This is a genomic window from Marivirga sp. (assembly GCF_035704835.1).
Lineage (GTDB): Bacteria > Bacteroidota > Bacteroidia > Cytophagales > Cyclobacteriaceae > Marivirga.
Genome location: NZ_DASSWQ010000014.1, coordinates 1 through 57,671, shown reverse-complemented (window position 1 = coordinate 57,671; position 57,671 = coordinate 1). Strand labels below are relative to the sequence as shown.

At 34.2% G+C, this 57,671-nt stretch carries 49 protein-coding genes and 1 tRNA gene (1 of these 50 running past the window's edge); 36 read left to right on the top strand and 14 right to left on the bottom strand.

Going from position 1 to position 57,671, the window contains the following annotated elements; genetic code table 11:
• From VFM92_RS02550 to VFM92_RS02540, 3 genes are all read left to right on the top strand, one after another.
• A protein-coding gene (locus VFM92_RS02550; RefSeq protein ID WP_325120627.1) for a fibronectin type III domain-containing protein crosses the window boundary here: on the top strand, positions 1 to 10,463 show its 3' portion. 5,617 nt of this gene lie to the left of the window's left edge; the window shows 10,463 of its 16,080 coding nt (coding positions 5,618–16,080); its start codon lies beyond the left edge, outside the window; its stop codon occupies positions 10,461 to 10,463.
• A 231-nt stretch (positions 10,464 to 10,694) separates the two neighbouring features.
• Positions 10,695 to 11,522 (top strand): ABC transporter permease, encoded by an 828-nt coding sequence (locus VFM92_RS02545; RefSeq protein WP_325120626.1) that lies wholly within the window; start codon positions 10,695 to 10,697, stop codon positions 11,520 to 11,522.
• A gap of 275 nt (positions 11,523 to 11,797) precedes the next feature.
• A complete protein-coding gene (locus VFM92_RS02540; RefSeq protein WP_325120625.1) occupies positions 11,798 to 12,289 on the top strand; it encodes a CIA30 family protein in 492 nt (163 codons plus the stop codon).
• A gap of 156 nt (positions 12,290 to 12,445) precedes the next feature.
• Here VFM92_RS02540 and VFM92_RS02535 read toward each other — a convergent pair whose 3' ends face one another.
• Positions 12,446 to 14,890 (bottom strand): zinc-dependent metalloprotease, encoded by a 2,445-nt coding sequence (locus VFM92_RS02535; protein WP_325120624.1) that lies wholly within the window; start codon positions 14,888 to 14,890, stop codon positions 12,446 to 12,448.
• Positions 14,891 to 15,151: 261 nt separating this feature from the next.
• On the opposite strand from VFM92_RS02535, the gene atpD reads away from it, so the two are divergent.
• From atpD to VFM92_RS02500, 7 genes are all read left to right on the top strand, one after another.
• On the top strand, positions 15,152 to 16,660 hold the full coding sequence (gene atpD / locus VFM92_RS02530; protein WP_325120623.1) for a F0F1 ATP synthase subunit beta: 1,509 nt from the start codon (positions 15,152 to 15,154) through the stop codon (positions 16,658 to 16,660).
• A gap of 10 nt (positions 16,661 to 16,670) precedes the next feature.
• Entirely contained in the window at positions 16,671 to 16,919 is a 249-nt protein-coding gene (gene atpC, locus VFM92_RS02525) for an ATP synthase F1 subunit epsilon (RefSeq protein WP_325120622.1), read from the top strand.
• A gap of 136 nt (positions 16,920 to 17,055) precedes the next feature.
• Complete coding sequence (locus VFM92_RS02520; protein WP_325120621.1) at positions 17,056 to 18,882, top strand: ABC transporter ATP-binding protein; 1,827 nt, start codon at positions 17,056 to 17,058, stop codon at positions 18,880 to 18,882.
• Positions 18,883 to 19,002: 120 nt separating this feature from the next.
• On the top strand, positions 19,003 to 19,398 hold the full coding sequence (locus VFM92_RS02515) for a hypothetical protein (RefSeq protein WP_325120620.1): 396 nt from the start codon (positions 19,003 to 19,005) through the stop codon (positions 19,396 to 19,398).
• A gap of 8 nt (positions 19,399 to 19,406) precedes the next feature.
• Complete coding sequence (lpcA, locus tag VFM92_RS02510; protein ID WP_325120619.1) at positions 19,407 to 19,988, top strand: D-sedoheptulose 7-phosphate isomerase; 582 nt, start codon at positions 19,407 to 19,409, stop codon at positions 19,986 to 19,988.
• Positions 19,978 to 21,516: a YifB family Mg chelatase-like AAA ATPase gene (locus VFM92_RS02505; RefSeq protein ID WP_325120618.1), complete on the top strand. Its 1,539-nt coding sequence runs from the start codon at positions 19,978 to 19,980 to the stop codon at positions 21,514 to 21,516. The genes lpcA and VFM92_RS02505 overlap by 11 nt, the downstream gene beginning before the upstream one ends.
• Entirely contained in the window at positions 21,504 to 22,121 is a 618-nt protein-coding gene (locus tag VFM92_RS02500; RefSeq protein WP_325120617.1) for a DUF6134 family protein, read from the top strand. Before VFM92_RS02505 ends, VFM92_RS02500 begins: the two co-directional genes overlap by 13 nt.
• Positions 22,122 to 22,171: 50 nt before the next feature.
• Here the strand turns inward: VFM92_RS02500 and VFM92_RS02495 are convergent, their stop codons facing one another.
• The 6 genes from VFM92_RS02495 to VFM92_RS02470 all read right to left on the bottom strand — a co-directional run bounded on the left by VFM92_RS02495 (position 22,172) and on the right by VFM92_RS02470 (position 26,951).
• Positions 22,172 to 23,230: an ArsO family NAD(P)H-dependent flavin-containing monooxygenase gene (locus VFM92_RS02495; protein ID WP_325120616.1), complete on the bottom strand. Its 1,059-nt coding sequence runs from the start codon at positions 23,228 to 23,230 to the stop codon at positions 22,172 to 22,174.
• A gap of 102 nt (positions 23,231 to 23,332) precedes the next feature.
• The gene (arsB, locus tag VFM92_RS02490) at positions 23,333 to 24,370 is read right to left on the bottom strand and encodes an ACR3 family arsenite efflux transporter (RefSeq protein WP_325120615.1); all 1,038 of its coding nucleotides are present in this window, start codon (positions 24,368 to 24,370) and stop codon (positions 23,333 to 23,335) included.
• Positions 24,363 to 24,974 carry a protein-tyrosine-phosphatase gene (locus VFM92_RS02485; RefSeq protein WP_325120614.1) on the bottom strand — a complete coding sequence of 204 codons (612 nt, stop codon included), beginning with the start codon at positions 24,972 to 24,974 and terminating at the stop codon, positions 24,363 to 24,365. The genes arsB and VFM92_RS02485 overlap by 8 nt, the downstream gene beginning before the upstream one ends.
• Positions 24,975 to 25,049: 75 nt before the next feature.
• Positions 25,050 to 25,526 (bottom strand): DUF6428 family protein, encoded by a 477-nt coding sequence (locus tag VFM92_RS02480; protein ID WP_325120613.1) that lies wholly within the window; start codon positions 25,524 to 25,526, stop codon positions 25,050 to 25,052.
• Positions 25,527 to 25,595: 69 nt separating this feature from the next.
• Entirely contained in the window at positions 25,596 to 25,931 is a 336-nt protein-coding gene (locus tag VFM92_RS02475) for a metalloregulator ArsR/SmtB family transcription factor (RefSeq protein ID WP_325120612.1), read from the bottom strand.
• 57 nt (positions 25,932 to 25,988) lie between these two features.
• Complete coding sequence (locus tag VFM92_RS02470; protein WP_325120611.1) at positions 25,989 to 26,951, bottom strand: hypothetical protein; 963 nt, start codon at positions 26,949 to 26,951, stop codon at positions 25,989 to 25,991.
• Positions 26,952 to 27,114: 163 nt separating this feature from the next.
• On the opposite strand from VFM92_RS02470, the gene glmM reads away from it, so the two are divergent.
• Both glmM and VFM92_RS02460 read left to right on the top strand, forming a co-directional pair.
• Entirely contained in the window at positions 27,115 to 28,509 is a 1,395-nt protein-coding gene (gene glmM, locus VFM92_RS02465) for a phosphoglucosamine mutase (RefSeq protein ID WP_325120610.1), read from the top strand.
• Positions 28,510 to 28,513: 4 nt separating this feature from the next.
• Positions 28,514 to 29,662 (top strand): cysteine desulfurase family protein, encoded by a 1,149-nt coding sequence (locus VFM92_RS02460; RefSeq protein ID WP_325120609.1) that lies wholly within the window; start codon positions 28,514 to 28,516, stop codon positions 29,660 to 29,662.
• 54 nt (positions 29,663 to 29,716) lie between these two features.
• On the opposite strand, the gene VFM92_RS02455 is transcribed toward VFM92_RS02460, so the two are convergent.
• Entirely contained in the window at positions 29,717 to 30,631 is a 915-nt protein-coding gene (locus VFM92_RS02455; RefSeq protein WP_325120608.1) for a universal stress protein, read from the bottom strand.
• A 25-nt stretch (positions 30,632 to 30,656) separates the two neighbouring features.
• The gene (locus VFM92_RS02450) at positions 30,657 to 32,474 is read right to left on the bottom strand and encodes a M1 family metallopeptidase (protein ID WP_325120607.1); all 1,818 of its coding nucleotides are present in this window, start codon (positions 32,472 to 32,474) and stop codon (positions 30,657 to 30,659) included.
• Between the two features lie 266 nt (positions 32,475 to 32,740).
• Here VFM92_RS02450 and VFM92_RS02445 point away from each other — a divergent pair, with 266 nt between their 5' ends.
• Entirely contained in the window at positions 32,741 to 33,106 is a 366-nt protein-coding gene (locus VFM92_RS02445) for a DUF1987 domain-containing protein (protein WP_325120606.1), read from the top strand.
• 158 nt (positions 33,107 to 33,264) lie between these two features.
• Positions 33,265 to 33,420, top strand: coding sequence for a hypothetical protein (locus VFM92_RS02440; protein WP_325120605.1), 156 nt, complete (start codon positions 33,265 to 33,267; stop codon positions 33,418 to 33,420).
• 115 nt (positions 33,421 to 33,535) lie between these two features.
• Here the strand turns inward: VFM92_RS02440 and VFM92_RS02435 are convergent, their stop codons facing one another.
• On the bottom strand, positions 33,536 to 35,248 hold the full coding sequence (locus VFM92_RS02435) for a capsule assembly Wzi family protein (RefSeq protein ID WP_325120604.1): 1,713 nt from the start codon (positions 35,246 to 35,248) through the stop codon (positions 33,536 to 33,538).
• 142 nt (positions 35,249 to 35,390) lie between these two features.
• Here VFM92_RS02435 and VFM92_RS02430 point away from each other — a divergent pair, with 142 nt between their 5' ends.
• Complete coding sequence (locus VFM92_RS02430) at positions 35,391 to 35,636, top strand: type B 50S ribosomal protein L31 (RefSeq protein ID WP_325120603.1); 246 nt, start codon at positions 35,391 to 35,393, stop codon at positions 35,634 to 35,636.
• Between the two features lie 511 nt (positions 35,637 to 36,147).
• Here the strand turns inward: VFM92_RS02430 and VFM92_RS02425 are convergent.
• Both VFM92_RS02425 and VFM92_RS02420 read right to left on the bottom strand, forming a co-directional pair.
• On the bottom strand, positions 36,148 to 36,513 hold the full coding sequence (locus VFM92_RS02425; protein WP_325120602.1) for an endonuclease domain-containing protein: 366 nt from the start codon (positions 36,511 to 36,513) through the stop codon (positions 36,148 to 36,150).
• A 581-nt stretch (positions 36,514 to 37,094) separates the two neighbouring features.
• Positions 37,095 to 37,170 (bottom strand) — tRNA-His (locus VFM92_RS02420).
• 528 nt (positions 37,171 to 37,698) lie between these two features.
• Between VFM92_RS02420 and tviB the strand changes: the two genes are divergently transcribed.
• The 12 genes from tviB (at position 37,699) to VFM92_RS02360 (ending at position 49,351) form a co-directional block, all read left to right on the top strand.
• Entirely contained in the window at positions 37,699 to 38,949 is a 1,251-nt protein-coding gene (tviB, locus tag VFM92_RS02415) for a Vi polysaccharide biosynthesis UDP-N-acetylglucosamine C-6 dehydrogenase TviB (protein ID WP_325120601.1), read from the top strand.
• Between the two features lie 22 nt (positions 38,950 to 38,971).
• Positions 38,972 to 39,982, top strand: coding sequence for a UDP-N-acetylglucosamine 4,6-dehydratase (inverting) (gene pseB / locus VFM92_RS02410; protein ID WP_325120600.1), 1,011 nt, complete (start codon positions 38,972 to 38,974; stop codon positions 39,980 to 39,982).
• Positions 39,979 to 41,163, top strand: a complete 1,185-nt coding sequence (gene pseC / locus VFM92_RS02405; RefSeq protein ID WP_325120599.1) for a UDP-4-amino-4,6-dideoxy-N-acetyl-beta-L-altrosamine transaminase — start codon at positions 39,979 to 39,981, stop codon at positions 41,161 to 41,163. Before pseB ends, pseC begins: the two co-directional genes overlap by 4 nt.
• Positions 41,160 to 41,828, top strand: a complete 669-nt coding sequence (pseF, locus tag VFM92_RS02400; protein WP_325120598.1) for a pseudaminic acid cytidylyltransferase — start codon at positions 41,160 to 41,162, stop codon at positions 41,826 to 41,828. Before pseC ends, pseF begins: the two co-directional genes overlap by 4 nt.
• Entirely contained in the window at positions 41,825 to 42,652 is an 828-nt protein-coding gene (locus VFM92_RS02395) for an HpcH/HpaI aldolase/citrate lyase family protein (RefSeq protein WP_325120597.1), read from the top strand. The genes pseF and VFM92_RS02395 overlap by 4 nt, the downstream gene beginning before the upstream one ends.
• Positions 42,639 to 43,103, top strand: a complete 465-nt coding sequence (locus VFM92_RS02390; protein ID WP_325120596.1) for a MaoC family dehydratase — start codon at positions 42,639 to 42,641, stop codon at positions 43,101 to 43,103. The genes VFM92_RS02395 and VFM92_RS02390 overlap by 14 nt, the downstream gene beginning before the upstream one ends.
• Complete coding sequence (locus VFM92_RS02385) at positions 43,100 to 43,993, top strand: CoA ester lyase (protein ID WP_325120595.1); 894 nt, start codon at positions 43,100 to 43,102, stop codon at positions 43,991 to 43,993. The genes VFM92_RS02390 and VFM92_RS02385 overlap by 4 nt, the downstream gene beginning before the upstream one ends.
• A gap of 1 nt (position 43,994) precedes the next feature.
• Positions 43,995 to 44,657 (top strand): hypothetical protein, encoded by a 663-nt coding sequence (locus VFM92_RS02380; protein WP_325120594.1) that lies wholly within the window; start codon positions 43,995 to 43,997, stop codon positions 44,655 to 44,657.
• 2 nt (positions 44,658 to 44,659) lie between these two features.
• On the top strand, positions 44,660 to 45,658 hold the full coding sequence (locus tag VFM92_RS02375) for a hypothetical protein (RefSeq protein WP_325120593.1): 999 nt from the start codon (positions 44,660 to 44,662) through the stop codon (positions 45,656 to 45,658).
• The gene (pseI, locus tag VFM92_RS02370) at positions 45,651 to 46,658 is read left to right on the top strand and encodes a pseudaminic acid synthase (RefSeq protein ID WP_325120592.1); all 1,008 of its coding nucleotides are present in this window, start codon (positions 45,651 to 45,653) and stop codon (positions 46,656 to 46,658) included. Before VFM92_RS02375 ends, pseI begins: the two co-directional genes overlap by 8 nt.
• A 183-nt stretch (positions 46,659 to 46,841) precedes the next feature.
• Positions 46,842 to 47,798: a glycosyltransferase family 52 gene (locus tag VFM92_RS02365; protein ID WP_325120591.1), complete on the top strand. Its 957-nt coding sequence runs from the start codon at positions 46,842 to 46,844 to the stop codon at positions 47,796 to 47,798.
• A 293-nt stretch (positions 47,799 to 48,091) separates the two neighbouring features.
• Entirely contained in the window at positions 48,092 to 49,351 is a 1,260-nt protein-coding gene (locus tag VFM92_RS02360) for a lipopolysaccharide biosynthesis protein (protein ID WP_325120590.1), read from the top strand.
• A 234-nt stretch (positions 49,352 to 49,585) separates the two neighbouring features.
• On the opposite strand, the gene VFM92_RS02355 is transcribed toward VFM92_RS02360, so the two are convergent.
• The gene (locus VFM92_RS02355; protein WP_325120589.1) at positions 49,586 to 49,813 is read right to left on the bottom strand and encodes a hypothetical protein; all 228 of its coding nucleotides are present in this window, start codon (positions 49,811 to 49,813) and stop codon (positions 49,586 to 49,588) included.
• 76 nt (positions 49,814 to 49,889) lie between these two features.
• On the opposite strand from VFM92_RS02355, the gene VFM92_RS02350 reads away from it, so the two are divergent.
• From VFM92_RS02350 to VFM92_RS02310, 9 genes are all read left to right on the top strand, one after another.
• Positions 49,890 to 50,453 carry an O-antigen ligase family protein gene (locus tag VFM92_RS02350; RefSeq protein WP_325120588.1) on the top strand — a complete coding sequence of 188 codons (564 nt, stop codon included), beginning with the start codon at positions 49,890 to 49,892 and terminating at the stop codon, positions 50,451 to 50,453.
• A complete protein-coding gene (locus tag VFM92_RS02345; RefSeq protein ID WP_325120587.1) occupies positions 50,443 to 51,543 on the top strand; it encodes an O-antigen ligase family protein in 1,101 nt (366 codons plus the stop codon). The genes VFM92_RS02350 and VFM92_RS02345 overlap by 11 nt, the downstream gene beginning before the upstream one ends.
• Positions 51,536 to 51,898: a hypothetical protein gene (locus VFM92_RS02340; protein WP_325120586.1), complete on the top strand. Its 363-nt coding sequence runs from the start codon at positions 51,536 to 51,538 to the stop codon at positions 51,896 to 51,898. Before VFM92_RS02345 ends, VFM92_RS02340 begins: the two co-directional genes overlap by 8 nt.
• Before the next feature lie 573 nt (positions 51,899 to 52,471).
• On the top strand, positions 52,472 to 53,179 hold the full coding sequence (locus VFM92_RS02335; protein ID WP_325120585.1) for a WecB/TagA/CpsF family glycosyltransferase: 708 nt from the start codon (positions 52,472 to 52,474) through the stop codon (positions 53,177 to 53,179).
• Positions 53,176 to 53,940 carry a methionyl-tRNA formyltransferase gene (locus VFM92_RS02330; protein WP_325120584.1) on the top strand — a complete coding sequence of 255 codons (765 nt, stop codon included), beginning with the start codon at positions 53,176 to 53,178 and terminating at the stop codon, positions 53,938 to 53,940. Before VFM92_RS02335 ends, VFM92_RS02330 begins: the two co-directional genes overlap by 4 nt.
• Positions 53,940 to 54,818 carry a polysaccharide deacetylase family protein gene (locus VFM92_RS02325; RefSeq protein WP_325120583.1) on the top strand — a complete coding sequence of 293 codons (879 nt, stop codon included), beginning with the start codon at positions 53,940 to 53,942 and terminating at the stop codon, positions 54,816 to 54,818. The genes VFM92_RS02330 and VFM92_RS02325 overlap by 1 nt, the downstream gene beginning before the upstream one ends.
• 50 nt (positions 54,819 to 54,868) lie before the next feature.
• A complete protein-coding gene (locus tag VFM92_RS02320; protein WP_325120582.1) occupies positions 54,869 to 55,075 on the top strand; it encodes a hypothetical protein in 207 nt (68 codons plus the stop codon).
• Positions 55,065 to 55,403 (top strand): type II toxin-antitoxin system RelE/ParE family toxin, encoded by a 339-nt coding sequence (locus tag VFM92_RS02315; protein WP_325120581.1) that lies wholly within the window; start codon positions 55,065 to 55,067, stop codon positions 55,401 to 55,403. Before VFM92_RS02320 ends, VFM92_RS02315 begins: the two co-directional genes overlap by 11 nt.
• 141 nt (positions 55,404 to 55,544) lie before the next feature.
• On the top strand, positions 55,545 to 56,630 hold the full coding sequence (locus VFM92_RS02310) for an MraY family glycosyltransferase (protein ID WP_325120580.1): 1,086 nt from the start codon (positions 55,545 to 55,547) through the stop codon (positions 56,628 to 56,630).
• 254 nt (positions 56,631 to 56,884) lie between these two features.
• On the opposite strand, the gene VFM92_RS02305 is transcribed toward VFM92_RS02310, so the two are convergent.
• Positions 56,885 to 57,478: an AraC family transcriptional regulator gene (locus VFM92_RS02305; RefSeq protein ID WP_325120579.1), complete on the bottom strand. Its 594-nt coding sequence runs from the start codon at positions 57,476 to 57,478 to the stop codon at positions 56,885 to 56,887.
• Positions 57,479 to 57,671: the final 193 nt, after the last annotated feature.

Sequence of the window (57,671 nt, the reverse complement as noted above, 5' to 3'; positions counted from 1 at the left end):
TTGATATTTCAATTTCCAATGCTTTTGATAAATATGGCAATTCATTAGATGCTGTTAATGAAGCTGATTTATTCTCAATTGATACTGAGAACCCTATCGCAGACAATATTAATTTAGATCTTGCCTTAGTAAATAGAACTGATGATACCATTGAATTAACAGTTACATTCAATAAGGAAATGAATGGTGCGATTGATCCTAGTTTTACTCCCGATAATTCAATTAACCTAATTGAAAATGGAGATGGAGTCTGGAGTTTAGGTAATACAGTTTACACCGTCACATTTACGCATGACTTAGGAGTTGAAGAAAATATCACTGATAAAATTATTATTGAAGATGCTGAGGATGTGGCAGGTAATATTATGGATATAGCCGAGACAGATCCTTTCACCATTAATACCACCAGAGCAAGAATAGATTTCATTACAGCTACTAATACTACTGGAATTTATAAGGCTAATGATGTCATTACCATTGAAGTTCATTTTGATCAAAATCTTACCGTTGATGATGCATTAGGCTCACCAGAATTAGATTTGAATTCAAATGGTATAGCTGTATTTGATAATGCAGCCAATAATATACTGACATTTAATTACACCGTTTTAGCAACTGAAAATGCAGCCTTATTGGATGTAACTGGATTTAGGTTAGAAGATGCAACAATCAAAAATGCTGGTTTAAATGATGCAATTTTAACACTACCAGCTGATGCTGCAGATGAGTTATCGACTCGCAAGGAAATAGAAATTGATACCCAAAGTCCTGAAATAACTAGCACAAGCATAACGCCTAATACGGTTAGTCGAGTGAATCCTACATTAACATTGATAGTTAATTACAATGAAGTAATGGATCAAACAAGTACTCCAAGCTTCCTACCTAGTGATGCTAATATTATATTGCAATCAGGTGGCTGGTCTGATAATCAAACCTATAGAGCTGAATTTGAACATGATTTGACTGTAGAGGAAGAAGTTGCTAATGTAACCATAGAAATCTCTGACGCCACTGATTCAGTGGGAAATACTACCGTTACGGCTGATTCAGAAACATTTAATATTGATACTCAACACCCAAGAATAACCGAAATAGTGACGACTACTGCAGATGGTACGTACGGTCCTGGCGAGCAAATCAATATTCGAGTGGTTTTTGACGAAGCTATTCAACAAACAGGAACTGCACCAACATTAACTCTAAATACAGGGGCAACTGCTGTATTCGATAATATTACTGGTGTAAATCAAGATCAACTTAATTTTATTTATACAATTGGAGCTGCTAATTCTGGTGAAAATACACTGGATTTAGATGTTACCTCAATTTCCACTTCAGAAAATGAAGTATTGGATTTGATAAACAACCCATCGGTATTGACATTGCCTGCTGCGCCTAATAAATTAAGCGATAATGCAGCAATCATAATTGACACCCGCCCAGCTGAAATTACCAATGTGACTTCCACCAGTTTAGAACCTAAATATAAGGCAGGTGAGAGCATAGAAATAGTGGTTACTTTCGATGAGATCGTTACCGTTACGAATACTCCTCGCATTGCTTTAAATACTGGTGATTATGCGAATTATACAGGTGGTTCTGGTACTAATGAATTAACCTTCAATTATACAGTCCAAAATTCAGATGGCATTACTTTATTTGATGTTGTGGACTTAGAATATGAAGATGTAAATAGTCTAGAGCTGAATGGAGGAAGTATTATTGATCCAGCTTCTGTTCCTGTGGATCAAACATTGCCAACTATTGGCAGTGGCACTTCATTAAGTGATAATACCGACATTGAAATAGATACTAGAGATCCAGAGTTTACCATTGATTTAGATATTGTTATGGTTGATCTTAATGACCTAACTTTAACAGTTACGACTAATTATGATGAGGCTATGGATATGACTACCGATCCTTCATACGCAATAAGTCAAGGAACTAATTTAATTCAAGATAACGTAGGGGCATGGACGAATAACACAACTTATGTGGAAACCTTTACCCATAATGGAACAGAGGAAGAATTAACGGGAATTACCATTGAAATTAGTGGTGCCACTGATGAAGTTGGAAATACGGCTGTTACCAATACTTCCGGTCCTTTTGATATTGATACCCAAAGTCCTGAAATCGCTAGCACAAGCATAACGCCTAATACGGTTAGCCAAGTGAACCCTACATTCACATTGATAATTAATTACAATGAAGTAATGGATCAACTTAGCGCTCCTGGCTTTTCGTTTAGTAATGGTAGTAATATTAGTTTTCAATCAGGAGGTTGGACTAACAATCAAACATATCGAGCTGAATTTGAACATGATTTAACAGTAGAGGAAGAATTTGATAATGTGACTATTGAAATTACTGGAGCTACAGATTCGGTTGGAAATACCACAGTTACTGCTGATTCGGAAACTTTCAATATTGACACACAAAGTCCAAGAATTACTGAAATAGTTTCATCTACTGCAGACGGTACTTATGGTCCAGGTGAGCAAATAAATATAAAAGTTGTTTTTGATGAGGATATTCAACAAACAGGAACGACTCCCACTTTAACTTTAAATACTGGTGCTACTGCTGCTTTTGATAATATTACCAACGGAAATGAACTTAATTTCATCTATACAATAGGAGCAGTTAATTCAGGAGAAAACACCTTAGATTTAAATGTTACTTCTATTTCTACATCGGAAAATGAAGTATTGGATTTGGTTGACAACCCATCGGTATTGACTTTGCCTGTTGTACCTAATCAATTAAGCGATAATGCGGCTATCGTAATTGATACTCGCCCAGCAGTAATTACAAATGTTACTTCTACTAATGTTGATGGCAAATATAAGGCAGGAGACAATATTGAAATAGTTGTGACTTTTGATGAGGTAGTTACTGTTACTAATACCCCACGGATTGCTTTAAACACTGGGGATTATGCAGAATATACAAGCGGTTCAAATTCTACAGAATTAATTTTCAATTACACGGTGCAAGATTCAGATGGAGTTACGTTATTCGATGTTACAGACTTGGAATATAATGATATAAACAGCCTAGAATTAAACGGGGGAAGTATCATCGATCCGGCTTCAGTACCAGTTGATCAAACACTACCAACTATTGGTAGCAGTAATTCTTTAGGCGACAATAAAAACATTGAGATTGATACTAGAAGTCCTGAGTTCACCATTGATTTAGATATTTCAATGGTTGATTTGAATGATCTGGTCTTAACAGTTACAACTGTGTATGATGAGGATATGGATATGAGTTCAGATCCTGCCTATTCTTTTAACCTGCCAAATAACTTAGATAAAGATAATGTGGGGAATTGGTCAGATAACCGAACTTATGTTGAAACTTTTACCCATGATCAAACTGAAGAAGAAATATCTAATATTACGATAGAAATTACCGGTGCAACGGATGAAGTGGGCAATATTGCAACTACCAATACTTCTGCCTCATTTGATATTGATACTCAAAAGCCGCGTATAACTGTAATCACTTCAACTTCATCAGGAATTTATGGTCCTGGAGATATCATTGATATAAAAGTTGTTTTTGATGAAGATGTACAGAAAATTGGTGCTAATCCTACTTTAAATCTCAATTCAACAGGAGTTGCAACTTATGTGGATATCACGAATGGAAATGAAATGAATTTCTCCTATACAGTTGGATCGGTTAATTCTGGAGAAAATACTGGTGATTTAACTGTAAACTCTTTCTCACCTTCAGAAAATGTAGTATTAGATTTACAAGCAAACCCATCCATATTGAATTTACCTGGGGGTAATAACTTAGGAGATAATGCTAACATTATTATCGATACAGATCCAGCAGATGTGACAAATGTGACAGCTAATCCAACATCAGGCATATTTAAGGCAGGAGATGTAATTGATATTATAGTCACTTTTAATGAGACTGTGGTAGTGGACGAAACGGGTGGAACTCCACGCTTACTTTTAAATACTGGTTCCTATGCTAATTACAGCTCAGGATCAAATTCTACTGAATTGACTTTTACTTATACTGTGGCTTCTGCAGGTGGAAGTATTGTGGATGTTTTGGATTTGGAATATGCCAATATCAACAGCCTGGAATTGAATGGAGGTTCTATAGTTGATTTAGCAAGTGTTAATGCTAATTTGGTGCTTCCTGCAACTGCTGGGGCGGGCTCTTTAAGCGATAATACGGATATTGAAATTGATACTACCTCACCAACTGTAACAATTGATTTAGATAATACTGAAATTACTCGTGCGAATAATCAATTGGTTCTTACTGCAACTTATAATGAGGATATGGATCAAGTCACAACTCCAAGTTTGAATGTGCAAGGGTCAGATGATTTAATTTTGGATGCTGCTAATTGGAATTCAGCTACAGTTTTTATTGCTACTTATACCCATAATTTAACTGAGGAGGAAGTTCAGAATGTAACGATCGAAGTTTCAGGAGCAACAGATGTGGTAGGAAATACATCCATTACTAATACTTCTGAAACTTTCACAATTGATACTCAAAAGCCAAGAATTACTGAGATTGTATCTACAAGTTCCAATGGCTTATATAGTCCGGGTGACAATATCAATATCCAATTAGTTTTTGATGAAGATGTAACCGTAGGTGGAACTCCAACATTAAATTTAAACTCAGGTGGACAAGCCAATTACCAAAACGTAACAAATGGAAATGAAGTAAATTTTGTTTACACTGTTGGTGGTGTTAATTCAGGTGAAAACACACTAGACTTAGATGTTACAGCATTCAATATGAATGGTGGTAATATCCGGGATTTAGTAAGCAATGATGCAGAGATAATTCTTCCATCTGATCCGGATAGATTACAAGATAACGCTGATATTCAAGTGGATTCCGATCCGGCAGATGTTTTAAATGTTACAGCCGTTCCAGACCAAGGATTCTTTACAGCAGGAGATCAAATTGACATTACAATTGAATTTGATGAACCAGTTGTAGTTACAGGAACTCCATTACTTTCTTTAAATACTGGTTCTAATGCTGAATATGTAAGTGGTTCTAATTCAACAATCCTAACTTTTAATTATACTGTAGAAGCCTCTAATGGCACCACCATAGTGGATGTAGCGGAGCTTGAATATGTAGATATAAACAGTATTGATCTTAATAGTGGAGCCATAGAAGATTTAGCTGGGATTTCTGCTAGCTTGGGTTTACCAGCTGTAGGAAGTGCTAATTCCTTAAATGGAAATACAGAAATTACAATTGATACTGAAGATCCTGAATTAGCAAATGATCCATTTACCCCATTCAATGGTGAATTCAATGTTTCTCATTCTTTGACTTTCAAAATTGAAATGAATGAGCCAGTTTCGGGCCAAGGAACAAATAATATCACCATTATAGACAAGAAAACCTCCAGTGTTCTGGTTGTATTGGATGGTGGAACAGCTTTTACTAACAATACAAGCAATATTTTAGACTTCGATTCATTTGAAAATCTATTGCAAGATTCTACTGAATATTATATTCAAATTGATCCTGGAGCTCTGGTAGATAGGGCAGGTAATCCATTTGCTGGATTTAATGCTGATAATATTTGGTCATTCACCACTTTCGGCCCACCAAGAATTGATGATTTCCCTATTGACGGTGCCTGTGTAGGGGGGCAATTTATTATAAAGGGGCAATATTTTACTGGAGTTACAAGAATCCGTACCAATATTGATGGTGCTGAAGGAACTGTCCTTAATACAGCTGATTTTGTAATCGTAGATGATGAAACCATCACATTTGACGTACCTGAAGGAACAATTCCCGGTCGGATTACATTGGACAAGCAAAGCGGGCAAAAGGGAAATACAGCAGATGCGAGTACTACCTCTGATGAGGAGATAAGTGTAGGGCCTAGCAGTGCTCAATTGGTATTGGAGCAGGCTTCAAGTAGTATTTGCGACTTTGATGACTTAGGAAATGTAAATCAAGTAGAAATTTCAGTTAATGTAGTGGGAGGTTCAGGTGTTTATACATTGGAATATAAGGTGGGTTCTGACGACCCTGTTATACGACCCGGCTACGTAAGCGGTACAACATTTTTTGTTACTCCTCCTGATGATGGTGAAAACACTATCACTATCGTTTCATTAGAAGATGAAGAGTTAAACATTTGTACAGTTCCTAGTGCCAATCTGGGTACAGATTTAGAAATTACAAAATTCATTCGATCTAAAGTGGATGCAGGTGGATTTGCCGAGAATGAGGATGAAATAGGAGTGATAGAACTCTGTGGTGCCAATACTAATATTGTAGATTTCGAAGACGAAAATCTAGTATCGAACCGTCCTTCTATTATAGGTGATGTGGAACAGGGGACCTGGACCATAGATCAAGGGCCAAGCACGAATGGCGGTGGTTTTTCTCCTGACTTCAACTTAAAGTCAGTTCAAACAGATAGACCAGACACTGTAAAATATTACGCGAGCTTTGCAGACGGGGTAAGTGGTGAAATTCAGCTGAAATTAACCTCAGATGAACCAGGAGGATTGAATCCATGTGATGGTCCAAGCGATTTAGTTATTATCAGATTTTCAGAAAGCTTAACGGTGAATACAAGTAGTAATGTCTCGATTTGTATAGATACAGACGAGAATGGAAATGAACTTGCTGTAACACAATTGAATAGTACAGTATCAGGCGGAATTGAATCTGATAGCCTTACCGTTTTATGGGAAAGAATTGATAACACGGCCAACGAGCTGGCAAATTATGACGGTACTTGGGGTTTTAAAGATGACGAAAATCAAACGGAGTATTCCTTGACTTCAAATGTGCTTAATCCGATCTACAAAGCAAGTCCCCAGGAAATTGATAGTGGACGGGCAAACTTGACTATTCAGCCAGTAGTACTCTTTGATGGAGTTGGTTGTGGGGATATACCAGCACCAAGGCCAGTTACTCTAAATATAAACGATATTCCTGTCCTCTCTAGATCTGATTTCTCTGAAATTGTTTGTTCAGGCGAGCAAGAAGTTAGATATAGAATGATTCCGAATGATGCGAACAATACTTTTAATTGGTATTTTGTCGGTGAGGATGCTACGGATGCTGACGATGGCAATAAATTTGAGGGCGAAGTTGATAACCGAAACTTAGTGTTCATCAACTTCAGGGAGGTAGAAACAGAAACCACCGAAATATTGGTAGTGGAAGAAATTGATGCATCCAGTGGCTGTGTAAGCGAACCAGATACTTTCTTTATTTCACTAAAACCAAAACCCATTGCGATTATTGATTACGAAGAATCTACTACTATATCTAATACTGCAGACCCGATTCTACTTAGAGGATTAGGTGGTCCTGATACGACAAATCTAAAAGATAATTCAACTATTTTAGGACAAGAGAATTTTGAATTTTTTGGTCCTGGTGTAGTTCAAAATAGTGATAGTTCTTATTATTTGGATAGCAGACAATTAGCTTTAACCGTTCTTGCTGATCCGAATGATGTCCATGAAATATTCTTTAGGTACACCAATCAATTTGGGTGTGTTGCAGATACATCTATATCATTTAATGTATTCAATGCGGAAAGAATTTTCCCTGATTTGGATCAAGTGCAATATTGTCAATTGAACGATTCCATTCAGATTAGAGTGGACGATGCCATTATTGAGGGTTTTGAAGTAACAGATATTAATGGTCCGGGTATTTCAAATTTGGAATATATTATTGATGTGGTCGATGGGGATTCTATTCGGGCTTTAACAGCAATTTTTAATCCTGCGACTGCTTATGCGGAAAATCAAGATGCAGAAAACCCTAGCTTAATTTCTATTTCATATTCTACGGTAGATTTAAGCAATCCTGAAAATGTACAGGAAAATGTAGCAGACCAAACCGTGAGGGTAAACCCTTTGCCAGAACTGGAAATTGAAGGGTTTGAAAATTTTGAAGACGAGGGTTTTGAATTTAGTTTATGTTCCTTTGATGAACCTTTAGAACTTGAGCCAATAGTTTCTGGTACCAATACTAATATTTTCAATTTTGAGCTTTTAAATTCAGAAGTAGGGTTACCTGATAGTCTTTTAATAGGTGATAATGTCGAAGGGTTTGTATTTAACCAAACACTTTTACAAGATTATCTTGCTAATGAAAATAAAGATTCAATCAAAATTGAAATAGAATATACCTATACCAATCAAAATGGATGTACTAATTCTAAGGTTTATGATTTTGTGGTGTGGAAACAGCCTGATGCACCAACTTTAAAATCTTCAGATATTTGTGTGATTGAAGATGGAGAAGTTGAGGATGCTGAGGTTATAGGATATAATGGTAGCAATGAAAATGAAGAATTAATTTGGCTAGCTAATGATGTTTTTACAACAGAGCAAGATGCAATTCTCGGCAGAGGCACTACTTTTTCGCCAGGTGAGGATTTATTTGTTAATAGCAATACCAGAAGGTTCTATGTATTTCGATTGAATGAAAACAGCAGTGGGGAAGATTACCCATCTTGTGTCAGCTCACCAACCGTTGTAACTTACAGAAGAATCATTAATCCTGATTTTAGATGGAATAAATCTACTTTTGGTAATGAAGATATCATTTTTACTGGCAATCCTAATCAAACCGCATTAAAGTCTACTGAATGGACTATCACCAGAATAAGTGATAACACTGAATTAGGGCCAGAAGCTTTTACAGTGGAAAATGACACTACTGTTGCAGTAGATTTCAATAATTATGGTGCTGGACGATATGAGGTTGAATTTAGTATTTTAACCAGAAATGGCTGTTTAGCAAATGTAAGTGAGAAAATTGTCATTTTACCAGAAGCAAATCTTGCGAACCGATATGTTTATAGTTTCGATGGTTCAAGCGAAGGCTGGGTGAGCGATGGGTTTGCTCGAAATGACACCGATTCGGTAAGGCTATGGGATTTTTCTGTTCCTAGAGATACTTCCACTTTTGAATCTAGCGATGAGGTATGGATTACCAATGCTTCAGGTTCTTATGAATCCAATATTGAGTCTTATGTTTATTCGCCAGCCATGGATATCAGGACTATTGAACGCCCAGTGGTGAGTTTCGATTTATGGCTCGATATAGCTGCAGGTAATGATGGCTTGATTTTGGAATATTCTACTGATGGGAAAAGAATTGAAGATTCTGAAAAGCGTTGGGTAGTTTTAGGAGATGTGTCAGGGGCCATTTCATCTGGTTTGGAATGGTATAATTTGGAAGATATTGAATCTCGACCAGGAACTACTTTTATTGATAATAATGGGGATATTATAAGTAACAATTCTAGCGCAAACGGGTGGTCTCTATTAAATGATTCTGAAAGTATAGAACCAGTAAATGCCAAACATGCCTTAGAGGAAATCCCTATTGACCAAAGAGAGAATGTTATTTTTAGGTTCCAGTTTAAGTCTAGGGCTAGTGATGGAGGTGATAATTTTAATAATCCGGATGGGGCTGCTTTTGACAATTTTGTGATTGAAAGCCTCAATAGAAATGTGTTGGTAGAATATTTCGGTGATGATAACTCTCCACATGATACAGTGGAGATGAATTCTATCAAACAAACTTTCGAAACCTTTGGGAACTTTGCCTGGATAAACTATCGAATAAATGAAGATGATGCTTTATACCAACGCAATTCATCAAGCATGCTGTCTCGTTTATATTTTTATGACGCCTATACTGCAAATAATCAATTTGCCATTGATGGAGTGCTAAATAGTGAGTTTAGTTTTAGTGAAAATAATACGGGAAGAAATGCGGTAAGTCGTGCCAGATTAAGGTCAAGCAGTGCAAACCTTGACATTTCGGTTAATTCTGCGAGTGAAAATGAATTAACAATAGATGTGGATTACGATATACTGGAAGAACTGCCTGAAACCACTCGTTTATTTGTCGCGGTACTGCATAATGAAGTGAATATAGAAGGGCAAATGTCATCATATTATAATGTTTTAAGAACCTTGTTACCGACCAATGAAGGTTCCGCATTAGAAACGAGCGCTGGCGAAGGTACTTTATCTACCACTTTTATTGCTCAGAAAGAAGAGGATGAAGAAGCAATCACCATAGTGGCATTCTTGCAGGATATGGAAAATGGCACTATTATTCAATCAGCTTATGAAGTAGAGGTTCCTTTGTTAACGCTTCCAACTGTAACTTCTAATACGCATAGGCTAGATAACCTAAACATACAGCTTTATCCTAACCCTGCTTATGATTATCTTAAAATTAGTTATGGAGCTATTTTAGGAGAAAGATTAAAAGCAAAAGTGATAGATGTTACCGGAAAAGAGATTCATAGCTTTGATTTATTAGTGGGAGAAGCGGAACATGAAATTGATACCAGAGATCTAAAAACTGGACTTTATAATCTGATTATCTTTGGGGAAAATGGAGAAAATCGCACCATGAAATTTGTTGTCTCTGATTAATGCAATTGTAAATTTCTAAAATTTGATAGATGAGGATTAGTTGTTTGAATTTTCAAATTCCTAATCCTCATTTTTTATTTGTGTATGAATTCTTTTTCATAGTAGACATAGTGGTTTAAGAAAAATATTTACTGAACAAATCCTATTATATTTGTCCTGGATATTATGAAAACTTCCGCATAAAAGAGTTTAAATCATCTTTTGAAGCTGAATATAGATTAAGAATTGATTATGGAAAAACTAGTAGTAGACGCTTCCAAACCTAAATGGCACATTAATTTTAAGGAGTTGTGGGCCTATAAGGATTTGTTCTATATTTTGGCTTATAGAGATTTACGTGTACGCTATGCGCAAACGTTTTTAGGCTTACTCTGGGCTTTCATTCAACCTTTGGCCACTCTCATTATTTTCACCGTAGTTTTTGGAGCAGTAGCAGAAGTAGGAACAGATGGTATTCCTTATCCGCTTTTTGCAGTCTGCGGAATGGCCTCTTGGTCTTATTTTTCTTTTGTGTTAAATCAATCCGGTAATTCTATTATTGGAGCACAGGAGATGGTAAAAAAAATCTATTTTCCCAGATTAGTTATTCCTTTATCAAAGGCATTAGTAGGATTTGTAGACTTCGGTATAGCCATGTTGTTTGTTGTGATATTGATGGTTTATTACGGATTTATTCCGTCAGCTAATATTATTTATCTTCCCATATTTATCATTCTGACTATTATTTCAGCTTTGGCAGTAGGAATTTGGTTGAGTGCCTTGACTATTCGTTATCGAGATTTTCAGCATGTGGTACCATTCTTAGTTCAGTTCGGTCTTTATGCTACTCCCGTTGGTTATCAAGCCAAGGATGTCATCAATAGATTACCTGAGTGGGGCTCATTTATATATTATGCTAATCCAATGGCAGGAGTAGTGGAAGGCTTTAGATGGAGCCTTTTGGGTGGAGACCCACCAAGTATTTTTGCTTATTTTTCATTTAGCATTGTCATTATTCTATTCATTACAGGACTTCTTTATTTCAAAAGAGTAGAGAAAGTAATGGCCGATATTGTGTAATACATGAAGTTCCATTTCATTTAGCTTATATGGTATCTCACTCTTATTGGCATTATGTGATCTCAGATAATTTTTTAAAAAATTTTACTCTGAGCACAAAAAACCACTGATTTTTTGAACTTGTAGAATTTAAAAATAGAACTCATGGCTTCGGTTAAAAACTCATCAGCTTTATAACTAATGCCTATTCATAAGTTAATAAGTTAAAATTGATTTATTTAACTTAAAGTATTATGTTTCAGCAGCAATTCTTAGTATTTCTAATAATCTTATTTATGAGCAAATTATTACTCTTTGATTTTAGTTCAACAGGCGACTGGTCGAATTGGGAAGTGGAAAATGATGTGGTGATGGGAGGGAGGTCGAGCAGTAATCTTGAAAGTAGCGCAGAAGGAAATGCTATTTTTACAGGAACAGTATCTCTGGAAAACAATGGCGGATTTGCTTCTTTGCAATATCATTTTCCGACCAAAGATATAAAAGGATATACGAAAGCAATCATTTTTTTGAAAGGGGATGGTAAGAAATATCAGTTCAGAATGAAATCTAATTTAAAAGAGAGAGCATCCTATGTATATGGATTTAAAACTTCTGGAGATTGGGAAACCGTAGAGATTCCGCTAAGCGAAATGGAACCAGTTTATCATGGACGAAAATTGGATATCCCAAATTTCCCTGCTGAAAAAATTCAGGAAGTACGCTTTTTAATTGGCAATAATAAGGAGGAGAATTTTCGATTAGAAATCGATAAAATTGAATTGAATTAAAGAAAAGTTAAAAAATAATAATTCTTGTAACTTCAATAAGTTGAATATCAAAGAATTACTGATTCTGCAATTTTCCTATGAACCTTACTTTTGAATAAAAAAGCCTCCCAGAGAATTCTCTGGGAGGCTAAAATTAAACTAAACTGATTAAGGTAATTATCCTCTTGGGTTTAAAATTAAATCTATTCTACTAACCAAATCTTGTAAGTGGTAACGAGACATCAAATCGCTCTGTCTCGCTAACCCTCTATTGATTTCGTTTTGTAATGTAACTAAGTTTCCTCTTGAAAGTGAAGGAATATCCGTGGTACGGATATCTTCGTCCTCAATGTTAACTAAGCCACCTAATTGCTCTACAAAAGCTTTTTGTAAATTTCTTCTGTAAGTATCAATGGTTCTTCCTGTCCTTAATTCAGAGAAAATACCAGTACGTAAGTCGCTCATCATTTGAGTTGCTTGGTAGGCATCATCTCCATTTAAAGATACATTTTCTAAAACTCTCTTAACTCTTGATGCGCTGAATAAGCTACCTAAAGTTCTTGTTTGTAATGCTTTAATTCTATCCACAATACCTTCTGACTCAATTCTTCTCAAAATTTCAGCATTAATTAACCATTCTGGAGTTTCAAATAATTGCTTATTTAAAAATTCAATAGCTCTCTTCTGTTTATCTAAGGAAGCATGAGTATAAATTGCACCTTCTTGGTCAGTTGTTTTAATATATTCTGTAATTCCGCCTACATTAGCAGTTACATGACCCATATAACGATTATACTGACCAATTATATTACTATATAATTCACTTAATTCGTCATAATTTTCACCTTCTACTGAACTCCACTCTAGAACATTTTCAGTGATTCTTTTTAAGTTTTTGATTCCTAGTTCTGAAGCAATCATAGAATCATCACCAATATCTTCAGTTTGAGAAGTATGATCCACTACACCTCTTTGCTGACGACCAAATCTATAAACTGGATTATCAGCCTTTTCTAGAATCCACTCATTTAAAATTGGTTCTTCCTCTTCAGCGGTTTCGATGTTTGGAATGGCTCTGTAGCCATATTCAATGGCCCATTTATCGTATTCTCCTACCATAGGAAAGAAATTTTCTACATTATCTTCTGGCTGTGCAACATAATTGAACCTTGCGTAATCCATAATGGAAGGTGCAACACCATGTGTTTTCATAAATTCAGCCGAACGTAATGAATCAATTGGATAAGCAACACTAGAGCCCATGTTGTGCGGCAAACCTAATGTGTGACCTACTTCGTGTGCAGCAACGAATCTAATTAATTCACCCATTAATTCTTCTTCAAACTTAACTTTTTGAGCCTCAGGATTTACAGCTGCCGTTTGGATGAAATACCAATTTCTCAATAAATTCATTACGTTATGATACCACAGAATATCACTTTCTAATATTTCACCAGTTCTCGGATCATGCACATGTGGACCTTGAGCATTCTGAATGTCAGTAGCGATATATCGAATAACTGAATATCTCACATCTTCCGGACTCCAATTAGGATCTTCTTCTTTAGTTGGAGCATCTTTCGCAATAATTGCATTTTTAAAGCCAGCAGCTTCAAAGGCCGGTTGCCAGTCTTCAATTCCTTTTTTCAAATATTCTCTCCATTCTATTGGAGTAGCAGGATCTATATAATATTCAATTGGATTAACAGGTTCAACTAATTCTCCTCTGTTGTAAGCTTCCCAATCTGAAGGCTCCAATCTCCATCTAGTGATAAACCTATTATCATCGGCTTTATAAGAATCTTTTGAATAATCTATTTGACGGATCGAGAAATATCCCACTCTTTCGTCAAAATTTCTTGGAACCATCGGCTCTTCCGGAAGTAAAATCATAGATTGGTTCATTTCAATCGATAAAGTTCCAGTTATTTGGTTGTCAGGAAGGTTACTTCCGTCATAAGTAAGGATATGTCTTACTTCCACGTTTTCTGGAAAAGCTTTTCCATGTACTATAATTGATCTGCTTTTATCTATTCTAGAAATTTTGAATTCTTTTCTCTGATCATCTGATAAGGCACCTATCATCTCTACGTCTGAAGTAAAAAAATCTTCAATATTTATTACGTATGAAGAGGAATCTTTGCCTAATGCTTCAATTTTAAAACTATAAACTATAGGCTCAAAATTATTATTTCTAACTGATTCATAAATTGGATCTTCCTCATCGGCTACAGAATTGTAGGAAACAGAACGTAATAATAATTGATTATCTTTCTTCTGAAATCTGATAACTTGCTGAGGACGAGATTTCATACCTGCACCGCCAAAATTCAAGCCTTTAACGTGTCCAGAAATTCTAGAAACTATTAAAATTTCTTTCTCTAATAAATCTTTAGGGATTTCAAAATAGTATTTATCCTCTACTTTATGAAAAGTAAATAATCCCTCGTCAGATTCTGCTTCAGATGTAATTACCTTAGAATAGGGTTGATATTTTGACTTTGAATCACTCTTTTCTTTTGGTTCTTCTTTATTCTTTTTGCCAAATAGCTGTGCGTTACTTTCTGTAGCAGAAAGTCCTATGAAAGCCATCATAGCAAAGCTTAATATTACTTTTTTCATTGTATGTACATTTAAATTTCTCGCTAATCTAAGCATTACAGACTTATTTAGTTTAGATTCGATCATTCTTTTCCATGAGTGGAAAAATGAGCAATGCTAGTGGAAAAAGGATTGAAGCTATAATGTCAGTCATGAGATGATAATAAAATTTCCGTGACAACTTAAAGCCCATGGGAAAAATACTTTGTTATAATTGAATTAAACCTTAGCTTTGCACCCTGAAAGAATAGAGCAATTTTATTTTATTATAATTATTAAATCATGGCAAATATTGGTAGGATTACCCAAGTAATTGGCCCGGTAGTGGATGTGAGCTTTGAAGCAGAAGGCTCAAAATTACCTAACATCTTTGATGCATTTACTGTAAAAAAATCAGACGGTTCTACAATCGTTTTAGAATGTCAGCAACATTTAGGTGAAGACAGGGTAAGAACCATCGCAATGGATGGTACTGAAGGCTTGACTAGAGGTATGGAAGTTGTGGATACTGAGCAACCTATCTCAATGCCAACTGGTGAAGATATTAAAGGAAGATTATTTAACGTAATTGGTGATGCCATTGATGGTATTGAGCAGCCCGAAGGTAAAACTAAGTTGCCTATCCATAGAAATGCACCGAGATTTGAGGATTTATCTACTTCTTCTGAAGTTTTATATACAGGAATTAAAGTTATTGACTTAATTGAGCCCTACTCAAAAGGGGGTAAAATTGGTTTGTTCGGTGGAGCCGGTGTTGGTAAAACCGTACTAATCCAAGAGTTGATTAACAATATTGCAAAAGGACACGGTGGTTTGTCTGTGTTTGCCGGTGTGGGTGAGAGAACTCGTGAAGGTAATGACTTACTTAGAGAGATGTTGGAATCAGGTATTGTGAAATACGGTGATGAATTCATGCATTCTATGGAAGAAGGCAAATGGGATCTTTCAAAAGTGGATAAGGAAGCTTTGAAAGAGTCTAAAGCTACTTTCGTGTTTGGTCAAATGAATGAGCCTCCAGGTGCTCGTGCTCGAGTGGCCTTGTCTGGTTTGACTTTAGCTGAATATTACCGTGATGGTGATAAAGACAGTAACGAAACAGGTAAAGATATTTTATTCTTTATTGATAACATTTTCCGTTTCACTCAGGCAGGTTCTGAGGTTTCTGCTCTTTTAGGTAGGATGCCTTCTGCGGTGGGTTACCAGCCAACTTTGGCTACTGAAATGGGTGCCATGCAGGAAAGAATCACTTCAACTAAAAATGGTTCAATTACCTCTGTTCAGGCGGTTTATGTTCCGGCTGATGATTTAACTGACCCTGCTCCGGCTACAACTTTCGCTCACTTAGATGCAACAACTGTATTGTCTCGTAAGATTGCGGAATTAGGTATCTATCCAGCAGTGGATCCTTTGGATTCTACTTCTAGGATTTTGGAAAGAAGTGTTGTAGGTGATGAGCATTATGATTGTGCACAAAGAGTAAAAGAGATTTTACAACGATATAAAGAATTACAGGATATCATTGCCATCTTAGGTATGGATGAATTGTCTGAAGATGATAGACAGACAGTTTACAGAGCAAGAAGAGTACAAAGATTCTTGTCTCAGCCTTTCCACGTTGCAGAGCAGTTTACTGGTTTGAAAGGGGTATTGGTTGATATCAAAGATACTATCAAAGGTTTCAATATGATCATGGACGGAGAGTTAGATCACCTTCCTGAGGCAGCTTTCAACTTGAAAGGTACTATTGAAGAAGCCATTGAGGCAGGAGAGAAAATGTTAGCAGAAGCTTAAAATTAAAATTATGCTTTTAGAAATCATTACACCGGAAAAAAATGTGTTTAAAGGAAATGTAGATTCTGCTACTTTCCCGGGAAGCAATGGTTCTTTTCAGGTTTTGAATAATCACGCACCACTTATCAGTTCTTTGGCTAAAGGAGATTTAAAATTCACTGATGGCAAAAATAATACTACAATAGTAGTAGAAGGCGGTGTAGTAGAAGTTTTAAATAATACCATTACTGTTCTTGCTGAAAAAGTAATCAAAGAATAGCGTAGGTATTTTTTATAAAATAGTGAGCCGATTTACTGAAATGTAAATCGGCTTTTTTCGTTTTAACTCTACTATCATTTGTAAGTTCTGATTACCCACTATATCTTGTAAATTGCATTAAAATCAAATTTGATTAATGAAAACGTATTTTAGAGTCCTTTCTTATGCAAAACCATTAGGCTGGTTAGCACCTCAATATATAATTTATGCTATTTTTCAATCAGTTTTTAGTGTTATAACATTGGGGATTTTAGCACCCGTATTAAATGTACTATTCATACCACAAGAAACAGATAAAGTGCCTCAATCTGCGCCTGATTTTAATTTTAGTATTCAGTATTTGACAGATGTATTTGATTACTACTTGCTCACGATTGTGCAAGAGGATAGATTTGCTGCTTTACAATTTGTCTGTTTAATTTTAATTGTAAGTATTTTTCTATCAAATATATTTAAATATTTGCTCGCTGTGATATCCGCAATTGTAAAAGCCAATGTTATCTCAAATCTGAGGAATTCACTATATGATAGATTAATAAATATGCATATTGGTTTTTTCACTGAAGAGCGAAAAGGCAATATTATGTCTAAAGTAATGGCCGATGTGCAAGAAGTAGAGGGTACGGTAGTAAACAGTTTAAAGGCCATAATAAAAGAACCCTTTATGCTGATAGGATATTTTATTGCTTTATTTTTTATCTCGGTTAAGCTAACCTTAATCACCCTAGTTATCCTGCCTATTTCAGGCTTTATTATCTCATATATTGCCATTTCATTAAAAAAGAAAGCCAGAAAAAGTCAGGAAACAATTGGTAGAATATCTGACATTTTGGATGAAACTTTAAGTGGAATGCGAATTATTAAAGCATTCAATGCCATTGGTTTCTCAAAAGATAGGTTTCAAAGGGAAGTGAAGAATTATGCTGACTTTAATATTAGCATGCAGAAGAAACAAGCCTTAGCTGGGCCAACTTCTGAATTTCTGGGAGTATTTGTTGTGGTTGGAGTTTTACTTATTGGTGGAGGAATGATTCTGGAAGGAAATTCTGAATTAGATGCAGGTGGTTTTATTGCATTTATCGCCATTTATTCCCAACTTTTGGTACCTGCAAAGCAATTATCCACAGCTTTCAGTAATGTTCAAAGAGGCTTAGCATCGGCCGAAAGAATTTTTGGAATTATAGATCTAGAGCCTGCTATAAATGATAAAAGTACCGCTTCAGATTTGACTGAATTCAAAAGTGAGTTAAGTTTTAAGAATGTATCATTTGCCTATGGTGAGGAAAAAGTATTGAAAAATATCAATATCAATATTCAAAAAGGCCAAACAATCGCTTTAGTAGGGCCCTCAGGTGGTGGTAAATCAACTATGGCGGACCTTATTCCTCGATTTTACGATCCTGTTAGCGGTGAGGTGCAAATAGATGGAGTTTCTTTAAAAGACATCAAAATGGAAAGCCTTCGAGCAAAAATGGGAATTGTTAGTCAGGAATCTATTTTATTTAATGATACTATTTTCAATAATATAGCATTTGGAAAACCGGAATGTACTTTAGAAGAAGTAAAGCAAGCGGCCAAAGTAGCAAACGCTCATGAATTCATCGCTCAGATGGAAAACGGATATGATTCTAAGATAGGGGAGAGAGGAACGAAGCTTTCTGGAGGGCAAAGGCAGAGAATTAGCATCGCAAGAGCCATTTTGAAAAACCCCGACATTTTAATTTTAGATGAGGCTACTTCTGCCTTAGATTCAGAATCAGAAAAACTGGTTCAAGATGCATTAACCAATTTAATGAAGAACAGAACTTCTATTGTGATTGCCCACAGACTGAGCACAATCCAAGAGGCAGATAAAATTTATGTAATGCAAGACGGTGAAATCATTGAAGAAGGAAAGCATGAAATACTTATGGAAAAAGCAGGGGTTTACAAAAAGCTCATTGAAATTCAATCAGTTTCCTAAAGTGTAGAATGTAATTATTGAGGTGGTAGTTTGCTATTCGTGCAATCTAAAGCCATTAGTTCTTAAATTATTTCTATATTTGTTTATATTCATAATCAAAACCATCACAACTCCATCTTTATGAAGACTTTTAAAACTATTGTTTTTGTGGCATTACTTATCTTTCACATTGCCACAGTGGTAATTATTTCGATAGGAAAAAACAATCTAAACTTCCTATTTGATTTATTCAAGCAAATGGATCTCGTTCAATACAGTTCAATAGCTGGTCTTTTACTTTTTCTAATTGTAGTATTTCTTTTCAAACAGGAAGAAAAAGCTAAAGCAAAACTGATTGAAAAACATGAAAATGAAATTAATCAGTTTAAAGCCAGACTTTATGATAAGAAGGAATCTGAAAGTGAAAATGCTTCCACAAAGATTGAGCCTTCCAAGGATAAGTTAGACAATCCGAAAAGTGAAGCTCCTGAAGATAATTCTACCAAAACAAATGATTCTAGTAATCCCCAATCATAAGACTAGGAATGATTAACCTTATAAAAAATGAACTTATTTCAGCACAGAAAGCGCTGGATGATTTTTTAAACCAACCCGAGCAGTTAGCCAACATTGAATCTGCAGTAGAAATAATGGTCGATTCCTTCAAGCAGGAAGGAAAAGTAATGAGTTGTGGAAATGGCGGTTCTCATTGTGATGCTATGCATTTTGCGGAAGAATTAAGCGGAAAATTTAGGGAAGCGAGACCTGCAATTGGCGCGATGGCACTTTCGGATATCAGCCATACCACCTGTGTGGGAAATGATTATGGTTTTGAATTTATTTTTAGCCGAGGAATTGAAGCATTAGGCAGAAAGGAAGATGTTTTATTGGCCATTAGTACTAGTGGAAATTCAAAAAATATTTTGGAGGCCTGCAAAGCAGCCAAAGCTAAGGGGATGAAAATTGTAGGGCTTACAGGCAAAAATGGTGGCGAATTGGCGCAGGAATGTGATGTGGAAATCCGTGTTCCTCATGATGGTTATGCCGACAGAATTCAGGAAATTCACATCAAAATTATTCATGTTTTTATTTTACTGATTGAAAAAAGATTAGGGTATGTTAGCTAAATCTTATGGAAGTTCAGTTTTTGGAGTAGATGCCAATGTTATCACCATTGAGGTGAATGTTAGCCAAGGTACTAAGTTTCATATGGTAGGATTACCCGATAATGCCATTAAAGAAAGCGAACACCGTATTGACGCTGCCATAAAATACAGTGGCTACAAAATGCCCAGACAAAAAGTAGTCGTTAATTTGGCACCAGCGGATGTCAAAAAAGAAGGTTCTGCTTATGATTTGCCGATTGCCTTGGGTATCTTAAAAGGTTCCGAGCAGATTTTTACAGAAGAATTAGGTAAATATATGATTATGGGGGAATTGGCCTTGGATGGTACGCTCAGACCCATAAAAGGGGTTTTGCCCATTGCCATAGAAGCTAGAAAGAAAGGCTTTAAAGGCTTTATTCTACCTCAAGAAAATGCAGCGGAAGCCGCTATTGTGAATAATCTGGATGTGATTCCAGTCTCAAATTTAAAAGATGCCATTGGTGTTTTGGAAGGTACTTCCGACATTAAACCAATGGAAATGGATACCCGTGATATCTTTTTCACGAATCTCAACGATTATGAAGCTGATTTTGCAGATGTGCAAGGTCAGGAAAATATAAAAAGAGCATTAGAAATTGCTGCAGCTGGTGGTCATAATGTAATTATGGTTGGTCCTCCCGGAGCTGGAAAGACAATGTTGGCTAAAAGATTCCCATCAATTCTGCCCCCATTAAGTTTGACTGAAGCACTAGAAACCACCAAGATCCATTCTGTTGCTGGGAGGTTAGGACCAAACTCATCTCTGATTGCAACTCGTCCATATCGTGCACCTCATCATACAATTTCTGACGTTGCCCTTGTCGGTGGAGGAGGAATTCCTCAACCTGGAGAAATTTCTTTAGCAAATAATGGTGTTCTCTTTTTGGATGAACTTCCTGAATTTAAAAGAGCGGTCTTAGAAGTAATGCGTCAACCACTGGAGGAACGCAGAGTCACTATTTCAAGAGCAAAAGTATCGGTTGATTTCCCAGCTAATTTCATGTTGCTGGCGAGTATGAATCCATGTCCATGTGGTTATTATAATCACCCAGAAAAAGAATGCGTTTGTCCTCCAGGTGCAGTAAAGCGTTACTTGAATAAAGTAAGTGGTCCGCTTTTGGATAGAATAGATTTGCATGTTGAAGTTACCCCAGTTTCTTTTGACCAAATGACGGCTGATAGAAAAGCGGAAAGTAGTGACACCATCCGCAAAAGGGTAATTGCGGCCAAAGCGATACAAGAAAAACGATTTGAAGGCTTAGAAGAAGTTCATTCCAATGCTCTGATGCCTTCACAAATGGTTAAGGAAGTTTGCGTGATAAGTTCGGCTGGAAAAACATTATTAAAGAATGCCATGGAAAAATTGGGGCTTTCAGCCAGAGCTTATGATAGGATAATGAAAGTATCCCGCACTATAGCAGATTTAGCTGGAAGTGAGGATATTAAAATTGAACATTTGGCGGAAGCCATACAATATAGAAGTTTAGATAGGGAAGAATGGGCAGGTTAAAGAGAAGTTTTCTGATAAGTATTTTTTTGGGCTTAGGTTTCTTGGGTTATGGTCAAGAACTCATATACGATGTGAGTATAGAGGGGAAACCAGTTGGTAATTTGATGGTCACTAAAAAAGTATTAGATAGTGGAAAAGTTTATTTTTCTGCTTTGATGGATTTAGAATATGAGTTGTTTAGGCAAACTCAAATGGTTCAGTTACAAGAAGCGATTTATCAAAATGATACCTTAAGTCAAGCATATTTTGTAGATAAAACAAATGGAGAGATATTGGAGGAGGCAAAAATAGAGCGGTTATATGGAAAAAAATATTATAGAACTTTTCAAGATACGGTAAGCGGTTGGCATGAAAAACCAATTTTGAATAGTTCATTGAAGCTGTATTTTAACCAACCGCAAAGAAGAGATTCTGCATTTTCAGAGGTAACACACAAATATTATAAAATAGCGAAACTGCCGTCTGAAAATCGTTTTATGATGCTAAACGATGAAGGAGAAAAGTCCATCTTAAGGTATAATGAGAATGGAATTTGTACTCAACGAAATTTCAATCTTGGTGCAGTAGAATATGTTTTAAAATTAAGAAATACTGAACAAGATTAATAGTGAACTAAAAAATTGGAGCTTTAAATACTATTAGATTTTAGGCACATTTATTTTAAACGATTTTGAATATCCTTTACCGTAGACCTCGCTGTTCTTCCAACTCCAATCAAAGTTGCCGAAGCGAATCCTGTCCAGCCACCATAGCCAACCAACCAAAGATTTTCTTCTTCAATTGAGCGAGTTCCTTGAGTTTTAATTTTCCCTCTGTCATCAGTGGAGACTATTTTTTGGAGATGGTCGGTAGCGTATCTAAAACCTGTGCACCATATCACGGCATCAAAAGCTTCTTCTTCGCCATTTTCCCAAAGTACTCCAGTTTCAGTAAAAGAATTGAATTGACCCTTAGAGTGCAAAACATCTCGCTCTCTAGCTTCTTTTACTGATGGAACCATCACGATATTGCCTAAATTGTATGTTGAAGCATCAAATTTTTCGCCCTTCTTTTCAGCATAATATTTAGCAGAAGCTTGGTCAAATAAAACTCGGCCATCGACATCGTCAGGTAAAAATTCAGGGGTTTTGAGAGTAGCCCAAACGGTATCAGCAACTTTAGAAACCTCAGCTAAAATTTGTGCACCGGAGTTTCCTTCTCCTATTATTAATACTTTTTTATCAGAGAAATCTTCTGGCTTTCTATAATGCGCTGAATGAATTTGTTTTCCCTTGAAGCTATCTTTTCCGGGGATATTGGGAATAAAAGGTTTGCCCCATGTGCCAGTTGCGGAAATTATGGCTTTGCTGTAAAAAGTTGATTTATCCGTAATAATTTTAAAGTAATCAGATTTCTCCTCAACTTCCTTAACATTAAGAGGTCTTTCAACTGGTAGTTTGTAGCGCTTTTCATATTGGCACATATAATCAATCACCTCATCCCTCGTAGGAAATTCGTTTTCTGATTTAGGCATCAGCCAACCGGGTAATGAACTTTGCTCAGCAGGCGAAAAGAGTGTAAGAGAATCCCAACCATGTTGCCATGCACCCCCGCATTCTTTTTGATTATCCAAAATGACATAGTCCAAATCTGTCCTTCTTAAATAGTAACCACAAGCTAAAGCGCTTTGCCCACCTCCAATTATGATGACATCATGTATTTTATGTTCAGGCATAGATTCATTTTATAGAATTTTTAAATAAATTAATTGCCAAGCTGAATCGAAAATAATCATGAAGAACGATATTTATAAGTCTTGGAGATAGTTCAACTATAATTATGAATAATATTTTTTCTTTAACCAGAACGATACCCTAACTAGTAAAATTAAAGCAGGGACTTCAACCAATGGACCGATAACGCCAGCAAAGGCTTGTCCAGAATTTAATCCGAAAACGGCAATGGCAACTGCTATGGCTAATTCAAAATTATTTCCGGCAGCAGTAAATGCTACAGCAGCGTTTTTATCGTATGCAGCTCCAGTTGCTCTGGTGACAAAAAACCCAATAAGAAACATTATAGAAAAATATATGAGTAGTGGAATCGCAATTTTTATGACGTCTAATGGAATTTCAACTATTAACTCACCTTTTAGCGAAAACATTACGATGATGGTAAAAAGTAATGCAATGAGTGTAATTGGTGAAATTGCTGGGATAAATTTTTGTTTATACCAATCTTTTCCTTTCCATGATACCAAAATCATTCTGCTGAGAATACCGGCCAAAAATGGAATCCCTAAGTAAATAGCAACACTTTCAGCTATTGTCGCTATTGAGATGTCTACTATCGCACCTTCAAAGCCAAAGTAAGGTGGTAGAATGGTAATGAAAATCCAGGCATAAAAACTATAAGCAAAAACTTGAAAAATACTATTTAATGCCACCAATCCTGCGCCATATTCGCTACTTCCCTCTGCTAAATCATTCCAAACCAACACCATGGCTATACATCTGGCTAATCCAATAAGAATAAGCCCGACCATGTATTCTGGTTCATTCGGAAGAAATATAATTGCCAAGACAAACATTAAAATAGGCCCAAGTATCCAATTTAAAAGGAGAGAGACAGATAATATTTTTGTATTTTTAAATACTTTAGGTAGTAATTTGTAATCCACTTTTGCTAGTGGGGGATACATCATCAATATCAATCCTATTGCAATTGGAATATTAGTGCTCCCTGAACTTAAAGAATCAATAAAATTAGCACTTGAAGGAATTATGTAACCGATTCCTACTCCTAGAATCATTGCTAGAAAAATCCATAAGGTTAAAAACCTATCTAAGAAACTTAAACTTTTAGTATTAGCCATGAATAATAAGTTTATTTACTTTACTAAACACATATAGCATTTCTGTAGCAATTTGCTGGCTTCGTTCTTTATATTTCTGATGCTTCAAAGGACTGTCATCAAAAGATTTTGGGTCTTCATAATTAAGAGAAATTCTTTTTTCTGTGCCTGGAATGAAGGGGCAATTTTCATCTGCATCAGAGCAAGTCATCAGGGCAGCAAAACCTATGGTAGGATTAAACGGATGGTCGTATGTTTTTGAAAATGCAATGATTGGATGCCTATCCGAGTCATATTTAACTGCAATTACAGGATTCTCTTCTTTTGAAAGTTGAATTGATTCAAATCCCGCTTCTTCTAAAACCTGTAAAATCATTGGATAAACTGAAGTAGATGCAGTTCCTCCCGAATAGCAAGTAATTTGATTTAATTTGAAATATTCTGACATCGCCTGAGCCCAAATTTGAGAGAGGTGGCTTCTTCTGGAATTGTGAGTACAGATAAAATTCAATGAGATGTCTTTTCCTGAATCGACTTTTTCTTGCAAATAATCAATAAATGGTTTTAATACTTCCCTTCTCTCATCAGGTATGGAATTAGGGTCTAATTTTTCGATATAATCCATGAGTCTTTGGAACATTTTAGTAATGGATTAGGACAACTAATCTAATTTTTCTTAAATCTGGCGGGTTATTAAGGCTTAACAACATCCACCACCTGGAGCACAAGCATTTGAAGTAGAGCCTGTAACATCTGCTAATTGCATTTTTGGTTTTGAAGCTGGGATACCACATTTATCTTTGGCCAAACAATCTGTTTGGGTATTGACCAATACAAAGTGTTCTCCATTAAAATCTAAAAGATATTTACCGATAGTTGCGCCTTGATATTCGACCTCAACCTCCAAATTATCATCTATCCCTAATTTCTCTTGAGATAAGTTAATAATATTCTGCAGTTTTTTAGCACCCAATCTATGGTCGAAATCACCATCTTCCCACAGTTGGAAATTCACTTTTTGCTCGTTTCTCATTGTTCCACCGCAATCAATGAAATTGCGAGTGATGATTCCAACCTCTGTAATATGAAAATGTGGAGGAACAAACTCTCCATTAGGGATTTGAAATTTTACTTCATTTAAATCGTCAAGCCTTGATTTGATTTCAGATAGTCTCATGTTTTTTATTTTATAGATTTTGATTTATCGTATTATTGGTATATTACGATGATTATATACAAAAAAATATCAGCAGCAATTTTGCTGATTGGGGTTTTTATACAGTTCAAAAATTTCGCTGAATAGATTTTTTACTTCTTCCCAACGGGTTGGGTTTATACAATAACTAACCGATACACCCTCGATCGTACCTTGAATGATGCCTATATCTTTTAGAGCTCTTAAATGCTGACTGATGGTAGCTTGTGCTAATCCGAGTTCAGAAACTAAATGTCCATTTATACAGGCATTTGATTTCAGTAAATACTGAATGATAGCAATACGAGCCGGATGTGCAAATGCTTTAGCTACATTTGCCAGGTCATTTTGCTCTTCCGTGAATAAGTCAGATTTAGTTACGCCCATTTGATTTTTATTATATTGCAATATTACGATTAATTTGAATTAAAAAATAAATTGATTTTATTTTTCTTCAACATCATTTGAATTTCCTTCTTCAAGTGTTCTATTAATTTCATCTATAATTACATTAAGTTCTTGAGAAGGAGGCCTTAATTTATCAAAAATATTTTTTAACTCTTCAGGGTCGTTTGAATACTCAGAAATATTGATTAGACCCATAATTCTAGCTAATGGTCCTCTTACTTTATGGGCATTAATGTAGGCATAATCAATTATTTGGCTGTTTTTTGATTTTATTTGTTTTGTTCGCTCTTCTACCATAGCTTCTAAATTGCGGTTTATGGCTTCATATTCCTCATTTTTAGAAATTAATTCTTCTTGCATTTCATTAAGCTCGAGATTCGTTTTTTTAAGGATTTTTTCATATTTGTAATTGGTGTTGTTATACCACATAAGAGTAGCACTTGAAAACAATGCTATAAAAAGAGGTGGAAATTTATAACGATTAAAATCACTTATATAGTCACTTATAGCGGGTTGAAGAGGAGTTTCTAATGCGTATAAAAGTCCTCGGTCTATGAAAAGTGTGATTAATAAATAATAAGTAAAAAACAAGATTATCAACCCTCTATCTTTTTCTTGATTAAATAAAAGAAAAGGAACCGAGCAAAAAATAGCGGCTACGTACTGAAACCAGATGAATTGACTTTCGGTAATGTCTCCAATCAAGATAGGTATTCCAAATTGAGCGAAACTGGGTAGAAAGAGAAAAATGCTTTTAGAGAGGTTAAAGTGCTTTTTAGAGTTCAAATATGGAATCAAAAACATCAAAATGGATATTGCTAATCTTCTATATCCAGCTAAATAATATTCAACAATAAAAAAGTCATTTAGCGCAACCGCAAAGGTGTATATAGCCACAAAAAGAGCTAAAGCATTCGTTAGAAATACTTTTCTTCTCTCTTGGGCATCCATATCAAATGAAATGCCAGACGTATTCCATATTTTTATTGCAGCTAGCAAAATTTTACATAAAATAAAGTTAAAGAATCGATTTTAATAACAAAAGTTGGTTTTTTCAAGGAGTTATCGATGAATAGATATTTTTTCGTGCGTAATATTAAAAAGAATTCCGTCACGCTGCATTTTTTAGTACCTTTGTTGATTGAATCAAACAATAAATTAAGTGACCTTAATAAAATCAATTTCCGGCATTAGAGGAACCATAGGAGGAAAGACAGGAGATGGGTTAACGCCCGTTGATATCGTAAAGTTTAGTAGTGCTTATGCAGCTTGGTTGAGAACCAAATCAGATAACAATAAAGTTGTTATTGGTAGGGATGCTAGGCCTACAGGTGAAATGGTGTCAAAATTAGTTGCCGCCACTTTACAAGGAATGGGCATGAATGTAGTTGACCTAGGGCTTTCGACCACACCAACGGTTGAGATAGCTGTTGGTTTGGAAAAGGCAGCAGGTGGGATTATCCTGACAGCAAGCCACAATCCAGTTCAATGGAACGCTCTAAAACTTTTAAATGAAAAGGGAGAATTTATTTCTGGTGAAGATGGGCAAGCAATTTTAGATTTGGCTGAAAGCGCGGATTATAATTTTAGCGAAGTTAAGAAAATCGGAAAATACACTACTCAGGACCATTATATCCAAAAGCACATCGACATGGTAATTGATTTGCCTTTAGTTGATGTTGCAGCCATTCGTGAAAGAAAGTTCAAAGTTGTAGTGGATGCAGTCAATAGCACAGGCGGAATTGCAATTCCAAAATTGTTAAAATCTTTGGGTGTGACTGAAGTTAGAGAACTGTATTGCTATCCTGATGGAAACTTCCCGCATAACCCAGAGCCTTTACCTGAAAACATCACACATATAAGCAATGAACTGGCTAATGGTCACTATGATTTAGGCTTTGTAGTTGATCCTGATGTAGATAGGTTAGCGATTGTAAACGAAGATGGAACTCCTTTTGGAGAGGAATATACATTAGTAGCAGTTGCTGATTATATTTTAAGCCAACAAAAAGGAAATACAGTTTCCAATCTCTCAAGTACACGAGCCTTGCGTGATGTAACTGAAAAAAGGGGAGGTTCTTATGAAGCTTCTGCAGTTGGAGAAGTAAATGTAGTCACCAAAATGAAGGAAACCGAAGCCATAATTGGTGGAGAAGGTAATGGAGGTATCATTTATCCTGAATTGCATTATGGAAGAGATGCTTTGGTTGGAATTGCCCTATTTTTGACGCATTTAGCTAAATCTGGAAAATCTTGTTCGCAATTAAGATCAACTTTCCCAAGCTATCACATTTCTAAAAATAAAATTGAATTGACTCCTGAAATTGATGTAGATGGCATTTTAGAGGCGATTCAAGTCCGATATAAAAACCAGCCTATCAATACCATTGATGGAGTTAAAGTTGAATTTGATAAAGAATGGGTTCATTTGCGGAAGTCAAATACGGAGCCTATTATAAGAATTTATTCTGAATCAGATTCCGAATCAAAAGCAGAGCATTTGGCACAAAAAATGATTTCTGATATTAAAGAAATTATAGCATACAAAGAAGACTAATTTTATGGCAGGGATTTATTTGGATAACGCAGCAACCACCGCTTTAGACCCTGAAGTTTTTGAAGCGATGAAACCTTTTATGTTGAGTCATTTTGGGAATCCTTCTTCTATTCATTCACATGGACGTGAAGTCAGAGCTGCAATTGAAAAAGCCAGAAGAACCATTGCTGAATTATTGAATACTTCACCCTCTGAAATATTTTTTACTTCTGGTGGTACTGAAGCTGATAATACTGCTATAAGATGCAGTATTGAACAGAAAGGAATCAAGAAAGCGCTGACTTCAAAAATTGAGCACCACGCTGTTTTACATACACTTCAGCATTTAGAAAAAGCTGGCCAAATTGAATTGGATTATGTTCCATTAGATGAAAACGGCTCGATTGAGATGGATGCTTTAAAAGATTGGTTAAGCAAAAATCCTGATAGCTTAGTTTCCCTCATGCACGGAAATAATGAAATCGGGAATATCATTGATTTAGAGGAGATCAGTTGGCTCTGTAAAGAGCATGGCGCAGTGTTTCATTCTGATACAGTTCAGACGATGGCGCACTATACCCATGATTTACAGGAAATAAAGGCACAACATATTGTTGGTGCTGCTCACAAATTTCATGGACCTAAGGGTGTTGGCTTTTTATACATCAATGGTGAGCATAAAATTCATCCATTTATTCATGGAGGTGCTCAAGAACGAAACATGCGTGGAGGGACAGAAAATGTTTATGGAATAGTAGGTTTGGCCAAAGCAATGGAAATTGCTTATCGTGATATGGAAGAACATCACAACCATATTCAAGGCTTAAAAGACCGAATGATTCAGAAGCTTCAAGCCAAAATTGAAGGAGTTGATTTCAATGGCTTAAGTGCCGACCAAGACAAAAGCCTTTACACAGTTTTGAATGTTTGTTTGCCTCCTTCAAATATGAGTGATATGCTATTGTTTAACTTGGACATCAAAGGCATTTCTGCTAGTGGAGGTTCGGCATGTAGTAGTGGAAGTGATGTGGGTTCGCATGTGATAGCAGAATTAGGAAAAGCCTCGGAAAGACCAAATGTCCGTTTTTCTTTTAGTAAATATAATACTGCTGAAGAGATTGATAAGGCTGTGGATGCTGTAGCTGAAATTTATGAGAAGAAGACGGTAGGGTAGGATTTAAACTTTCCCAAAGTTGAAGACTTTGGGAAAGTTAGTTTTAAAGTAGCATTATAATTTAAGCAGCGCTTTCAAAAAGCCCATATTTTCCCCTTTTTCTTTTACTATCATCAAAGGAATTTCGCTGTCGTAAACCACTACCTTTTCAGCGACACTTCCCAATAAAATAGAGGCCAATCCTGTTCTTCCTTTAGAGCCCATTATAATCATATCAGCTTTCTGGTCAGAGGCAAACTCAAAGATTTTATCTGCGGGTGAATTATCTTCATCTAAAACATAATCACAATTTAAATCCTCAGGAAATTCATTCTTTTTTATAAACTCCTTGTAGTCATTTTTTGCATGTCCTTCCATGATTTTAGAAAATTCATCATAATTCTTTCCTGTTTTATGATAGCCTGATGGGACATCATATACATGCACTAATGAAACGTCCACCTTATTTTTTTCTGTGATGGATAATGCTTCTTCAACCGCTAGTTTGGAATGCTTTGAAAAATCAACTGGTACTACAACCTTGTCTAGCTTAAATCCAAAGCCTTCAGGGACCATCATGAGGGAAGTGTGTACAACTTTTGCTACTTTTTGTGGCACAATACCACCGCCTTTTAGTTTTCTTTTGCGGCCCATCACCATCATATCAATATCCTTGATATTCACCCATTTAAGAATTTGGTCTGATGGGTCTCCTTCTTTGATTTCAATTACTTTTTCACATTTATAGTCAGAATCCCACGCTTTTTCAACCAATTTATTAATAGAATCAGCCATGGATTCATCATTTGGAGCCATCAAGTCAGGATAATTTTTTTTTAAGTCTTCAGGCAGTTCAAGGTCTTTCGCAACATGGATAAAATACACTTTTTCACTTTTCAAAAATTTAGCTAAATGTGATGAATATTTTATCAGTAATTCATCCATTTCAGTTAAGTCAAGTGCAACTAAAAGTCTTTCTATTTTATACATTTTTCAGTTTAGTTTTATATGAAAATCAATCTGTTTGGTAATTTAATAATTTGTCTAACGAATTGTAGCTTACATAGTGGTAATTTTGCCTTGCTTTTTTGTAGATATTTAAAGCAATCCTTTTGCCGTTTTCTGTTTTAGCAAGCTCACCATAAAGGGGCATTAAAAACTTTTTCCTGCCCGTATTAATTAAAAAATTTTCCATTGCCCCATATGCAGGACGGTACTCTTTTTTGATAGACAATAAAAACCACTCTGCTAATATTTCAGAATTTCCGCCATTGGTGAAATCGAATTTTTCATCCAATGCTTGCACCTCGCTATATTCAATCGAATCGGGCAATTGATGAAAGAAATGTAAGAATTCGTGGGTGCTCCAGTCTTGACACTTGAGTGTATCAATATTTTCAGTATTTAACCATTTTGCAATCGACTGCTCTACATTTCTAAATCTTTCAGAATTGGGTTTTGGTAGATTTTCAGGTATTCCAGACCCATAAACCCAATTAGAAAATAAATCTTTTGGCATCGGGATGTTATGCTTCCCAAAGAGATTTTGTTCCATGTAAAGCAAAAATTGCTCTGTGTTAATACTTTCAAATGCATGCTCTGTGAAATATTGCTTCAAAAAATCATCAAATTTTTCCCTGCCCGTAAGTTCTTCTATGTATTTTAAAAAGAAGTAGCCTTTGTCATAAGCAATAGCGGTCATCCCCACATCGGGATTTCTACCAGCTAAATCTAATTTTAAATGAGTGTCTTTTGCATTCCCGTTGTCAATCAATTCCTTGGCTTCACCCCTCAATTCCTTGTGGGAAATGGAAGCTAACATTTCAGAGTAATCCTTTCCATAGAGCGCTTCCATAATACGGTATTCAAAATAGACCGTGAAGCCTTCATTTAGCCAGAAATCATTCCAAGTTGCGTTGGTTACTAAATTTCCTGACCAACTATGGGCCAGTTCATGAGCGATTAAGGAAACCAAAGATTTATCACCCGATAATATGGTAGGAGTTGCAAAAGTCAGACGAGGATTTTCCATTCCTCCAAAAGGGAAACTGGGAGGCAATATCAAGACATCAAATTGACCCCAACGATAATTGCCATAAAGTTCTTCAGCGGTTTCCAAAAAGGACTGCAAATCTTCCAAATCTTTTACGGCTTTTTCCATTGTGGCTGGTTCTGCATAAATCCCTGTTTCTGGACCAGTTTTGTAGTATTCCAAATCTCCCACAGCCAAGGCCATTAGATAAGCTGGAATAGGCTGCTGCATTTTAAAATTATAATTCCCTGTTGAATCAACTTCTTGTGGATTTTCAGCACTCATTATAGCTAAATTCCCTTTTGGTACTTTTACTTGCGCTTCATAAGTAAATCTGATGCCAGGCGAATCTTGAATGGGAATCCATGAGCGACATAAGATGGCTTGGGATTGCGTAAAAAGGAAAGGAGAATCTCCAGCAGTCTGCTGTGCACTTAACCATTGCAGTGCTTCAGAATCAGGGAAAGTTTTATATTGAATACTAATAGTTTCAGTTTCTTTAGTTAAAGGTATATGTAATGCTTGACCCAAAATTTCAACTTGCTCTTTTAATACGAAGTCTACAGAATCGTCTTTATTTCTCCAGATTTTCTCAATATCCAAATTCTTAGTATCCAGTATTATTTCAGTTACATTAGGGTATTTTTGGATATTAAATTGAGCTATTGCATTTATCGTTTTAGTTTCAAAATCAATGGTAGCATTCCAATTAAGGTGAGTGATTATTGCCTTTTGAGGTTTGGCAAACGAATGTTGATCGTCCTTCTTAAGGTCACTAGTTTTGATTCTTGTGTTTTTCATTTCTTTATTTGTATTGCAAGCAAATAAGCCTAGTAATATAAAAAATAACAAAGCCGATTTAGTCATGGTTTATTCTTGTTAAGTTGATTTTTTTAACTGGTCTAATTTTTTTGATAAAAGCATATTTATCCTTTTTCAAAATTTGTACTTAAGGCAACGCGCGAAAATCTATTATTTAGGGTAAAAAAACTGATAATTATCGAAAATTAGAACAAGATTTTGAAGTTAACATAAATTGTTAGCATATTTGACACAGTATGTTTAGAATGTCAGGCACACATCAAAGACCCACGGTGGTCATCGATATCGAAAAAGGTTTTTTTGAAATCTCAGGTTCCTCTATTCCTGAGAATCCAATGGATGTTTTTACTCCCATCTTCGATCACCTCAATCGATATATGGAAAATCCCCAACCAGTTACTGAACTTCATTTCAGATTAGATTACTTCAATACCAGTACTTCGAAGTTAATGCTAGATATGATTCATAAGATGGAATCTATTAAGGATATAGAAGGTAAGGATGTGAAAATTAAGTGGTACTACAGAGAAGCAGACGATGACATGATGGAAATAGGAGAGGATTTCGCTAATCTTTGTCGTTTACCAATCGAGATTATTCCTTATAATTAAGGCTAAGCATTAAGCCTTAATAGTTTACGCAGTAATTAAATCACCTAATATTTTCCCTTTTGCGATTAAAAGGATTTAGTTTTTAGATTCCTGGGGCGGAGATTTTGGATTTCAATTATAAATTGAAGAAAATTGCACTGACTATTTAAATTCTAGAAATGAAAAGAATTAAAAAAGAGCATATTACTGGATTTTTCATAGGATTAATTACTGTTTTGACAATGGAATTAGTGGTCAATACAGAGAAATATGTTGATGCTTTCAAAGAGGGATACAACAAAGCTCGGCTCTCAGAAATTAAAAATAATAGCTAATTCTTTCAATCTATTTATGATTTAGCCAGTTTTTGTAGGTAGGACGAGTTATGTTTTGCAACAAGCTCTACTATAAGCTAGAAAACACAGCAGCACTTCTCCACTTGGTCACCTTTTAGAATAAATTCTCTCGTTTTGGAATATTCCATCTGAGGTCAACACCATAAAAAGTATTTTCACTGGTGTTGTTTTCAAATTCACTTTGCTGATTTCTAATGCTGTAGTTCACATCCAAAAACAAATTGTGATAAGGCATTACACTTAATGTCATTTTTATAAATCTTAACGTATTGCTTTCTCCTTGCCCAATAGTGTGTCCAAATTGCCATCTACTTCCAGTATCAGGATTTATATGGCTATAGCGAGCATTATTTTGCTTGAAGATATTTCCTCCGAAGTGGTTATTTTGAGTCGTATCTGTTCCAAATTCTGCCATAACCGCTTTTGCCTGAAAGTGAATTCTCGGACTGATTTGATAGCGCAAAGTGGCAATCATCTCCCTAAAATTAGCACCTAAAGGATGCGCTAATGGTTGTTTGTAATTTGCGTAATTGGTGAAATTAGAATCATGTGCATACATGAAAGGACGGGAAACATTATATTCTCCTTGTAAATCTAGATTAGGAATTTCGAAAGCATTAAAATATTTTAAGCCAGTTTGCACCGCCCACTTATTGGCCCACCAGCCGCCTTGTCTTAAGTTGTCAATCAAAAATTCATCTAATACTAATTGGCCATAAAGGCTAAATCTTTTCAAAAATAATGCTCGGAAATCCATCCCTACTAAAGCGTTGCCCGAGCTACCATCTTGTTGTTCTAGTGCTCTGTAAAAAATGATGGGATTAAAATAAACGGGATCTATAGGATTTTGAGCAACTGAAGAATCTCCAGACATAATGGCTTCAAAAATCCCAATATTAATATTGTCTGTAATATTATAGCTTAAGTGATGGAGGGACATAAATTTCCGTGGATACTGGTATTGTGTACCCGACAATTGATTTCCTCTTAACACCACATCAGCAGTTTGTAATCCAAAAAGATTGGTGTAATTCAATTTCCAAATATTGGTTTCAGCTTTCAAGAATAAATAGCCGGTTGCGAAATCACTTAAAATAAGCGATCGTTCTCCATTACCAATGAAAAATCTATCATGACCAAATTGTAAATTGATACTTTTTGTTGCTTGAAAGGAGATATAGCCTCGGGCAGTGAAAAAATCTACTCCTTCATTATTATCACCATAGGGCTTCCAAAATCCCTCACCTGGCACAGCATTAAATTGATTAATATAATTTCTCACATGATGGGGAAGAACTAGTTGATTTTCACCGACAAAAGTGTAAAAACCGAGTTTTTTATTGATGAGCCCTCTCACTTCGAAACCTCTCGTATTGGTATATAATCTATTATCGCTTATGCTTTCTTGGCCTAATGAAAGCGCCAAAACAGGATTGATATGTAAATCAAATTCTTCATTATGAACATTTAGAAAATCAGGTTTGGTTTTATAAATGTGTCCTAAAACACCTTTCCTATTTTTATAATTAGCACTGTCAGCCCATTCCCAACTATCATTTTTAAGATAATTATAATTGAATTTATCTCTTCTATTGAAGTTGTCTGTGTCTAAGCTATCCAGAAATTGAGCAATTTCTTTTCTATTAAAAGGCCTCATAGAAGCATGAAAACTTTCAGAAAATTTGCCGCTCCTCACTTCCAGTCTTTCTAAAAGATGGTAATAATCGCGGTTTAAGGGGGCATTTACAGCTTGAGAATGTACTGTGAAGACTGATAAAAAGAGTAAGGCGGTTAGTGTTAATCTCATATTGAATAAATTAGCGGGTGCAAGATAACCAAAAATATATGACCAATAAATAGGTGGTGGTTTGGAAAGAACAAAAGCTTCCCTTATTTTTGCATTCCTTTTAAAAGAATTGGTTGGAAATCAATAATTTAATTTAGTAGTTATGAAAAAAGATACTCATCCGGAATACAAAGAAGTTGTGTTTTGGGATACTCAAGCAGATGTGAAATTCTTAACGAGGTCTACAATGTCCTCAGGTGAAACCATTAAAATGGAAGATGGTAAAGAATATCCAGTAATTAAAATCGAAGTTAGTTCAGCTTCTCACCCTTTTTATACAGGAAAGAAAATCTTCTTGGATACTGCAGGTCGTGTGGAGAAGTTCAACCAAAAATACAAAAAGAAGTAATAATTTTAGATTATCATTTCTTTCTAAAAGTCTCTCTGATGTCAAAATCGGGGAGACTTTTTTTGTGCCAGCCCACTTTAATTCCCCCAAAAGGGGAAGATTCGCTTAGATTATTTAGCCTCCAGCCAAAGGCTCAATGTCGTTAAGTTAAGCTTTTATTAAGCCTCATCCTTTAATCCTTCTCCTATTGGAGAAGGAAAAATGGCTAATTTATTCAATATTTATTTTTTGGTTTTTTGATTGCCACACACAAGCAACTCAACCACCCTGCCCTTCGGACTGATTTGCAACCACCCCGCCCTTCGGGCAGCCCTCCTTTTTGTAAGGAGGGGAGTGGGGAACTGCTTCTAGCCAATTTATACTGTTTATTTTAAATCTTATGTTTGTTCTGCTTTGAAGTATAAGAGTTTTTCTTAGGCAAACTTCTCATGTTTAGCACAATCTGTTGCTCCCCTGTTTTAGGGGAGCTGTCCGAAGGACTGAGGGGTTATTCAGCGGTTTAAGAGCTTTTTCACTCCTTAAAATTACTCACAATAGTCTCCAACACACTTTCAGTTGCATCAAAAACTGTTTTATTTTCAAATCTAATAACTTTGATTCCGAGATGATTTAAATAATTTGTTCTTTCCTCGTCATTTTGATAACCTGCTGAAGTAAAATGGTCGGCACCGTCCAATTCAATACAAAGTTTTTCAGCAGGGCAATAAAAATCTAAAATATAGTTTCCTACACTAAATTGCCTTCTGAATTTCCTGCCTTTTAATTGTTTGGCTTTTAAGTAATTCCACAAAAAGGCTTCTGCAGGTGTACCATTGTTTCTCAGTCTTTTTCTGTATTCTTTTAGTTCAGGTCTATTATGGATTTGATAGTTTTTCAAGGGACTAACTATGTATTGTTGCGATTTCAATTAAATAAAAAGCTCTGATATTTTAAAAAAGAATCTGATTTAATTTTGAATTTATGCAACCGCCCCGCTCTCGGGCACAGGTTTTGACAACCACCCCGCCCTTCGGGCAGCCCTCCTTTTTGTAAGGAGGGGAGTGGGGAACTGCTTCTAGCCAATTTATACTGTTTATTTTAAATCTTTTGTTTGTTCTGTTTTGAAGTATAAGAGTTTTTCTTAGGCAAACTTCTCATGTTTGGCACAATCTGTTGCTCCCTTGTTTTAGGGGAGATGTCCGAAGGACAGAGAGGTCTTATTAATTAACAATTAAAAATTTGAGAGTTAATAATTTTGGAAAGCCTTGTAGGCGGCATAACTGAACTTTACGGTTTGACGGTTCGATCCGTCTAATCGCTAAGCCAAGAATAAATGAAATGATTACAAATAAATTTTGTCAACTGATTCGATTTCAATCGAATTTGTTGATTGTTTTCTTAGAAAACTTGGGCAAGAAAAATATCAATTATGATATCAAATTGAGAAAAAGTGCCTCTACTAACTGTAGAGGCTCTTTTGGGTGGAAGATGGGGCTCGAACCCACGACCCTCGGTACCACAAACCGATACTCTAACCAACTGAGCTACATCCACCATTTTGGCTCACAAAGGTAAGAAGTAAATTCCATTTCAAAAAAGTATATACGGAAATATTTTTTAGTTTTCGCTAAAGAAAAGAAGAAGCAAAAAATTAACAGCCAAAGGCTGTGTGACTACTCTCGCAGAGCCGCTATGACGCAAAGGATTGAAGTGAACCGCAAAGGTTTTTTTAATTAGGATCTGACTAGGATGAAGGTAGAAATATTCTAGGAGGATAAATGGCTAAACACCTTTATCTTTAGCTAGTCATTTTTTCGTTGCGTAAACTTTGCGCCATTGCGTCTTGGCGTGAATATATTCAGCCTTCGGCTGTCCTTTTATTTTTTTGTTACTTTGTGGTTAAATTAACAGCCTACGGCTATCCTCAGTGTACTTAGTGAAATCTTTAGTGCAATTCAGTGGTTAAAAAGCCTTTAACTTTTCTAATCTAACTTTCACTTTTCCAATACATTTGATATTAAAAGCACATTCACTTCCTTAGTTATGGAAAATGACTAATTTTGCACTTCATTTGGATTATAGTATGAAAAAAATCGCAGTAATTGGTTTAGGCTATGTGGGACTTCCCTTAGCTGCAGAATTCGGCAAATACAGAGAAGTCTTAGGTTTTGACATTAATAAAAAACGTGTTCAAGAGCTTAAAGATGGTTACGATCGAACCTTGGAAGTTGATAGTGAGGAATTGAAAGGTGCTAAACATCTTCAATATACAGCTGATATAGAAGATCTAAAGGATGCGGACTATTATATTGTTACAGTTCCTACTCCTATCAATGAATATAAGCAGCCTGATTTAACTCCATTGAAAATGGCTTCTGCCACAGTTGGGAAGACTTTGAAAAAAGGAGATATTGTGATTTATGAATCTACCGTTTACCCAGGTTGTACGGAAGATGATTGCGTGCCTATTTTGGAAAAAGAAAGTGGCTTGAAATTCAATCAAGACTTTTTCTGTGGTTATTCACCAGAAAGAATTAATCCGGGAGATAAAGAGCACCGATTACCTACCATTAAAAAAGTAACCTCTGGAAGTACGCCAGAAATTGCTGAAGAGGTAGATCAATTATATAAAGAAATTATTACCGCAGGAACACATAAAGCAGCCACTATCAAAGTAGCGGAAGCCGCAAAAGTAATTGAAAACTCACAAAGAGATTTAAATATTGCTTTCGTAAATGAGCTGGCATTAATTTTTGATAAAATGGGAATTGATACTGCCGATGTATTAGAAGCAGCTGGTACTAAATGGAATTTCTTACCGTTTAAGCCAGGGCTAGTAGGTGGACATTGTATAGGAGTTGATCCTTATTATTTAACCCACAAAGCAGAATCATTAGGTTATCATCCGCAAGTGATCTTGTCAGGAAGGAGAATCAATGACAATATGGGTGCTCACGTAGCCAGTTCAGTGGTAAAACTAATGGCACAAAAGGGCTCTGTAATCAAAGGTTCTAAAGCTTTGGTTTTGGGTATAACTTTTAAAGAAAATTGTCCTGACATTCGAAACAGCAAAGTAATAGATGTCATTAAAGAACTGCAATCTTACGGCATAGAAGTAGAAACCTACGACCCACAAGCAGATAAAGAAGAAGTGAAACATGAGTACGGGGTTGACTTAATTGAAAAGCCAGGCTCAGATTATAATGCTATCGTTTTAGCAGTTTCACATAAAGAATTTAAAGATTTCAACTTATCCAACCATTTAAATGAAAATGGAGTCACTTATGACATTAAAGGATTTTTTGAGAGAGGTTTAGTAAGTAAAAGATTATAGAAATTTTTGTAATATATTAAATATGTTGAATAACAAAGCAGTTTTAATAACGGGCGGAACAGGCTCACTGGGAAAAGCATTAACCAAACATATCTTTGATATTTATCCAAATGTAAAAAGGGTCGTTATTTTTTCCAGAGATGAGCAAAAACAGTTTCAAATGGCTCAGGAATATCCTCATAATAAATACCCTCAAATAAGGTTTTTTATTGGTGATGTAAGAGATGGAGAAAGATTAAGAAGGGCTATGCAAGGTATTGATTATGTAATCCATGCAGCTGCTATGAAGCATGTTCCTATTGCAGAATATAACCCTGATGAGTGTATTAAAACAAATGTTAATGGAGCACAGAATGTGATTGATGCATGTTTTGCTACTAAAGTAGAACGTGTTGTGGCACTTTCAACAGATAAAGCTTGCGCACCTATCAATCTTTACGGTGCTACTAAATTAACTTCTGATAAGCTATTTATAGCTGCAAACAATATCAAAGGAAATAACCCTATAAAGTTTTCAGTTGTAAGATATGGGAATGTTATGGGATCCAATGGGTCTGTCATTCCATTTTTCTTAAACAAAAAGAAAGATGGAGTTTTACCTATTACAGATCCTTCCATGACGCGTTTTAATATTTCACTTCAAGGGGGTGTAGATATGGTAATGCATGCCTTAGAATATGCCTGGGGAGGCGAATTATTCGTTCCTAAGATTCCATCTTATAAAATTACTGATGTTGCAGAAGCTATTGGTCCGGAATGCGAAAAACCTGAAGTGGGAATCAGACCCGGGGAGAAAGTTCATGAAGAAATGATCACTTCATCCGATTCATATTACACTTATGATTTGGGAAAATATTATACTATTTTACCAGCAACTCATAAATGGAAGTTAGAAGATTATATCAAACAATTTAACGCCAAAAAGGTAGAAAAAGGATTTCAGTATAATTCTGGAGAGAACACGGAGTGGGAAACTATTGAAAGTTTACGCACCCTAATTAAAGAACATGTAGACCCTTCTTTTGAAGTATGAGCCAACAAATAATCCCATACGGAAAGCAAAACATTACAGAGACTGATATTCAGGCAGTAGTGGAAACCTTGCAATCGGACTATCTTACCCAAGGTCCTAAAATCAAGGAATTTGAAGATGCTTTCGCCCAATATATAGGGTCCAAATATGCAGTTGCCGTTGCTAATGGAACAGCAGCCCTACATTTAAATTGCCTTGCTTTAAATGTAAAAGAAGGTGATAAAGTCATTACCACCCCAATTACTTTTGCCGCTTCTGCCAATTGCGTAAAGTATTGTGGTGGCGAAGTGGTTTTTGCAGATATTGATCCTGAAACATATTTATTAGATATTAATAAAGTAAGAAAACTGCTAGAAGCTTCACCCAAAGGAACTTACAAAGGCATTATACCAGTAGATTTTGCAGGACGAGCCGTAAATCTTGAAGCTTTTAGAGAATTAGCTGATGAATATGGCTTATGGATAATTGAGGATTCTTGTCACTCTCCAGGAGGATACTTTACAGATAGCAAAGGACAGAATCAAAACTGTGGAAATGGAAAATTTGCAGATTTAGCGATTTTTTCTTTTCACCCAGTAAAACACATTGCTGCAGGTGAAGGTGGAATGGTCTCTACCAATGATGTAGAATTATACCATAAGCTTTTAAAACTAAGGACACACGGTATCACTAAGGATGAAAGTTCTTATGATAACTCTATTGAATTTGCAGGCGGTGACAGTTCTTATCCTGCCTGGTACATGGAAATGCAGGACCTTGGATATAATTACAGATTAACTGATTTCCAGGCTGCTCTAGGTCTAAGCCAGTTAAAAAGAGCTGATGAAGGATTAGCGAGACGCCAAGAAATTGCAAAGAAATATTTTGAAGCATTTGAAGGGGAAAATTTTATCATAGGTCAATCTGGAGTAGTTAAAGGTCATGCCTATCATTTATATGTTATTGAAGTGGAAGATAGATTGGGACTTTACAACCATTTGAGAGAAAATAAAATATTTGCTCAGATTCATTATATTCCTACTCATTTGATGCCGTATTATAGAAGTTTTGGATGGAAGGAAGGCGATATGCCTAATGCAGAAACTTATTATAAAAATTGTTTAAGTTTGCCGATGTTCCCCACTTTACCTATTGAAGATCAAGAATTTGTAATCAACAAAATTATTGAATTCTACAAATGAGTAATCTTTGCATCATACCGGCAAGAGGAGGAAGCAAAAGAATTCCTAGAAAAAATATTAAGGACTTTTTAGGTAAACCTATTATAGCTTATTCCATTGAAACTGCTTTGCAATCGGGTTTATTTGATGAGGTTATGGTTTCAACTGATGATGAGGAAATCGTTGAAGTAGCCAAGAAGTATGGGGCAAATGTACCTTTTATGCGATCGAAGGAAAATGCTGATGATTATGCACCTTTGGCAGATGTTGTCGATGAAGTATTATCCTTTTATAAAGGGAAATTCAAATATGCTTGTTGCATGTTATCAACCTCACCTCTAATTCAACGAAAGCACTTAATCAGTTCTCTTAATATGTTAAAAGGTCAAGATTTTGACTCAGTGCGACCAGTTGCAAAATTTTCTTACCCTATACAAAGAGCAATGAAAATATCAAATGAAGGGAAAGTAGATTGGTTTTATCCTGAATTTTTAAAATCCAGGTCGCAGGATCTTGAAGATGCTTATCACGATGCGGGGCAGTTTTATTGGATGAAATCAGAAAAAGGCTTACGGTCGGACAAGAGAGGAGCATTAGTGATTCCTGCAGAATACGTACAGGACATAGATACAGAAGATGATTGGAAAAGTGCAGAAATGAAATTTAACTTTTTGTTAAAGGGATGAAAAGTTACTTTTTCATACCAGCTAATAATGAGAAATTCCTCAAACAGGCAACCAATATAGAATCGGATGAGATTATATTGGATTTAGAAGATGCAATTCACAACACAAATGTTGATGAAGCTATAAATAATATCTTAAACTATAATTTACCGAATCACACCTATACAAGGGTGATAAATACCTATAAAACAACTAGTGGAAATTATAAATATTTATTACCGTTGCTAAAAGAGGGGTTTCACAGATTTGTTTTGCCAAAAGTCGAAAATTCAAAAGAAATTGAAGAATTCGCATTATTTATTTCTAAGAACCTGAGAAAGGATCCACGTTTAATAGTTTTGATCGAAAGTCCAAAAGCCTTGATTTTTTTAGATGAAATTGCTCAAACAGAGTATGTTGAAGCAATTGGTTTGGGTAGCCACGATTATTGTGATGCTATGGGAATGGAACATACAAGTGAAAATATTTTATGGGCCAGAATGAAAATTTTAAATACTGCCAAAGCATTTGAAAAAGAGACAATAGATATTGCTTCCATGAATATAAATGATGAAAATGAATTTCAGAATGAATGTCGTGATGGAATTAGCAAAGGCTTTGAGTCTAAATTTATAATACATCCTTGGCAATTAAATATTCTGAAGAATCTTTCTAATTTTACTGCGAAAGACATATTATTTGCAAAAAAAGTAAAACAATATATAGATGATATCGGAGGGAAATCCAATTTTACAATAGCTAAAATAGAAGGTCAAATTTTGGAGAAGCCCCACCTTAAACGAATAAATAATATTTTAAAATCAATAGGATATGACACCATCTAAAATGGGTAATTACTATGAGGATTTTGAAATTGGTGATGAAATAGAACACCAACTTTCAAAAACAATCTTTGAAAGTGATAACAATTTATTTAGCCTTATTACAATGAACCATCACCCAGTCCATCTAAATTCAGATTACTGCAAAGATGAAAAATATGGTAAAATATTGGTTGTAGGCACTTTAGTATTTAGCTTGGTAGTGGGCATAACGGTCCCTGACATAAGCGGGAAAGCTATAGCAAATTTAAATTACGAAGAAATAAACCATCTAGCCCCTGTATTTATAGGTGATACAATTTATGCTAAAACAAAAATTATAGATAAAAGAGAATCGAAATCCAATGTCACTGCCGGGATAGTGTATGTTGAAACTTTTGGAATTAATCAGGAGGGAAAGAGTGTAATCTCTTTTAAAAGAAATGTATTAATTAAAAAGCAAGAAGAGGCATGAAGAGCGATGATTTTTTCTTGATGAGAAGTTTAATGTTTGTTCCGGCACACAATTTAAAGTTGATGGAAAGTGCTAGCACCAAAAATGCTGATGTATTATTACTAGATTTAGAGGATTCCGTTCAGCCTACTGAAAATAAACCTATTGCAAGGGCAAACATAAAAGATTGGGTCGAATCGGGACGTTTTGGAAATAAAAAGATATTCCCCAGAGTAAATGATAGAGAAAGCGGGCAATTACTAAAAGACATATATCAACTTACTATTGAAGGGGTTCATGGGTTCATGTACCCTAAAGCTAAAAAAGGGGAAGATATTTATTTTATAGATAAATTACTTGAAACAATAGAATATGAAAAAGAGATTCCTATTGGAACTTTTAAGCTTATACCTTTAATTGAAACCACAGCAGCAGTATTAAATGCACAGGAAATATGTAAAGCGTCATCAAGAGTTATCGCGATTGCCTATGGTTGTGAAGATTTTATAACAGACTTAGGTGGAATCCATGACTCAGCTGGACAAAGTTTATTTACACCAAGGGCCATGATTGCTATGGCTGCAAAAGCAAATAATGTAGTCCCTATTGATACTGTCCACATTAATGTTCATGATTTAGATGAACTTGAGGAAAATCTTAAAATTGCTAAAATCTTAGGATTTGAGGGAATGATGGTCCTAAACCCTAAAGAAATACCATTAGTTCATCAATATTTTTCTCCAACAGAAGAAGAGGTTACTAATGCCAATGAAATTTTAATGCTTGCGCATGAGGCAAAAAAAGAAGGGAAGGGAGTCGCATTGGTGAATGGTAAATTCGTGGGACCTCCAATGATTTTATCCTCACAAAAAATCCTGAAAAAAATGGACTTGATCAATAAAACTACTTAATATGGCAATTAAAAAACTAATTATAATAGGCGGATATGGTAATGGAACTGTCGTTCAATCGACTGTTGAAGATATAAATGCTGTAAATCAAGAATGGGATTTAATAGGGTTTTTAAATGACAGGGAAACTCAACCCATTAATGGATCACCTGTTTTGGGTAAAATTGATAAAAAGACTATTAATAAGTATTTAATAGACCCTGATGTTTATTTTTTTTACACCTTAATTTCGGTAAAAATGAACTTCAAATTTTTAAATAAATTAACTGATTTAGAAATTCCAAAGAATAGATTTGCTACAATAATTCATCCCACTGCAGTAGTATCTAAATTTGCACAAATAGGAAATGGCACTTGCATCCAGCCATTTGTTTCTGTTGGCCCTAACACTAAAATTGGAAATCATGTCCAAATATATGCTCAGTCATTAATAGGCCATGGGGCTGTTCTAGATGACTACTGCTATATTGCTAATAATGCATGTATTGGAGCAGATGTACATTTGGAAGAAGGAGCATATTTAGGGACTAATGCAACTACTTTAGAATTTGTAAAACTAGGTAAATGGTCCATAACAGGTATAGGGTCAGTAGTCCTGAAAGATGTACCAGATTATGCAAAAATGGTAGGTAATCCCGCAAGGCAAATTGGAAGTGTAGAATAGTAATGAATATTTTATTTAGAGTTGATGCGGGTGGAGAGGTTGGATTAGGACATTATTATAGGTCTGTTGCCTTAGCAAATAAGCTTTCAGAAAAAGGTCATAAAATTCTTTTTGCACATAACCCTTCAGATTTTTGGGATCTTGAAAAGTCTAAGGGCTTTACTTTTCAAACTTTTGAATTAAATTCTCTTAAGCAAATCAATGAACTGTTAATCATAAAGCAATATTTAATTGATTTATTTTATGTAGATGGAATTATTGAATTTGATAAGGAATTTATTAGTCAAATTAAGAAATATGCTAAAATAGCTTTTTATCAAAATATTAGTAATTCGAAATATCTAGCAGATTTGTTTATATTACCTTCTATAAATCAAAAAAAGCCATTCTTTAGTGATTTCAAGCCTAGTACTCGAGTTTATCAAGGTCTAGAATATTTTACTTTTCATAATAAAGTAACTTCACTTAAAAAAAAAGAAAGCATAAATGAAGTTAAAAATATAGGGATTATTGCAGGGGGAACTGACCCTAAGAACACCTTGAAGATCATTCAAGGAATGCTTGATAAAAAAGATTATAAAAATATTTCTTTTAATTTTTTTTATGGAAATGACTATAAATACCTAATAGATTTAAAAAAATATAATACAAAATATACAAATTTTTTATACAATGAGTTTAATCATCAAGACATATTGAAAAATGATTTGCTGATCTCAGCTTTTGGGGTAAGCACGTATGAATTTATGGCTTTGGGAATGCCTATATTGTCTTATGGACATCAAAAGGCTAATGCAGAGGCCGTTCAATATTTGGCAAAAAACACAGACGCATTAATTAGCCTAGGGCTAATAGATGATTTAACTGAGACAAAATTGAATTCTGAGTTAAATGAGCTAATCAACAATCCGAACAAAAGAAAAAAATTAAGTAAGTTAGCTAAAAGTACTCTTGATTTTAAAGGAGTAGATCGAATAGTAAAGATATTAGAAAATGGATAACAAGAATAATAAAGTTTATATTATAGCTGAACTTTCAGCTAATCATAATAATGATTATAACTTAGCAGTAAAAACTATTGAGGCCATGGCTTCCTCAGGAGCAGACGCTGTTAAAGTACAAACTTACACTCCTGATTCGCTTACATTAGATGTCGATAATGAGTATTTCGGACCTAGAAAGGAAGGATTATGGAAAGGTAGAAGACCTTATGAACTGTTTGAAGAGGCTGCAATGCCTTATGAATGGCAACCAAAACTTAAAAAGGTAGCTAATGACTTAGGCATGGAATTTTTTAGCTCCCCTTTCGATTTACACGGGGTTGACTTTCTTGAAAACGAAGTTGGTGTACCTAGATATAAAATAGCTTCTTTAGAAATTACTGATATTCCATTAATAGAATACACGGCCTCCAAAGGGAAACCAATTATAATTTCTACAGGAGTTGCAGAATTAGCAGATATTGAACTGGCCGTGCATAGCTGTAGGAAAGTTGGAAATAATGATATTACACTATTAAAATGTACTTCCGAATATCCTGCACCTTTTGATATGGCTAATTTGCTAACTATTCCAAATCTAAAAGAGACTTTTAATGTTAAAGTAGGGGTTTCAGATCATACCATGGGAAGCACCATTCCGATTGTTTCAGTTGCATTAGGTGCAACGGTTGTAGAAAAACATTTTATTCTAGACCGATCTTTGGGTGGTCCTGATTCTGCTTTCTCCATGGAGCCAAATGAATTTGCTGATATGGTACAAGGAGTAAGGGAAGCAGAAGAAGCTTTGGGAAAAGTTAGTTATGAGGTTAGTGAAAAGAGTAAGTTAAGGAGACGATCTTTATTTGTGGCAAAAGATATTAAAAAAGGTGAAGTTATAACTGAAGAACATGTGAGAAGTGTTAGACCTGGGCATGGTATGCATCCGAAATATTTAAATGATATAATTGGAAAAATAGCTAACTCAAATGCTAAAAAAGGCACACCATTACATTTGTATTAATTCAAGGTTTTTTAGGTTGAGAGGAGTGTTTATTATTTTTGATTAAAGTATTTTTGACTTTGCTTAGTGTTTATAATTGATAAAATATTTTTCTTTCAAAAGAAATTTTAACTACTCTTTCTGTTCAAAAAATGTAAATCTAAAATGATATTTTTATCTACGTAACTACTTGAAAATTCGCATATGTATAAGTCTCTTATTATTGCAAACACTCCTTTACACTGCTTAATAATTAAATCAATTTTAAAGGAATCTAAGCCTAAAACAGGTGTTTTTTTAGTGTATCTTACTAAAAATATAAATAAGAAAGATTTAAATTATTTCAATAAAATAAATCTCTTCTTTGAAAATTCAATATTAATTGACTTAAATTCTTCTGCTGGTTTAATTCAGCTTTTCAAATTGTTACTCACGCTTAGAAAGAAAAAGTTTAAGTCTATTTATATTGGTCAATTAAAAACCGCATTTAACAGAGTATTATTATTGTCCACTATTAACTATACTAAGAAGTATGGTGAAATATATTCCTATGATGACGGAATTGGAAATTTGAATGTTGGAGGATATTTTGACGTAATTAAGGAACATTGGATATCTAGTTTTATTTTTAAAGTTTTTAATAAAAATTTATTATATAAAAATCTTAAAACCTTCATTAGTTGCCATTTCACAATATTTCCTCCTGATTTCAATATTTTTCCGAACAGTACATTTGTTTCACTATTGGATCTAAGTAATTCCCTAAACAAACCAAGTAACAATAATACTATTAATATTTTATTGACTACTCCTTATTATGATATTGGAAGACTTTCAAAGCAGATTTCTGTTGGTTTATTTAACAATGTCATAGAAAAATATAAGATTGATTATCTTCTACCACATCCCAAGGATACCTTGATGAATAATTATAAAATTAATCAGTCAAAAATTATTGATACTAATATGATTGCCGAAGAATGGATTTTAAAGTTATTAAAGTATAATACAAGTAATGTCAAATTATTTGCTTTTGGTAGTTCTACTTTATTAACCATGATGAATATCCCAGGAGTTGAGGTTATATATTTGACTAACCCATATGCAAAAATTAATACTATCTTTAAAAAAATGAACATCAGGTCAGAAGCTATAGTTTAAATAATAAGTCTTTTAATTACATTTGCTTCCAAATAAATTTAGTATGATTTTTTATTTTAAAATCTGTATCAAATTTTAATAATAAATAAATCGTCAATAAATAATAGAATCTCATTAAATAGAACTACATCAAAACTAAATAGGGAGATTTTAAAAAGAAATATCTATTTGCGCATTCTACCTATAAGTATTTGATGAATTAATTTTAAAATATAATTAATGAGAAAATTAGTTCTAATTTTCTTTTTTTTGAATTAAAGAATTTCTCTTTTTCAGCATTTAAATAATATTTTTTGAAAGGCTTTTTTTATAAACTCTCTATATTAACTACAAGAAGCTTAACCATTGGTATAAGGTTCATTTTTAATTTACTCATTCTTAAAGCTTTATCCCTTGAAGATTACGGGGTTTACTCAATTTTTTATACAACTGTCACTATTTCGGCTATATTTATAGGGTTAGATTATTATCAATATAATATAAGGGAGGTAGTTTCAGAGAAAAAATCCTTACAAAGGAGATTGCTTGGAGAACAGTTTTTACTACACATAATTATACATTTAATATTTATCCCGGCCTCATATTTCCTGTTAAAAGAGATTATTCCAACAAATTTGATTCTAATATTTTACCTAATATTAATTTTAGAACATCTAAGTTTAGAAGGATATCGTTTATTAATAGCATTTTCTAAACCACTTTTCGCTAACATTCTTCAATTTGTTAGAATGGGATTATGGTGCTTAATTATATTATTACTAACAGAATTGAAGATTTTCGAATTTTCAATATCGCTCACCGTGATAATAAATTATTGGCTTTACTTTGAAACAATATCGTTCATATTAATTCTGATTTATTTTTTGAAAAACCACCTGATTACCTTAAGTCTAAGTAAAAAGGTCTTTGATAATATAATAAGCGGATTAAAAATTTCAATTATCTTCTTCGCTTCAACTTTGATTTTCAAAGTAATAGAATTCTCTTCTAGATATTTTTTAGATTTTTACACAACAAAAGAGAATGTAGGTATTTTTACTTTCTTCAGTAGTCTTTCAAACTTGGTTTTTGTAACAATTCACACAGTCACGATAATTGTAATTTATCCTAAACTAATACGTGCAAATAAATTAAACGAAGAGGCAAACTTCAAAAAACTTAGTGAAAAATTACTCCGTGAAATCCTTTTTCTTTCAACCGTATTATGTGTCTTGCTATATTTTTTCTCTCCATTTCTACTAGAACTAATAGGAAAGCAAGAATTATTAAATAATATTAATGTTTTAAATGTTTTACTAATCGGTACTTTCTTTTTTATGCTATCATATTACCCTCATCATATGATGTATATTAGAGGAAAAGAAAAGCTACTCTTATATAGTTCGATTTTATCCTTGGTAATTAATCTAACACTAAATTTCATTTTAGTGCCCAAATATGGTGTTATAGGAGCAGCAATAAGTACATCAGCTGGATTCATGGCTCTATTTTTAATTAAAACGTACTTACACATACATCATAAAAGAATTAAAAAAGATATTAATGAAAATTAATCTTAAGTTTCAATCGAATTTGATCTTTCCTATTTCTGTACTCGTATTCCCGATTATCTTAGGATTGCTTTTACCTTTTGGTATTGGATTTAAATTTAATGTTTTCTATTTCTCTTTGATATCAATTTTCAGTTTTATAGTTATTCCAACTCAAGTAATAAGGAAAAGATACTCAACATCTGAAGTCTCTATAATAATGTTGAGTATTTTATTGTTACTATTTTCAATTATCAATTATACGAGCGCATCGAATTCAATGCCAATACTATATTTTTTTGTAGTCAGTTCATGTACTTTATTAAAGTTTGACGGGCAGATAAAGAAAATTTCCAAATACTGTTTAATTGTATTTGTTTTATACATTCTGTTAGCAATAATATATTCTTTTTTTTCAACTTCATTTGCTCTTGAAGGCAGATTTTCTGGTTTTACAGGAAGTTCGACCACGTTTTCAATGTTCATTATATTAATTGTTACAATTAATATACTACTTATAAAGAAAAAACTATATCGAGTAATTTTATATACAATAGGTTTAGTGCTGATATTACCAACAGTTACACGTCTAAACATAGCATTTTACTTGTTTTTACCATTCTTTTTATTTTTTGCAAAAAAAAATAGATTAATTAGATTAGTTGTTCTGTTAATTTACATGACACTTCTAAACCTCACATATCCTGTTTACAATAGTATAATTAAAAACTACCCAAGTTTGGTTGAGGTAAGATATGAATCAGGGAGAGATGCATCTTTTGGATTAAGATATGCATTATTTAATAAAACGCTAGAGAAATTTTCAGAATTAACTACTAATGAAAAATTATTGGGGGCAGGAAATGAAGCCTCTAGAAATATGATTAAAGCTAATTTTAAGTCTGATCTACAAACGCACAATGATTTTATTAGATTTTTATTTGACTTTGGGATTATTCCAACTTTAATGTTTTTAACATTCCTGTTAATAATATTTTCAAAGAATAAAGCTACTTTCATGATTGGATTAATTTATTTAGTAAGTTTTTATCATAACATGTTATATCAACTTATTTTTATCTTATTAGCAATTTATTTCTTTAAAATTAAGTTAAATGAAAATTGAAAGATTATTACATGATATAATTCAATTTATTGTTTATTTATCAATTATCGGACTGATATTCTTACCTATTATAAATTCAATCTCACTTATTGCTTGCTCGGCCTTATCCATAATTTACGCTTGGAGCTACAAGAAAAAAGTTATTACTATAAAAAGTTTAGAGATCTTAGCACCAACAGCAGGTGTTTTCTTCATTTATTTTTACGGTTCATTTTATTCCGAAAACATTGACCAAATCGCAGATATTATGGTAAAAAGGTTACCTCTTTTGTTTGTTCCATTGATTTTAATTGTCGTTAATTCTCAAAGACCCAACTTTTTAATTAAATTTTTAAACCTATTAATAGGTGTAATTTTACTGCTGGGGCTATTGAATTTTATGTCGAATGTAATTTTTGATACTGATATTACAAATATACCCAGAAGCTATCTGGGAATGTATTATTGCGGGGCTTTGATTATCAACTATATGATTCAAAGTAAAATCAAACAAAAAATTAGTATCCATTTTTTATTACTAATTTTTATTTTAAGTACCCCCGCCAAGGCGCCAATATTAATATTTTTATTAGTATCAATGCTTTTAATATACAGAGAATTAAATTTGATGAAATTTATTATTCTAGCTTCATCAATTTTTATATCAACATTCATTCTGATTAATTATCATGAAGATACTAAAAATAGATTTTTAAAACTTATACATGATTCTGATTATATAAGAAAGAGAAACTGGGAACATAGTTTACTAGCAATTAAAGATAATATCTATTTTGGGGTGGGCACTGGTGATGGTCTTACTAAGCTAAATGAATATAGAGATAAATCATGGCTTGAATATTACTTAAATTACAATACGCACAATCAATATTTAGAAATAATATTAACACATGGGATATTCGGTTTGCTTCTATTCTTAATTTTATTAGCAATCTCTTTAAACTTTGCGATAAAGCATCATAAAAAGTTTTACTTTATTATTCTGCTTATATTTGCAATTGAATTCATAATTGAAGTGTATTTAGCCAGACAGCATGGAGTAACTTTTTATTCATATATGTTAACAATAGGACTATTAAAAAATGAATAATTATATATCTACAATAAAAAATAAAAGCTTAACATCAGTAAATACAATTAATGAAATATTTCAAAATGATAAAACTGTCATTTATATAAATGCTGTTTCTTATCAAATATTAAAAAATAAGTTTAATATAAGTTCTATAGACAGGATATTAATTGATGGTATTTTTTTGCTGTTTTTTGTTAAATTATTTATTAAAAAAAATGTTGTTAGGGCAACGTTTGACATGACTTCTATTGCACCTTCAGTTTTTGAGATCTCTAGTACAGAAAACAAAAGGGTTTTTCTATTAGGAGCAAAAAGAAATGAAATAGATAATTTTTCAAAATTGTTATCGGATTCTTTACTTTTTTATTAGTTAGTTTCTTTATTTACCAAAATGTAAGTGTTATAAATTGGCGTTTTAAAGAACTGTCATATAACTTGTATGAAAAAGATTATTCAAAGATTACATATGGGGGGGGATAAAAATTAGATTGATAATGTGGGAATGTGCTTTAAATGAGTTCAGTGAAATGCCAGTCTTAGGGGGAAATGTAAACAATACGACTGAACGTCTGAATTCTTGTTATAGAACGACAGGTTTTGAATACGGAGTAAGTCAGAATTACAGTTCTCATAATCAGTATTTGCAAACAATGCTAATTTTTTGGACTTGTAGGCCTTGTAATTTTGTTGTATTACCTTCTATTCACCTTTAAGGTGTTTAAAGAATATAGCGAAGTTTTTAAGCATATGGTGATATTTTTCTCCATAGTATTTTTGGTAGAGAACATGCTCAGTGTTCAGAAAGGAATTGTTTTGTGGACTTTTTTCACATCTTTTGCTATAAATTTACGAGATTATAGTCGATTATCTTTTAAAACAGTTATTAAACCTCATTAAGTGGTGTTTAATCCAGTTTAAATTTCAATTCTTAATTAATATATAAGTGAATAATATTTTATGTGCAATAAGAAACAATGGTGAAAAAAACATTGGATTTTACGATAAGGAAGCAAATGTCGTAACCTTTCTTAATCCGGTTTCTTATGTTATAGTTAGAAATTCTAATATTGATTTTGAGAAATTTGATTGTATCTACATTGATGGTCTTTTGCTTGTAAAATTATTGAAGCTATTCAATGTTGTAGATGTGAATAGAATTAGTTTTGATATGACTTCCTTAGCGCCAAAGCTATTTGATCATGTTCGAAACGAAAATAAATCAATTTACTTTCTAGGAAGTAAGAAGGAAGAAATTAGTAATTTCGTCAAACTAATACAGAGTGAATTTAATTTAAATATCAAAGGATTTAGAGACGGTTATTTCGATGTTGATAATTGTGAAGATATTATTACTGAAATACAAAATTCTGCTCCAGATTATTTGGTTGTAGGAATGGGCTCTCCAAGACAGGAGGAGTTTTTAATAAAGTTTAGAGAAAAAAACTTGAAAAACATAACATGTTTTACATGTGGTGGCTTTTTCCACCAAACACAAAGTAAAATAGATTACTATCCAAAATGGATTGATAAGTTTAATTTAAGAATGCCTTACCGATTAATAAAAGAAAGATTGTACTCTAGGCTAAAATATTATCCTTTATTTTTATTCTATTTTTTAAAAGATTATATACGATTTAAGACTGCAAAATGAAAACCGTAATTATAACCCAGGACGACCCTTTTTATCTCGCTAAAAACATAGATTATTTACTAAATCAGTTGCCGGATGATATTGAAGTTTCTGCTTGTGTGTTGTTTGATGTGTCTCCTTTTGGTAAAAAAGAAAGCTTTATTAACAAACTAAAGAAAACCTGGAAGATATTTGGGACATCATTTGTGATAAACTACGGCTTTTCTTTTGTAAAAAATAAATTTAATGCGGATACTAAATTACGTAATATACTAGCAAAACATGGTATTCCAATTGTTGAATTAGAAAAACGAATTAATCACCCTGATTCACTAGAAGTGATAGAGAACTACCAGCCTGAGGTTTTAGTATCAATTGCAGGGAACCAAATATTTAAAAAACCACTAATAGAACTTGCTCCTAAGGGATGTATAAATCTTCATACTGCTTTGTTGCCTAAATACAGAGGATTAATGCCATCTTTTTGGGTATTGAAAAATAATGAAGAAAAAACAGGGGTTTCGGTTTTTTATGTTGATGAAGGGATCGATAGTGGGCCAATAATTATTCAAAAAGAAGTATTGATTGATGATATGACTCAAAAAGAATTGATTAAGCATACTAAGCAATTAGGAATGGATGCCATCGTTGAAGCATTAGTTAACATTAAAAATAATTCAGTAAATTTGATTCCAAATCCTCAAGAAGAAATGACTTATTATTCTTTTCCTACCAAACAAGATGTGAAAGAATTCAAAAGGGTTGGTAAAAAATTCTATTAATGAACATCCTTACTTTCGATATAGAAGAATGGTTTCACATACTCGACAACGAGTCTACCAAAACCGAAAAGGATTGGCATCAATATCCTGAAAGAATACATCAGAATATGGATCGTCTTTTTGCTTTATTGGAAGATAATAATGTGAAAGCAACATTCTTTTGTTTGGGATGGGTGGCTGAAAAGTATCCCGATGTTATTAAAGAAATTGCAAAAAGAGGTTATCATATAGGGTCTCATTCTAATCTTCATCCTCTGGTATATGAATTGTCCCCGGAAAAATTTGAAGAAGATTTAAGAATTTCTTTAGATCAGCTTGAACAAGCAATTGGTGAAAAAGTAACCTCTTATAGGGCACCTGGTTTTTCAATAACAGAAAATGCTCTGTGGTCATTTGAGATTTTAGCTAAACATGGTATTACACATGATGCCTCTGTTTTTCCAGCTGCTCGTTCCCATGGAGGATTACCTATACTTGATACCCCTCAACCCTTTTTATTAAAATATAATGGAATTGAATTAAAAGAATTCCCAATTAATTACCATGCCGCTTTAGGTCAAAAGTTAATATTTTCTGGAGGTGGATACTTTAGGATTTTGCCCTACCCATTAATTAAGAAATTATTTTCTTCAGGGAAATATAATATGACCTATTTCCATCCAAGGGATTTTGATCCAGACCAGCCTATTATCCCCGAATTAAGCGCTATTAGAAAATTTAAATCTTATGTAGGTTTAAAAGGTGCGTTCAAAAAATTAGATAATTTGATAAAAGACTTTAAATTTGTAGATCTGTTAACGGCTGATGACCAAATTGATTGGGATAAAGCTAAAATTGTGGATTTATCAAATTTTAAACAGACTGTAAAACCTGAATAGAACCTTGAGCAATTTCTTTTTGTTAAGAAAAGGAATTTAAATTTTTAGAGATGAAGCAGCTGACACTAAATATTGCAGATGATAAAGTCCAATTCTTTTTAGAGCTAATCAAAAATTTTGATTTCATTGTTTTGGAAGAAGGTGATGATGATCTTGCTATAATGGCAAATATTTCAAAGGGAATCAAGGACGCTAAAGAAATAGAAGAAGGAAAATTAAAAACACGTTCTGCTCAAAAATTGCTGGATGAGTTATAAAGTTGAAACAACTGAACATTTTGATAAAGAAGTTAAAAAGCTCGCCAAGAAGTATGTTTCCATAAAATCTGATTTAATTGAACTTTTTGACGATCTATCTGAAAATCCAACTAAAGGCACTTCTCTAGGAAATAATATTTATAAAATTAGATTAGCAATCAGGTCAATCGGTAAGGGAAAAAGGTCTGGGGCTAGAGTTATTTCTCTTGTTAAAATTGAAAGCGAAAAGGTATATATGGTTTCGATTTATATTAAAAGTAAGAAAAGTAATATTACAGATCAAGAAATAAAAACCCTCATTGAAAGAAACTTTGGAGAATCAAGCTGATTAGGTTTTGTTTCTAAATAAAACCCGCCAACAAAAAATTAGATAATTCCCTAAAAGACTTTAAATTTGTTGATCTGTTGGCAGCGGAAGGTCAAATTGATTGGGAAACAGCCAAAGTTGTAGATTTATCAAATTTTAAACATGCCCCAAACCCTAGCTAGTTTAATTACTTCATTTATTTTAACCTTTCTGCTTACGCCATTAGTAATAGGCTTTTTTAAGCGTAAAAATATTATGGATAAGCCAGGAGGTAGAAAAATCCACGTTGGAGACACGCCAAGCATGGGAGGTATAGCTATTTTTATTGGGGTGATGATTGCCTTGCTAATTTTTATGCCTTTGGTGGGCTTGCAGCGCTTTAAGTTCTTTTATGGCGCTATGGGGATTATGTTTATCGTGGGCTTGCGAGATGATTTAGTTCCAGTGCGACCGATTGTAAAGCTTGGTGCGCAGTTTTTAGCTTCTTTCATGGTCATTTTTTTAATGGATATTACACTAGCCTCTTTTTACGGACTGCTATCTATTCAAGAGGTTCCTTATATCATAAGCGTAGTGATAACCTTATTTACTTTGATAGTCATAACCAATTCCTACAATCTGATAGATGGCTTAGATGGTTTAGCCAGTAGTATTGGAATTATTGCCTTTTTCTTTTTTGGAATTTATTTCTTTTTAGTCGGGCAAACCTATTTTTCTATGATTTGCTTTGGCTTTATTGGTGCTTTAATAGCCTTTTTGAATTTTAACTGGGAGCCGTCAAGAATTTTTATGGGCGATACGGGGGCACTTTTAATTGGCTTTGCATTAGCCGTAATTACTATCAAATTTATTGACTATAATCACTACTTGCCTGAAGAAACTCCTTTTAAATTGAAATCCTCTGTGGCAGTTGGGATTTCAGTTATTATTATTCCATTATTTGATACACTTAGGGTTTTTATCTCCAGGGCTATGAAAAAGAAGTCTCCCTTCTCGCCCGATAAAACACATTTGCACCATATTTTAATGCGATTGGGCTTTAGTCATTCTGGTACTACCCTAATTATGATTGCGACTAATATTGGAATTATATCCGTGGCTTTAGCCTTAGATTTCCTTGGGGATAATATTTTAGTACCTTTCATTGTAGGTTTATGTATGCTGTTAAGCATTATGTTAGATGAAATCTTGAAGGCCAACATTAGAAGAAAAAAGAAAGCGATAAGTAAAAGTTTTAGAAGAGACTAGCTTCGCAGTAGTGAGTAGTGGGTATTGAGTAGTGAGATAGTTTTAAGTATTAAGTTTTAAGTTGTTTCCTCAATCTTCATAATTAACAACAAAAGTTATTGGGCAGAAAAAACTGTGTCTTTATCAACTTGTACACCTGCCAACATGAAAACTTGTCAACTTAAATTTTTCCGGTCTGACCTGCGGTACTGACCTAATTGCTAAGACCTAACAGAACTGAACTTGCCAACACGTCAACTTGAAAACATGCCAACTTATCTAACCACCCTCCTAATAACCTTCCTATAATCTGATGGGCTTTTGCCAGTGATCTCTTTGAATTGTCTGTTGAAATGGGAGATGTTATTAAAGCCGCAGGCATAGCAGATATCCGTAATGTTTAAATTTCCCTCTGATAATAGCTTGGAAGCATGAACCACTCGATGTTCATTTACAAAATGGGTGAAGGTCTTATTAGAGATTCTTTTAAAATAGCGGCAAAATGCTGGAACAGTCATCGCAGCTTCGGCTGAAATTTCCTCCAAAGAAATATTTCTTTTAAAATGATTTCTCACGTAATCATAAACCAGTGTAATACGCTGCTGGTCTACTGCTTTTGCTTCTATGGATACTGACTCCGAGTTGAGTAAATAATAATCTTTGACTTCGGAAAGCTCTTTTAATATCTGAATCAGTCCCATCAACCTTTCGAATGGAGGTTTATCTACTAGCACCTCAATTTGACTGCCGATTTTTTGTTTTGTTTCGCCTGTAAAAACGATTCCGAGCTTTGCATTTTCTATAAGCTGTTTAATGGGCTGAATTTCTGGTAGATTGAGAAATACTGGACCAGGGAAATCTTCTTTCATTTGAATAATGATTTCCGATTCATTTCCAGTCAATCGATCTGTAAATCCATAATGATGGCTATTTCGGTCAGACCATGCCAGTGATTTCGGTCAAATGGTGCCACTGTAAAAGATGATGCAAAGTAGTAAAAATTAATTATTCATTCTTCAAAATTCCTTTTCTTAGTGACTCTCCTTTTAGATCAATTCTGTG

Excerpts from the sequence above, each read along its gene's own strand:
- VFM92_RS02345 (WP_325120587.1), top strand. The coding sequence starts at position 50,443 with ATGAAAATTGAAAGATTATTACATGATATAATTCAATTTATTGTTTAT.
- VFM92_RS02460 (WP_325120609.1), top strand. The coding sequence starts at position 28,514 with ATGGCAGGGATTTATTTGGATAACGCAGCAACCACCGCTTTAGACCCT.
- atpC (WP_325120622.1), top strand. The coding sequence starts at position 16,671 with ATGCTTTTAGAAATCATTACACCGGAAAAAAATGTGTTTAAAGGAAAT.
- pseC (WP_325120599.1), top strand. The coding sequence starts at position 39,979 with ATGAGCCAACAAATAATCCCATACGGAAAGCAAAACATTACAGAGACT.
- VFM92_RS02440 (WP_325120605.1), top strand. The coding sequence starts at position 33,265 with ATGAAAAGAATTAAAAAAGAGCATATTACTGGATTTTTCATAGGATTA.
- pseB (WP_325120600.1), top strand. The coding sequence starts at position 38,972 with ATGTTGAATAACAAAGCAGTTTTAATAACGGGCGGAACAGGCTCACTG.
- VFM92_RS02340 (WP_325120586.1), top strand. The coding sequence starts at position 51,536 with ATGAATAATTATATATCTACAATAAAAAATAAAAGCTTAACATCAGTA.
- VFM92_RS02385 (WP_325120595.1), top strand. The coding sequence starts at position 43,100 with ATGAAGAGCGATGATTTTTTCTTGATGAGAAGTTTAATGTTTGTTCCG.
- VFM92_RS02380 (WP_325120594.1), top strand. The coding sequence starts at position 43,995 with ATGGCAATTAAAAAACTAATTATAATAGGCGGATATGGTAATGGAACT.
- VFM92_RS02505 (WP_325120618.1), top strand. The coding sequence starts at position 19,978 with ATGTTAGCTAAATCTTATGGAAGTTCAGTTTTTGGAGTAGATGCCAAT.
- VFM92_RS02540 (WP_325120625.1), top strand. The coding sequence starts at position 11,798 with ATGAGCAAATTATTACTCTTTGATTTTAGTTCAACAGGCGACTGGTCG.
- tviB (WP_325120601.1), top strand. The coding sequence starts at position 37,699 with ATGAAAAAAATCGCAGTAATTGGTTTAGGCTATGTGGGACTTCCCTTA.
- VFM92_RS02430 (WP_325120603.1), top strand. The coding sequence starts at position 35,391 with ATGAAAAAAGATACTCATCCGGAATACAAAGAAGTTGTGTTTTGGGAT.
- VFM92_RS02435 (WP_325120604.1), bottom strand. The coding sequence starts at position 35,248 with ATGAGATTAACACTAACCGCCTTACTCTTTTTATCAGTCTTCACAGTA.
- lpcA (WP_325120619.1), top strand. The coding sequence starts at position 19,407 with ATGATTAACCTTATAAAAAATGAACTTATTTCAGCACAGAAAGCGCTG.
- VFM92_RS02480 (WP_325120613.1), bottom strand. The coding sequence starts at position 25,526 with ATGAGACTATCTGAAATCAAATCAAGGCTTGACGATTTAAATGAAGTA.
- VFM92_RS02355 (WP_325120589.1), bottom strand. The coding sequence starts at position 49,813 with ATGAACATTGAAAACGTGGTCGAACTTCCTGTAAAACCAGAAAATCTG.
- VFM92_RS02535 (WP_325120624.1), bottom strand. The coding sequence starts at position 14,890 with ATGAAAAAAGTAATATTAAGCTTTGCTATGATGGCTTTCATAGGACTT.
- VFM92_RS02455 (WP_325120608.1), bottom strand. The coding sequence starts at position 30,631 with ATGTATAAAATAGAAAGACTTTTAGTTGCACTTGACTTAACTGAAATG.
- VFM92_RS02475 (WP_325120612.1), bottom strand. The coding sequence starts at position 25,931 with ATGGGCGTAACTAAATCTGACTTATTCACGGAAGAGCAAAATGACCTG.
- VFM92_RS02500 (WP_325120617.1), top strand. The coding sequence starts at position 21,504 with ATGGGCAGGTTAAAGAGAAGTTTTCTGATAAGTATTTTTTTGGGCTTA.
- VFM92_RS02305 (WP_325120579.1), bottom strand. The coding sequence starts at position 57,478 with ATGAAAGAAGATTTCCCTGGTCCAGTATTTCTCAATCTACCAGAAATT.
- VFM92_RS02485 (WP_325120614.1), bottom strand. The coding sequence starts at position 24,974 with ATGGATTATATCGAAAAATTAGACCCTAATTCCATACCTGATGAGAGA.
- VFM92_RS02330 (WP_325120584.1), top strand. The coding sequence starts at position 53,176 with ATGAAAACCGTAATTATAACCCAGGACGACCCTTTTTATCTCGCTAAA.
- VFM92_RS02365 (WP_325120591.1), top strand. The coding sequence starts at position 46,842 with ATGTATAAGTCTCTTATTATTGCAAACACTCCTTTACACTGCTTAATA.
- VFM92_RS02520 (WP_325120621.1), top strand. The coding sequence starts at position 17,056 with ATGAAAACGTATTTTAGAGTCCTTTCTTATGCAAAACCATTAGGCTGG.
- VFM92_RS02395 (WP_325120597.1), top strand. The coding sequence starts at position 41,825 with ATGAAAAGTTACTTTTTCATACCAGCTAATAATGAGAAATTCCTCAAA.
- VFM92_RS02375 (WP_325120593.1), top strand. The coding sequence starts at position 44,660 with ATGAATATTTTATTTAGAGTTGATGCGGGTGGAGAGGTTGGATTAGGA.
- VFM92_RS02390 (WP_325120596.1), top strand. The coding sequence starts at position 42,639 with ATGACACCATCTAAAATGGGTAATTACTATGAGGATTTTGAAATTGGT.
- VFM92_RS02315 (WP_325120581.1), top strand. The coding sequence starts at position 55,065 with ATGAGTTATAAAGTTGAAACAACTGAACATTTTGATAAAGAAGTTAAA.
- VFM92_RS02320 (WP_325120582.1), top strand. The coding sequence starts at position 54,869 with ATGAAGCAGCTGACACTAAATATTGCAGATGATAAAGTCCAATTCTTT.
- VFM92_RS02445 (WP_325120606.1), top strand. The coding sequence starts at position 32,741 with ATGTCAGGCACACATCAAAGACCCACGGTGGTCATCGATATCGAAAAA.
- arsB (WP_325120615.1), bottom strand. The coding sequence starts at position 24,370 with ATGGCTAATACTAAAAGTTTAAGTTTCTTAGATAGGTTTTTAACCTTA.
- VFM92_RS02495 (WP_325120616.1), bottom strand. The coding sequence starts at position 23,230 with ATGCCTGAACATAAAATACATGATGTCATCATAATTGGAGGTGGGCAA.
- atpD (WP_325120623.1), top strand. The coding sequence starts at position 15,152 with ATGGCAAATATTGGTAGGATTACCCAAGTAATTGGCCCGGTAGTGGAT.
- VFM92_RS02545 (WP_325120626.1), top strand. The coding sequence starts at position 10,695 with ATGGAAAAACTAGTAGTAGACGCTTCCAAACCTAAATGGCACATTAAT.
- VFM92_RS02325 (WP_325120583.1), top strand. The coding sequence starts at position 53,940 with ATGAACATCCTTACTTTCGATATAGAAGAATGGTTTCACATACTCGAC.
- VFM92_RS02515 (WP_325120620.1), top strand. The coding sequence starts at position 19,003 with ATGAAGACTTTTAAAACTATTGTTTTTGTGGCATTACTTATCTTTCAC.
- pseI (WP_325120592.1), top strand. The coding sequence starts at position 45,651 with ATGGATAACAAGAATAATAAAGTTTATATTATAGCTGAACTTTCAGCT.
- VFM92_RS02450 (WP_325120607.1), bottom strand. The coding sequence starts at position 32,474 with ATGAAAAACACAAGAATCAAAACTAGTGACCTTAAGAAGGACGATCAA.
- pseF (WP_325120598.1), top strand. The coding sequence starts at position 41,160 with ATGAGTAATCTTTGCATCATACCGGCAAGAGGAGGAAGCAAAAGAATT.
- VFM92_RS02310 (WP_325120580.1), top strand. The coding sequence starts at position 55,545 with ATGCCCCAAACCCTAGCTAGTTTAATTACTTCATTTATTTTAACCTTT.